Below are 52,984 nucleotides of genomic sequence, written 5' to 3' on the forward strand. Positions count from 1 at the left end.
CACAGGTCGCCGTAACGCCCGCTGCCCGCCAAGGCGGCGAGGAGCGGCGTGATGCGGTCCTTGGGGTCGATGCCGCGCAGTTCGGCGAGCAGCCGCAGCTTCTGCCGGGCGAAGATCAGGTCGCGCCAGGGCAGGGCGCGGTCCAGCGCCTGCGCTTCCTCGCAGACGAACACGACATGGCCATCGTTGCGCTGCGCGCGCGCATAGCCGGCGAACCCGGCCAGCGCGGCGCGCTCGGTCAGTTCGGCAGCAAGTTCGGGTTCGAATCCCTGGCGGCAATAAGCCAGCAGGCCGGTCGTCGATGACATGGCGCGGTCGCGTGAAGCGGATGGCTGCGGCTCCTGCCGCGAGGACAGGGTACAGGAGAAGCCGGGCGCGATGGCTTCTCCGCGCGTCGCTCAGTACTTGTCGCCGCCCGACTCGCCATAGTGCCTGAGCACCGCGCGCGCATCCTCGCGGCGCAGGTCGCGCACCACTTCGATGCCGCGTTTGTTGAGCTCGCCGATCCAGTCCGCCGGCAACGGACCTTCGTCGAACTCGGTCAGTTCCATCACGTCCTCGGCGCGCGCGCCGATCAGCAGGCGGTCGATGCCGGCCCACACCGTGGCGCCATAGCACTGGCAGCAGGGCTGCGACGATGTCGCCAGCACCACCGGCGCGATGCGATCGTTGAGGCGCGGCGTCTGCAGGCGCTGTTGCGCCAGCATGTAGGCCATGTTCTCGGCATGCGCCAGCGAGCAGGTGTGCGGCATCACCCGGTTCACGCCGAGGGCGATCACCCGGTGGTCCGGGCCGAATACGACGGCGCCGAATGGTCCCCCGGTGTTGGCGTCCACGTTGCGGCGCGACAGGTCGATGGCCAGCGCGACCTTGTCCTCGTCGCCCGCGAACGTCGCGGCGGGATCGAGAAGGTCGTGAGTCCAGGCGGGCAGAGTGAGATGTATCTGTTGGTAGAGCATCAACGTGCAGGCAGTTTCGAGGAAGAGGAATCGGATTCGCAACGGCCGCTGACGCATTGGCAAGCAGTCACATCGGCGAAGCCGCAGACGCCCATGCGACCACTGGCCGCGCACTGCGCTTGCACGCCCTGCGGATCGGTGGGGCTGTCCTTGTTGACGCAGGCCGGCATCGCGCCACAGCAGTTGCCCACGTTCTTCACCGCGCAGTCGGCACTGGTCCTGCAGGCATAGTCGACGGTGACTGCGCCGGCTTCCCGCGGCGGCAGGTTTCCGCCGGTCGACTTGGGGGTGGGCGTCGACGCGGGTGGCGGGTCGGTCGCCACGCCGTCGGAGGAGGCCGGTGCCGCGCAACCCGCAAGTGCGAGCAGAAACAGGCAGGACAGCAGGGCAGGCAGCAGGCGCAGCGAGATGCGGGACATGGCGGACTCCTTTGCTCGGTGGTGGTGCGCGCCAGCCTGCCGGCCACCGCCTCAACGGGCGGTGAAAGCGGCCGGCATCAGGCCTTGGTCGTCCAGGTGTCGCGCAGGGTCACGCTGCGGTTGAACACCGGGCGCTCCGCCGTATGGTCGTAGCGGTCGGCAACGAAGTAACCGGTGCGCTCGAACTGGAACGACTGCTCGGGGGCGGCGCTGGCCGCCGCCGGTTCGACGTAGCCGGTGACGGTGCGACGCGATTCCGGGTTCATGTAATCGCGGTAGGTCTTGCCTTCCGACTCGTCGTCCGGATTGGCGACGGTGAACAGCCGGTCGTACAGGCGGATTTCCGCAGCGACGGCATGTTTCGCGCTAACCCAGTGGATGGTGCCCTTGATCTTGCGCTCCGCCCCGGCCATGCCGGGGCGCGATTCGGGGTCCAGCCAGCCGCGCAGTTCGACGATCTCGCCGGCCTCGTTCTTGATCACTTCATCGCAGCGCACGATGCCAGCACCGCGCAGGCGCACTTCGCCGCCGATGGTCAGGCGTTTGAAGCCCTTCGGCGGCACTTCCTCGAAGTCCTCGCGCTCGATCCACAGCTCGCGCGAGAACGGCACGCTGCGCTGGCCGAACGATTCGTCCTTTGGGTGGTTGGAGAAGGTCAGCGATTCCTCGTAGCCTTCGGGCAGGTTCGCCAGTACCAGCTTCACCGGGTCGACCACGCCCATGCGGCGCGGCGCGGCGGCATCCAGGTCCTCGCGCAGCGCACCTTCCAGGATGGAGATGTCCAGCAGCGAGTTCTGCTTGCTGATGCCCACGCGGTCCACCATCAGGCGCAGCGCGGCCGGCGTGTAACCGCGGCGGCGGATGCCCTGCAGCGTCGGCATGCGCGGGTCGTCCCAGCCATCGACGAGGTTGTCGTTGACCATGGCGAGCAGCTTGCGCTTGCTCATCACCAGGTAGTTGAAGTTCAGGCGCGAGAATTCGATCTGGCGCGGCTTGCTCGCTTCCTTCGGCAGGCCCTTGGCCAGCAGCGGCGCGATCAGGTCCGGCGAGTTGGCCAGGTCCACCTTGTCCACGCACCAGTCGTACAGCGGGCGATGGTCTTCGAACTCCAGCGTGCACAGCGAATGGGTGATGCCTTCCACCGCGTCGCTCAGCGAGTGCGCGTAGTCGTACATCGGGTAGATCGGCCAGTCGTTGCCGGTGTTCTGGTGCTCGACATGCTTGATGCGGTACAGCGCCGGGTCGCGCAGGTTGATGTTGCCGCTGGCCATGTCGATCTTCGCGCGCAACGTGCGCGCGCCGTCCGGGAACTCGCCCGCGCGCATGCGGCGGAACAGGTCCAGGTTCTCTTCGACGCTGCGGTCGCGGTAGGGCGAGTTGCGGCCCGGCTCGGTCAGCGTGCCGCGGTACTCGCGCACCTCCTCCGCGCTCAGGTCGCAGACGAAGGCGTCGCCCTGGCGGATCAGCTTCTCGCCGGCCAGGTACAGCACCTCGAAGTAGTCCGAGGCGTGGCGCAGGTCGTGCCAGTCGAAGCCCAGCCAGCGCACGTCGTCCTGGATCGCGCGGACGTACTCGGGGTCTTCCTTGGCCGGGTTGGTGTCGTCCAGGCGCAGGTTGCACACGCCACCGAACTCGCCGGCGATGCCGAAGTCCAGGCAGATCGCCTTGGCGTGGCCGATGTGCAGGTAGCCGTTCGGCTCGGGCGGGAAGCGCGTCTTCACCGAAGTGTGGCGACCGCTGGCCAGGTCCTCGCGCACGATCTGGCGGATGAAATCCCGTTTCTCGGGAGCGACATCATCCGGAAGGGCGGCAGGGCGGGCGTCGTCGTTGGACATCGGGGCGGACAGGCTCGGAAAAACGCAAGTTTAGCCGGTCCGGCGCTCGCACTGGTCTATCCTGAACAGCCCGACGCGCGTGGATCCCCGCATGAGCCTTCCCGTCCTCGTCATCGGCAACAAGAACTACTCGTCCTGGTCGCTGCGGCCGTGGCTGCTGCTGCGGCACTTCGGGGTGGGCTTCGAGGAGGTCCGGTTGCCCCTCGACACGCCGCAGTTCGCCGATGAGGTCCTGCGCCACTCCCCGACGGGCAAGGTACCGGCACTGCATGATGGCGACGTCCAGGTCTGGGATTCGCTGGCCATCTGCGAATACGCCAACGAGCGCTGGCTGGACGGCCGGGGGTGGCCGAAGGACCTGGCCGCCCGCGCCATGGCGCGCGCCGCGGCGGCGGAGATGCACTCCGGCTTCGTCGCACTGCGCACGCAGCTGCCGATGAACAGCCGGCGGACCCCGGACGCCTACCGCTGGGATGCTGCTGCTCAACGCGACATCGGCCGCGTGCAGGGACTGTGGCGCCAGCTTCGTGACGCGCAAGGCGATGGCGGGGACTTCCTGTGCGGCGACTTCGGCATCGTCGATGCGATGTACGCGCCGGTGGCGGTCCGTTTCGAAGGCTACGGCGTGCCGGTCGACGCCGTCGCGCGCCGCTACATGGATGCGTTGTTCGCGCTGCCGGCGATGCGGGAATGGCGCGCAGCAGCGGCGGAGGAAACTGAATCGGTCGCGGCCACCGATGCACTGCGCTCCCGCTGTAGCGGACGCCCGGTGTAGGCTGGTCGCGGAGGACACATCCATGCGCGTGGTTTACCTGGCCGACAACCTGTTCGACGCCCATCTGGTCAAGCATGCGCTGGAGGAGGCGGAGATTCCCGCGTTCGTGTTCGGCGAATCGCTGCTGGGCGGCATGGGCGAACTGCCGCTGTTCGGCGTGCTGCGGGTCTGTGTGCCGGACCCCGCGTTTCCTGAGGCAGAGGGCATCGTGCAGGGCCTGGGGCTGGAATCGCGCGACGACGGCCCCATCTTGGAAAGCGACGACGAAGGCGTCGGCATCCTGCCCGCCTGATCCGTCCTCCCCCACGATCAAGAGGTCCGCCATGCTGGGTATCGGAGCCTACAAGCAGCGCATGCCGCGCGCGGAAGACATGCTGCCGGGACGCGAGACGCCGCTGCCGTTGCACAACGTGCATTTCGTCAACGGCCATCCGCTGCGCGACGCATTCGAGGGATTGCAGCAGGTGGAGTTCGGCCTTGGCTGTTTCTGGGGTGCCGAGCGCAAGTTCTGGAACCTGCCCGGCGCGTACAGCACGTCGGTCGGCTATGCCGGCGGTGGCACACCGAATGCGACTTACGAAGAGGTCTGCTCCGGCCAGACTGGCCACAACGAAGTGGTGCGCGTGGTGTACGACCCGGCCCAGGTGTCGTTCGAACGCCTGCTGCAGGTGTTCTGGGAAAGCCACGACCCCACCCAGGGCATGCGGCAGGGCAACGACGTGGGCACGCAGTACCGCTCCGGCATCTACTGCCATACACCGGAACAGCACGCCGCGGCCGAAGCCAGCCTGAGGGCCTATCAGCAGACGCTGCATGCCGCCGGCTACGGCGATATCACCACCGAGATCGTCCATCCGGCGCCGCCGTTCTACTACGCCGAGGACTACCACCAGCAGTATCTGGCCAAGAATCCCAATGGCTATTGCGGGCTGGGTGGGACCGGCGTGAGCTGTCCTATCGGGCTGGGCGTCTGATCCGGCGCCCAGCCGGCCTCAAGGCAGGTGTTCGCACCAGTACTGCAGTTCGCTGCTCTTGGTGGGTTCGTAGACGGCATGGAAGCCGGTGAAACCGCGTCCTTCCTGCTTTCCAGCGAACGGAGGCGAGTGCGTGGCCGCATGGATCAGCACGGGCTGGCCCGTGGCCATGCCGTAGACATAGATCTTGACGGTCTTGCCGGTGGCGGCGCGGTCCACGTAGACCGGCTTGAACTCGAAGTAGCGCCCGATCTTCGTGCCGGTTGCCCGATAGGGATCGTCGGTCGGCGCCGCGTCGACAGTGAAGTGCTCGCCACCGTAGACGATGTGGCAGCGCACGCTGGCGGCCTGGGCCTGTACGGCCAGCGACGCCAGGGCGAGGAGGGTCAGCAAGCGTCTCGCCTTCATGTCATTCGCCCGAGCATTGGTTGACGGCCTTCCGGTCGGGGCTGGCGCAGGGACTGCTGGCGGTCGGGTCCGGATGCGGCACCCCGTTCGCGTCGAGCCTGGCCACGTGCGTGCGCCAGTCCACCACGCCGGTGCGGTCCACCCTGGCCGACAGCACCCAGCCGGTGGTCGTCGCCGGCGTGTCGAATCCGTTGAACAGGAAGTTGCCCAAGCTGTAGATGATCGGCTTGCCGCGGTAGTACTCGGCGCCCTGGGTGACGTGCGGATGACCTCCCACCACCAGGTCGGCGCCCGCGTCGATCATGCGCCGGGCGAATGCGCGCAAGCGCGGACTGGGATCGGGTTCGTCCTCCCAGCCCCAATGCATGAAGGGGATGACGATGTCCGCCCGGTGCACGCGCCGCGCGGCGATGATGTCCTCGATCACGTCGTCGTCCTCGCCGCTCCAGGCCACGCCGGGGCGGCTGGCATCGGCTTCGAAGGAACGGGGTTTGAATTCCACATAGCCCAGCAGCGCGATCCGCACGCCGTTGCGCTCTACGATCCAGGGCGCGTGGGCTGCCGTGGCGTCGCGACCGCCGCCGAAATAGGGCAGGCCCGCCGTGTCCATCAGCGCCAACTGCTCGGCGAATGCGGCCTTGCCGAAATCGCCGGAGTGGTTGTTGGCCAGCGACACGGCGTCGAAGTGCCGCTTCAGCACCGGCAGCGTGCGTGGATCGGCCCGGAACGTGTACGGTTTTTCTTCCGCCGTGCCCGTGGTCGCGACCACGCACTCCAGGTTGCCTATCCGCACGTCGTGCGAGGACAGCAGCGACGCGAAGGGCTGGAAGGGATCCTCACCGCGTGCGATCAGCTCACCGGGCGTTTCCGCCACCATGATGTCGCCGACGAAGATCAGGCTGGCATCGCCCGATGACGCACTGGCCATCGGGGATGCGGCGAGGAGGACGGACGATAGCAGGAGGGCGCGCATGCGCCCGATCATCCCGTGTCCGGCGCGCGGGCGCCAGCCCCGCGGCGGCGGCGCGGAGGGCAGCGACGGGTCGGAGTGGCGTCAGGCGGACAGCTTCTCGCGAACCGTCGTGCGCAGGGCGGCCAGGTCCTTGGCGAAGGTCTCGATGCCGGTGGCCAGCTTTTCCTTCGCCATCGGATCGGCTTCGATCGCGACGGCGAAACTCTCCGCCGTGACCGGCGCCGCGCTGACAGGCTCGGCAATTGCGGGGGACAGCTTGCGCGGCAGGTCGCCGTGCTCCTGGTCCAGCGTCTCCAGCAGGTCCGGCGAAATCGTCAGGCGGTCGCAACCGGCGAGTGCCTCGATCTGCGCGGTGGAGCGGAACGAGGCGCCCATCACCACCGTCGGCGAGCCGCGGCGCTTGAACTCGGCGTACACGCCGCGCACGAACACCACGCCCGGATCCTCGTCGATGGTGGCCGGCGCCTGGCCGTTGGCCACGTACCAGTCCAGGATGCGGCCCACGAACGGCGAGATCAGGAACGCACCGGCCTCGGCGCAGGCGACGGCCTGGGTCGGGTTGAAGATCAGGGTGAGGTTGCAGTCGATGCCTTCGGCCTGCAGCTGGCGCGCGGCTTCCACGCCTTCCCAGGTGGACGCGACCTTTATCAGAATGCGGTCGCGGCCGATGCCCTGGTCGGCGTACATCTGCACGAATTTACGCGCCTTGGCGACGGTGGCGGCGGTGTCGTAGGCCTGGTCGGCATCCACCTCAGTCGAAACACGACCGGGGATCAGGCCGGCGAGCTTCGCGCCGACGCCGACGGTCAGCCGGTCCACCACTTCGTCCACCAGCGCTTCGCCGCCGCCCTGCGCACGCGCCCAGGCGAGTTGTTCTTCGATCAGGTCGGCGTACACCGGCAGGTCAAGCGCCTTCTTCACCAGGGTGGGATTGGTGGTGCAGTCCACCGGCTTGAGGCGCTTGATGGCATCGTAATCGCCGGTGTCGGCGACGACCACGGACAGGTCGCGGAGCTGCTGCAGCTTGGTAGGGGTGGTGTCGGTCATGGGCGGTCGATGGGATGGGGGAAATCGGGTGACAAGTATGCCCTGTCCCGCAGGGACGAGCCGGCTGCGGGAGCGTACTTTTCGTGGATTGATGCGATAGCGTGGCCGCCGATCAGCGATGCAGGTCGCCGTTGGCTTCGGGCTGGTAGCCGATCGCGGTGACGCGCAGGCGCAACGGCCGGTTGCCGGACGCCTGCCAGTCGATCGTCTGCCCCACCGACAGTCCCAGTAGCGCACTGCCGACCGGCGCCAGCACAGAGACCAGGCCGGTCTCGACGTTTGCTTCGTGGGGATACACCAGGGTGAGGCGATGGTGTTCGCCGGTAAGTTCGTCTTCGCACTCGACGCGCGAATGCATCGTCACCACGTTGCCGGGCATGTCCTCCGGCGTGCGCACGTCGGCGCGGTTCAGTTCGTCCATCAGTGCAAGCGCGGCGGGGTGCCGGCGCAGCACGGGTGTGTCGAGCAGGGCCTCCAGACGCGACAGGTCGCGGCTGGAAATAACGAGCGGCGGCAGCGACGGCGGCAGGCCGCTGGTGCGGGTGTTGTTCATCGTGTTTTCTCTGGTTTTGGGGTCGCGCAAAAGGAAACGGGCGACGCGTTGCCGCGCCGCCCATCGGAGTTCTGTTTTGCGCGCCTACCGTAGCCCGGAAGCGGCGAGGGTTCAAGCCAGCGACGGCGGCCGGGGCGTTGGGGCGCGATCGCGCGCTGCCTGCGCGCTGACGAAGGGCGCGTCCGGTTCGAAAAGGCCGGGCGGCAACTCGCGGAACACGTTGGCGAGCTCCAGCAGGAAATCGTTCATGGCCGAGCTTTTGCGCCACACCATCGCGATCTGTCGGCTGGGATGGGAATCGCTGAACCCCAGCAGGTGGATGTTCTCGTAACGCGCGACGGGTGGCTTCACTGCCAGGATCGGCAGCAGGGTGATGCCGACATCGGCGGCGACCATCTGCCGCAGCGTTTCAAGGCTGGTGGCGCGGAACTCGGACTTCTCATTCGCGCCGGAGAGGCGGCATACGTCCAGTGCCTGTTCGCGCAGGCAGTGCCCGTCTTCAAGCAGCAGCAACTGGTGCTGCGAGAGTTCGGCCAGCGTCAGCGACTCGCGTTTCGCCAGCGGGTGCGATTCCGGCACGGCGAGCAGGAAGGGTTCCTCGAACAGGAACTCGGTATGCAGCTGGTCGTCCGCCACGGGCAACGCGAGCAGGCCGGCATCGAGCTTGCCTTCGCGCAGGCGCGACAGCAGCACGTCGCTCTTCTCTTCGATCAGCAGCAGTTCCAGATGCGGAAAGCGTGCGCGCAGCCGCGGTACCACATGCGGCAACAGGTAGGGGCCAAGGGTGGGAAACAGTCCCAGGCGCACCGTGCCGGCTTCGGGGTCCTGGCTGCGGCGCGCGGCTTCTTTCATCTGTTCGACTTCGGCGACGATGCGGCGCGCGCGGTCGGCGGCATCGCGGCCGGCGGGCGTCAGCATCACCTTGCGGGGGGCACGTTCCACCAGCGGCACGCCCAGTTCGTCTTCCAGCTTCTTGATCTGGGTCGAAAGCGTGGGCTGACTTACATAACACGCCGCCGCAGCGCGACCGAAATGCTTGTGGTCGGCCAGCGCCACCAGGTACTTCAGGTCGCGGAGATTCATCGGACTCCTCCCTCAGGGAACGGCGTTGCGTGCGACGGGGCACGGACCAGCATACGGCCCGCGCCCATGCATCATGCCGCTACCGCGTCCGGCGTTTCCACCGGCGCCGACGTGCGGATCAGATGATCGAAGGCGCTGAGCGCGGCCTTCGAGCCCTCGCCCATGGCGATGACGATCTGCTTGTACGGTACCGTGGTGGCGTCGCCGGCGGCGAACACGCCCGGCACGCTGGTCTGGCCGCGGTCGTCGATGATGATCTCGCCGCGCGGGCTCAGCTCCACCACGCCCTTCAGCCATTCGGTATTCGGCAGCAGGCCGATCTGCACGAAGATGCCTTCCAGTTCCACGCGGTGCGTATCGCCGCCGGTACGGTCCTTGTAGACCAGGCCGTTGACCTTGCTGCCGTCACCGAGCACTTCCGTTGTCTGCGCGCTGGTGACGATGCGCACGTTGGGCAGGCTGCGGAGCTTGCGCTGCAGCACGTCGTCGGCACGCAGCAGGCTGTCGAATTCGATCAGGGTCACATGGGCGACGATGCCGGCCAGGTCGATCGCGGCCTCGACGCCGGAATTGCCACCGCCGATCACCGCCACGCGCTTGCCCTTGAACAGCGGGCCATCGCAGTGCGGGCAGTAGGCCACGCCCTTGTTGCGGTACTCGTTCTCGCCGGGCACGTTCATCTGCCGCCAGCGGGCGCCGGTGGAGAGGATCACCGTCTTCGACTTCAGCGACGCGCCATTGGCAAGCTGTACTTCGACCAGGCCGTCCTTGCCGGCCGGCACCAGCTTGTCCGCACGCTGCAGGTTCATCACGTCGACCTGGTAGTCGCGCACGTGCTGCTCCAGCGCGGCGGCGAGCTTCGGGCCCTCGGTGTACGGCACGGAGATGAAGTTCTCGATCGCCATGGTGTCCAGCACCTGGCCACCGAAGCGTTCGGCCGCCACGCCGGTGCGGATGCCCTTGCGCGCCGCGTAGATCGCGGCCGCCGCGCCGGCGGGGCCGCCACCGATGACAAGCACATCGTAGGGCGCCTTGGCCTTGATTTTCTCGGCCTCGCGCTTGCCTGCGTTCGTGTCCAGCTTGGCGACGATCTCTTCCACGCCCATGCGGCCGGCGCCGAATACCTCGCCGTTGAGGAAGATGGTCGGCACCGACATCACTTCGCGCTGCTCGACTTCCTGCTGGAACAGCGCGCCGTCGATGGCCACGTGCTGGATGTTCGGATTCAACACCGCCATCAGGTTCAGCGCCTGCACGACGTCCGGGCAGTTCTGGCATGACAACGAGAAATAGGTTTCGAAGCGGTACTCGCCGTCGAGCGAACGGATCTGTTCGATCACGTCCTGCGCCAGCTTCGACGGATGGCCGCCGACCTGCAGCAGCGCCAGCACCAGCGAGGTGAACTCGTGGCCCATCGGCAGGCCGGCGAAGGTCAGGTGGATGTCATGACCCGGCGAAGTCAGCGCGAACGACGGTGTGCGTTCGCCGCCACGCTGCTCGGTGACGCTGATCTTGTCCGATACCTCCTGCAGGTCCTTCAGCAGCGCCTGCAGTTCGGAGGAACCATCGCTGTCGTCCAAGTGTGCGGTGATGTGGATGGGGCGCACGGCCTTTTCGAGATAGGCCTTCAGCTGCGTCTTCAGATTGGCGTCCAGCATGGCGAACGTCTCCGGGGAGGAATCGGGGGAGTGAGGTCAGGCGTTTGCAGGAGCGGCATGCGCCGGGGGAGGGAGCCGGCCAGGGAGGGGGAACCGGCAAGCGGCACATGCCGCTGCTGCAAACGTCCGTCGGGGAGACCGGCCTCCGGGCGCGTGGCCCGGAGGTGGTTTGATGCGTGTTCGTGGAGCGTGGCGCATCCATTGGACGGATGCGCCGGTGTTGCGGAGCGACTTAGATCTTGCCGACCAGGTCCAGCGACGGGGCGATCGTCTGCGCGCCTTCCTTCCACTTGGCCGGGCAGACCTGGCCCGGGTTGGCGGCGGTGAACTGGGCAGCCTTCAGCTTGCGCAGGGTTTCCGACACGTCGCGGGCGATCTCGTTGCTGTGGATCTCGGCGGTCTTGATGACGCCTTCCGGATTGATAACGAAGGTGCCGCGCAGGGCCAGGCCTTCTTCCTCGATGTGCACGCCGAAGGCGCGGGTCAGCTGGTGGGTCGGGTCGCCGACCAGCGGGAACTGGGCCTTGCCTACCGCCGGGGAGGTTTCGTGCCACACCTTGTGGGAGAAATGCGTGTCGGTGGTGACGATGTAGACCTCCGCGCCGGCCTTCTGGAACTCGGCGTAGTTGGCGGCGGCGTCTTCCACTTCGGTCGGGCAATTGAAGGTGAAGGCGGCCGGCATGAAGATCAGGACCGACCACTTGCCCTTCAGGGTGCCGTCGGTGACTTCGACGAATTCGCCGTTGTGGAAGGCGGTGGTCTTGAAGGGCTGGACCGCGGTGTTGATCAGGGACATGGAAGATCCTCGTGAGTGGAGTGGGTGTGGTGAAGCGATGGCGCCATGGTAGGCAGGGGCTATTGATATCTCAAATCGATTGATGGAATTGAATAGATAGTTTTTAGCTATTGAAATCCCGGATCCGGTGCATCCGTGGCCATCGTGACGCTTGATGTCGGGATCAAAGTCATGTTTTTCAATGAGTTGTTAGGCATATGACGTGCTCATCGTTCGTGCCTGCTAGCCGAATGCGATACCCGACGGAGGCCCGGCGTGCCATGAACAGGGAGATGGTCCGGAGCAGAGTGGCCAGCCGCCTCCATACGCCATTGAGCACCATGATGGTGCACCGCGGCGATACGTCCGCGTTCCGCGGCCCCGGGCCCGCTACCATGCGCGGCAATGCCTGCCGACCTGATCACTGCCCGACTCGACTTGGCCCTGCGCGGCGGCGCGTCCCGCTTGTCCGGACCCGACGCGCGGCACGAGGCCGAACACCTGCTGCTGCACGTGCTGGGGCGCGACCGGGCGTGGCTGTTCGCGCATGGCGACGACCCGTTGCCCGAACGGGAGGCGGCGGCGTTCGACGCTCTGCTGGTGCGGCGTATCGCGGGCGAGCCGCTGGCGTACCTGCTGGGCCGGCGCGGGTTCTGGACGCTGGACCTGCAGGTCTCCCCCGCCACGTTGATCCCGCGCCCCGAGACCGAGCGGCTTGTGGAACTGGCGCTGGAACGGCTGCCTGAGGCGCGCCCGCTGCGCGTCGCCGACCTGGGCACCGGCAGCGGCGCCATCGCGCTCGCGCTGGCCAGCGAACGACCGTTGGCGCAGGTCGTCGCGACCGACCTCAGTGAAGACGCCCTGCGAGTGGCAAGGTCGAACGCGCACGCGCACGGTCTGGCCAACGTCGTGTTCCGCCGCGGCAGCTGGCTGGCGCCATTGGTGGGAGAGCGCTTCGACCTGATCGCCAGCAACCCGCCCTACATCGCCGACGGCGATCCCCACCTGGTGCAGGGCGACCTGCGCTTCGAACCACCCACGGCACTGTCGTCCGGCGCCGACGGACTGGATGCGATCCGCGAGATCGTGGCCGCGGCCCCCGCGCACCTGCTGCCGGGTGGCTGGCTGCTGCTGGAGCACGGCTGGGACCAGGGCGAGGCGATCCGCGCGCTGTTGGCCGGTTCGGATTTCATCGACGTGGCGACCGTGGCCGACCTCGAAGCACGCGACCGCGTCACCCTCGGACGCGTCACGGAAGGGCAGGACCGCAGCCGCTAGACTGTCCGCTTTCGTCCAGGACATGCCGCCCATGCGCACGCTGTACCCCGATATCGAGCCGTTCGACACCGGCACGCTGAAGGTCGACGACCGCCACACGCTGCACTACGAACAGTGCGGTAATCCGCAGGGCAAGCCCGTGGTGCTTCTCCATGGCGGGCCGGGCGCCGGCTGCAGTCCGAAGATGCGGCGTTTCCATGATCCGGCGAAGTACCGCATCGTGCTGTTCGACCAGCGCGGCTCCGGCCGCTCCACGCCGCATGCGGATCTGGTCGACAACACCACCTGGGACCTGGTGGCGGACATCGAGAAGCTGCGCGAGAAGCTCGGCATCGACCGCTGGCAGGTGTTCGGTGGCAGTTGGGGCTCGACGCTGGCGCTTGCCTATGCCGAAACGCATCCGCAGCGCGTCAGCGAACTGGTGCTGCGCGGCATCTTCATGCTGCGGCGATGGGAACTGGAATGGTTCTACCAGGAAGGCGCCAGCCGCCTGTTCCCGGATGCGTGGGAGCACTACATCACCGCGATTCCGCCGGTGGAGCGCCACGACCTGATCTCCGCCTTCCACCGCCGGCTGACGTCCGAAGACAAGGCCACGCGCCTGGCCGCGGCGAAGGCGTGGAGCGTATGGGAAGGTGCGACCAGTTTCCTGCACGTGGACGCGGATTTCATCAGCGGGCACGAGGAGCCGGAGTTCGCGCTGGCGTTCGCGCGCATCGAGAACCACTACTTCGTCAACGGCGGCTTCTTCGAGGTCGAAGACCAGTTGCTGCGCGACGCCTCGCGTATCGCCGACATCCCGGGCGTCATCGTGCATGGGCGCTACGACGTGGTCTGTCCGATCGCCAATGCATGGGAACTGCACAAGGCGTGGCCGAAGGCGAAGCTCGCGATCACGCCGGCCTCGGGCCACTCGGCTTTCGAAGCCGAGAACGTTGACGCCCTCGTGCGTGCGACCGACGCTTTCGCCTGACGTCCCATCGCAGACGGGAGAACACCATGGAGCATTCGCGCGCCACCGCATCCGCGTTCGACCAGCGTGTGCTGGACCTGTACGACGACTATGTTCATGGGCGCGTCGACCGGCGCGGCTTCCTGGCCGGCGCCGCGCAGTTCGCCGTGGGCGGCACCACGGCGGCCGCGCTGCTGGCGGCGCTGACGCCACAGTACGTGTTCGCGGCACAGGTGGCCGTGGATGATCCACGCATCACCACTGTCTACCGGACGTTTCCCGCGCCGCAGGGCCATGGCGAGGGCCGTGGCCTGCTGGCGATGCCGCGCACGGACGGCCCGTCTCCGGTCGTGCTGGTGGTTCACGAGAATCGCGGCCTGAATCCTTACATCGAAGACGTCGCACGCCGGCTGGCGGTGGCGGGCTTCATCGCGTTCGCGCCCGACGCGCTGTATCCGCTCGGCGGCTATCCCGGCGACGACGACGCCGGGCGCGAGATGCAGGCCACGCTGGACCGTTCAAAGGTGCTGGCGGACATGGAGGCTGCAGCGCACTTCGCGCATGGGCTGCCGCGCAGCAACGGCAGGTTGGGCGTGGTCGGGTTCTGTTTCGGTGGCCTGGTCGCCAACCTGCTGGCGGCGCGGCTGCCCGACCTGGTGGATGCCGGCGTGCCGTACTACGGCGGCCAACCCACCGCGGAAGAGGCAGCGCGCATCAAGGCGCCCTTGCTGCTGCAGTTCGCCGAACTGGATACGCGCGTCAATGCGGGTTGGCCCGCCTACGAACAGGCGCTTGAAGCCGCCGGCGTGTCCTACGAGGCGCACGTCTACCCGGGCGTCAACCATGGTTTCCACAACGACACCACGCCCCGTTACGACCACGCGGCCGCCGACCTGTCCTGGCAACGCACGCTCGCGTTCTTTCGTCGCCAGCTTGCCTGACCGGAGTGTGTCTGTTTGCCCGCCCGCGATGCGCCGGGCGTGTCCGGTGCGGGTGCAGGGGTCCGATCCAGTGGTGGGTGCCGCTGCTTCCTTGAAGCGTGGCGGCGCAGACCATGTGGCGGGGAGTGGATCGGGAAATGACGGCGCAGGCGGCAAGCCAGGTGGGCGAGGCGAGGATCGGGCTGGAGGATGTCGATATCCCGCGCCTCGGGATGGCGGCCATGCGGTTCATCAAAGCCATCGAGCAGGGTCAGCACGACGTCCTGTGGGATGCCGCCTCCGCGTCGATCCGTCGTGCGATGGGGCGTGAGGCGTTCGTCGCCTTGATGGCGCAGCGGCATGGTGCGCTGGGTCGGGGCCGGAGCCGTCGCTGGGCGGCCGTGCGGGTCGACCAACCCAGCCAGCGTCCGCGATGGCAGCCAGGCACGTATGCCGTGCTGGAGTTCTCGGTGATGTTCGGCGAAGCCTGCGCGCCGCATCGCGAAACGGTGACGCTGCGGCGCGAGGATGGAGGCGTCTGGCGGCTGGCAGGCTACGCGGTCAAGGCGGACTGAGGCGTCAGTCCCGCGGCGTGCCGTCCAGGGTGTGGTCGATCATCCAAAGCCCCGCCCAGAGCTTGGCGTCCAGTTCGTAGCCCTCCCGCATCTTCTGCGCCAGCCACGCAGCCGCACGCACGCGCGGGATCGCATGCACGGTGATGTCCTCGTCACCGTCACCCCCGCCTTCTCCGATCCTGCGCAGCCCGGTCGCCCGGACGAAGGCGATCTTCTCGCTGCTGCTGCCCGAGGATGTCGGGCCGATCATCAACACCTCTGCCTGCTCCGCCGTCCAGCCGGTTTCCTCCTCCAGCTCGCGAATGGCGGACACCTCGATCGACTCGCCGGCATGGATGTCGCCGACCAGGCCCGCCGGCATCTCGATGGTCCGTGCCTGCAACGGCACCCGGAACTGCTCCACGAACAATACGTCGTCATCCGGCGTGACCGCGATGATGATCGCCGCCAGTCCGCCGGCATGCGCGCGTTCCACGTATTCCCACGTGCCCCGCACCATCATTCGTTGGTACTTGCCCTGCCACACTACGTGGGCGGGCTGTCGGCGCTTGTCGTCATCACGATCATCCATGGGGCGATGCTATCGGGTGCGCGTGACGATTCACAGCGGTCGATCGCGCTGCTATTCCAACCCCGCCGCCACCCGCAGCCGGCGCCGGGTCATCGGGCCGAAGCGCAACGCATCCGAGAGGCCGGCCAGCATGTCGCCATCGGCCTGGCCACGTACGTGACCGGTTTCCACCTCGCCGAGTGGCGCATCCAGGGCGATCGTGGTGAGCTGGCGCCATAGCAGGGCATGCTCGCGCTGTTCGCGCAGGCGCACGGCGAGCGTCGCGGCACCGCGCAGCCGCAGGAACGCGACTTCATCCATGCGTGCGAGCAGGGTGTCCAGATCGCCGAAGTGCGCCAGCAGCACGGCGGCGGATTTCGCGCCGATCCCGGTCACACCGGGAATGTTGTCCACGGCGTCGCCCGTCAGCGCCAGGTAGTCGGCGATCTGCCGCGCTTCCACGCCGTGCCGGGCCTTCACGCCCTGCATGCCCCAGCGCTGGCCGCGGGCGAAGTCCCATTGCTCGTCGTGCTCCTGCAGGAGTTGCGACAGGTCCTTGTCCGCGGACACGATGATGCCGCGGAAACCCTGTGGCCTTGCGGCATGCAATGCGCTGCCGATCAGGTCGTCTGCTTCGTACTCGCCATGGGCGAGCACGCTCAGCCCGAGCGCGGCACAGAGCGCCTTGCAGTGCGTGAACTGTCGTCGGAGCTCTTCCGGCGCCGGGTCGCGATTGGCCTTGTAGGCCGGATAGAGGCGATTGCGGAAGCAGCTGTCCAGCGCCTCGTCGAAGGCGATGGCGATGTGCGCGGGGCGCTCCTTTTCGAGCAGCTCCAGCAGGAAGCGCGCGAAGCCGTGCACCGCATTGGTGGGCCAGCCATCGGCATCCTGGAATTCGTCCGGCATCGAGTGCCAGGCGCGGAACACGTACAGGCTGGCATCGACCAGGTGGAGCGGACGCATCACGGCCTGCTCAGGCATGGGGCGTCCAGTCGCTGAGCAGCGCCGCGGGATCGGGGCGTTCGCGTTCGGGGGCGTCCAGCTGCGGTGTGCCGATGTGGATGAAGCCGGCGATCTTCTCGTTCGCAGCCAGGCCGAGCGTTTCCGCCACGGCATCGTCGTACGCCATCCAGCCGGTCAGCCATTGCGCGCCGAAGCCGAGTGCCTGCGCGGATTGCAGCAGGGCAAAGCAGACGCTGCCCGCAGTGAGCAGTTGCTCCTGCTCCGGCACCTTGTGGCCCGAGATGAGGTGCGCGACCACGGTGATGATGACCGGTGCGTGCGAGAAGCGCGCGCGGTCCTTCGCGACCACGGCGTCCGCCGCGGCGGGATCGAGATGCAAGGTGCGTGCCGCCAGGTGTTCGCCGAGCGCATGCCGCGCTTCGCCCTGGATGCGGAGGAAGCGGAACGGCACCAGCTTGCCGTGATCCGGTACGCGGACCGCGGAAGCGAGCATCCGGAGCAACGTGGCATCGTCAGGGCCGGGGGTGCCGAGCTGTTTGGAGGGCACGGAACGGCGTGCGTCGAGGAAGCGCAGGGGATCGGTAAGCGACATGCGTCAAGTTTACCGTGTCACATCTTGTTGCATGGCACTAAAATGACGAGGCCATCACGGTTGCCGGTCCGCCGGATTTCCTACGATGTCATCGCGGATCCCCGGTCCGTATCCCCCGAACTCCTTTCGCCTGCCAAGGCGGGGAACCTTGCGCATGTCGAACGTCCTCAATATCGCCGATCGGCCCGGTCGCGACACGCGTCTGCTGGATCAGGCGCGTGATGCGGCGATCCCGCCGCTGGTGGACGCCTTCGCGGTGGCGCTGGGTCGTTTCGACGATGCGCTATTCGACCGTGCCGAGCGGGCCGGCCCCTCGCAGATGGCCTTCCTGGATGCGATGCGTGAACTGCGCCGTCGCCGCGAAGACATCATCGTGCGCTTCCGCGCCCATCTGCAGCGAGCCTGGAGCGCGCTGCAGGAAGGGCAGCCACTGTCCATGGAGAGCGCATTCGCACAAGGGTCGGAGGACGGACTGACCCTGATAACGGACCAGGAGCTGGAGTCCCGGCTGGCCGTACGCAACCTGGCCAGCGTGATCCAGCGCGACTGCAAGCCCGTCCTCGCCCGGCTGGACCGCCGCCTGGGCTGGATCGCCGGCAATGTCGTGCTGGACGTGGAGCTCAACCCCATCGGCCCCGAGCACATCGGCGTGGCCGTCCACCAGGCGTTCTCGGCGTGCGATCTCACGCCCGAGGTCCGGCTGGTGGTGATCAAGCTGTGCGAACGGGACCTGGTGCCCGCGATCGCGCGCATCTATGCGTCGTTGGACCAACGGCTCATGCAGGTTGGCGTGATGCCGGAACTGCCGTCGCGCCGCGCACCGAAGCCGGAAGCTGGCGCGGCGCCGGACATGGAGAACGAGGGTGAAGGCGGCGAGGAGCCCGGCGCACCTGCGTGGGCAGCGCGTTTCCTCAATCGCATGGCCGGCGTGAGCCGTGGCCTCGAAGCCACGCGCGCCGCCCCGATGATGGGTGGTTTTAGCGACGTGCCGCCTGGCTACGGCGCCGCACCAGGCGCGCAAGGCGTCCTGCTTGAAGCGTTGCATCACCTGCTGCAGGAGTCGCGCCGTGGTCGCGATGCGGGCGATGCGGCGGAAGCGCGCGCGGCCGACCAGCGCCAGCGCGACCTGTCGCAGCGGGAAATGCTCTCGGTGCTGTCCCTGTTGCAGGCCACGCCCAGCGCCACGCTGCGTGCGGCGATCGGCGACAACGGCGAATCGCTGGCGCAGCGCTTGAAGAACGAAGTGCTCAGCAGCGCCATGCAGCTCGGCGTGGACCCCTCCACCGCGCGCCTGGCGCCCGTCGACGAGGATGCGATAGACCTGGTCGGCATGCTGTTCGACGTGATGCTGGACGAGCGCGACCTGGAGGGCCGTCCGCGCGAACTGATCGGCCGGCTCGTGGTGCCGTTCGTCAAGGTGGCGTTGCTGGACCGGCGCATGTTCGTGCAGAAGACCCATCCCGCGCGACGCCTGCTCAACGTGCTGGCGGAGGCCTGCGAGGGCAACAACGGCGAGAGCGCGGCCGAACGCACGCTGCTCACCAAGGTGGAAGAGGTCGTCGACCGCCTGGTCGCCGAGTTCAACGAGAACCTCGCGATCTTCCTGACGCTGGAGGAAGAGTTCCGTGCGTTCCTGGAACAGCATCGCCGCCGCATCGAGATCGCGGAACGCCGTGCCGCCGAGATCCAGCGCGGGCAGGAGCGTCTGGAAGCTGCGCGCGCGCGCATGAGCGCCGAGCTGGACGAACGCCTTGCGGATCGTCGCGTGCCGCAGGCCATCGAGGATTTCCTGCGCCAGCCGTGGGCGCACCATGTCACCATGACGGTGCTGCGCGAAGGCGAGGAAGGCGAGGGCCTGCGCGAATCGCTCACACTGGCGGACGGCGTGCTGGAGGAACTCACCGAAGCGCAGCGCCATGTCATCGGCAAGCCCTGGTTGCAGGCGTGGCGACCGGCGTTGCTGAAGGTGTTCGCCAGCGTCGGCATGAATCAGGATGCCGCGGGCGGCGCTGTGGATGCATTGCACGACACGCTGCAGGCGGTGGCCGCAGCGCGTCCCGACCTGGAAAAGGCGCTGCCGGAACTGCCGCAGGTGGTGCTGCCGAAGCCGGTCATCGACGAGGAAGCCACGCCGATCCAACTGGTCGCGGGCGCGGATACGCTCGAATTCGACCACAGCGATGCGGACCATTTCCGCAATCTTGCGATCGGCACCTGGCTGGACTTCATCGACAAGGACAACAAGGTGCAGGCGGGCAAGCTGTCGTGGGTCAGCCCGATCTCCTCGCGCCTGCTGTTCGTCAATCGTCGCGGCGTACGCTTCTGCGTTGCCTCGCCGGAAGAACTGGCCGCGATGGTGCGCCTGGGGCGCCTGCGCACGCACCAGAGCGAGGACGCCTTCGACAGTGCCATGCAGGGCGTGATCGAGCGCCTCGAGCCCACCCCGTCTCCCGCCGCGGCGGTCTGACCGCGAGACCGACCGCCGGTCCTCCGCTTCCGCGCGGAGATGCCACGCTCTGTTAGCATCCCGACACGGATGACCTAACGACGAGGGGCGCATGGCGGTCGAAGTTCGGGTACTGAAGGAAACCGCGACCGGTGAGCGCCGCGTGGCTGCGACGCCGGAAACGGTCCGCAAGATGCTGGCCGCAGGCGCACGGGTGACCGTGGAGCGCGGTGCTGGCCAGGCGGCCGGTTTCGTCGATCAGGCGTATGCCGATGCGGGGGCGGAGATTGTCGATGGCGAAGGCCGGGAGGGTGCCGACCTGCTGCTCTGCGTGCAGCCGCCGGCGCCCGACGCCATCCGCCATTTCAAGATGGGCGCCACGCTGGTGGGCGTGCTGCAGCCATCCGCCGATCCCGCGCGCGACGAAGCGCTTCGCGCACGCGGCATCCAGGCGTTCCCGCTCGAGCGGCTGCCGCGCACCACGCGCGCGCAGGCGATGGACGTGTTGAGTTCGCAGGCGGGCATGGCCGGTTACAAGGCGGTCTTGATCGCCGCGCAGCTCGCACCGCGCTTCTTCCCGATGCTGACCACGGCCGCGGGCACCATCCGGCCATCGAAGGTGTTGATCGTGGGCGCCGGCGTGGCGGGCCTGCAGGGCGTCGCCACGGCCAAGCGCCTCGGCGCACAGGTGGAGGGCTTCGACGTGCGTCCGGAAACGCGCGAGCAGATCGAATCGCTGGGCGGGAAATTCCTCGACCTGGGCGTCAGCGCGGCGGGCGATGGCGGGTATGCGCGCCAGCTGACCGATGAAGAGCGTGCATTGCAGCAGCAGCGACTGGCGGATCACCTGAAGGGTATCGATGTGGTGGTGTGCACCGCGGCGGTGCCCGGCCGGCCCGCGCCGAAGATCATCAGTGCCGCGATGGTGGCGGGCATGAAGCCCGGCAGTGTCATCGTCGACCTGGCCGCCGAAACCGGAGGCAACTGCGAACTTACCCGGCCGGGCGAGACCTACGACCACCAGGGCGTGACTCTGGCAGGGCCACTGAATCTCGCCAGTCTCGGCGCTGTCCACGCCAGCGAGATGTATGCCCGCAACGTGCTCAACTTCGTGTCGCTGTTCGTCAGGGAAGGTGCGCTGCAGTTCGACTGGGACGACGAACTGCTGGCGAAGACGGTGTGGCCGGAAAGACCATCGGCGACGCCGGCTGCGGCCTGAGGGCCGCCTTCAACGGTCTGGCCGCCGGTCACGCTCGCGCGGCGGCGGCGCGTTGTCGCGCATCCAGGCCTCGCGCTGTTCGGGCGTCATCTTCTTCCACTGCTCGCGCAGGTCGGCGCGCTGCTCGGGGGTGAGCGTCTTCATGCGGCCGTAGAGCGCACGCGCCTGGCGGCGTTGCTCCGGGTTCATGCCCTCGAAACGCTTCATGCCATGCCGTGCCTGTGCACGTTGTTCCGGCGTGAGGGCCTGCCAGCGCTGGGCGCGCTCCATCATGCGCCGACGCTCGTCCGGCTCGCGGTTCCAGCGATCGCGCACGGGTGCGATGAGCGCTTCGCGTTGCTGGGGCGTCAGCTTATCCCACTCAGGCAGCGGCGCGGGCGTGGACTGCGCCCATGCGTGGCCGCTGGCAAGCAGCAGGCCGAGGACGAAAAGACGGGTGGCGCGGGCAATCATGGGGTCGACTCCATGGCGAGGGGCTGGGCATCGGCCGATGCCAGCCACAGATACAGGTCGGGGTCTTCATCGAGCGCGCTGGGGACGCCGAGCGCGTCGGCAGTGATGTCGCTGGCCTGGGCATTCGACGATGTCGTGGCCACCGAGGAGGGCACAGGCGCATCCGGCGCACGCGGCAGCCACTGCAATCCAAGCCCCACCGCGAGCACCGCAGAGAAAGCTGTTGCCGTCAGCCAGCCCCAGGCGCGCGGAGTGCCGGCCGCTGGCGCGCGACGCTGGTTCTCGTGGCGGGCGGTCCGCAGCCGCAGCAGCGTCTGTGGCGACACATGCGCCACAGCAGCCTGGTGCAGGCGACGGGCCTGCTGGTCGAGGCCATGGCCGTTGTCGTGGGCGGGGTTCATCGGAATTCCTCCAGTTGCCGTTGCAGGGCATCGCGCGCACGGGACAGGTGCGTCTTCACCGATCCCTCCGAGCAGCCCATCGCGCGCGCCGTGTCGGCCACATCCAGTTCTTCCAGCACGCGCAGGGTAAAGGCTTCGCGCTGCCGGGCGGGCAGATTGCGCAGGGCTCCCACGAGCCGCGCGTAGGCTTCACGTTGGTCGTGCGCCTGCGAGGGGCCGGCGCCGTGGTCGGGCGCCCAGTCCACTGGGCCTTCTTCGCCGCGGTCGCCGGTCGGCAGCAGCCAGCGCAGCCGGAAGCCGGCGCGGCGCTGCAGATCGACGATGCGCCGGCGCAGGATGCTCCAGAACAGGGGCGTCCATTCCGCAGCGGGGCGGTCGGCGTACACTAGCATCTTCATCATGGCGTCCTGCACGGCGTCCAGCGCATCCTCGCGATGGCGCAGGCCGGCTTCGGCGAAGCGGAACGCGCGCGGCCCGATGTCGGCCAGGAACAGATCCAGCGTCGCCGCCAGCGGGCTGGACGGTGACGTTTCCGGCGACGGACTGGGGGCGGTGCTCACCAACATAGCTTAGCGGCCGGGGGCGTGAATCAGCCGCGACGATCCAGGCGGCGGTCGATGCGGTCGCCGCGACGGTCCCAATGCGCTTCGGCGCGCTCGCCCTTGCGATCCAGGCGGAGGTCGATCCGGTCGCCACGGCGCTCCAGGTGCTTCGCGGCGCGGGGATGGCCATGGGTGTCGGCCCATCGCGCGCTGCGGTCGAAGCGCCGCTCAATGCGGTCGCCGCGCGCATCCATGCGGTGCTCCACGCGGTCGCCCTTGCGATCCAGCCGGTGGTCGATGCGATCTCCTGCATCGCGCGCGGAGGCGACGCCAGTGGTGCCCAGCAGCAGTAAGGTCAGTACCAACAGTGACATGCGCTTCATGGGCGGGTCCTCGGGGCGTTGGGGTGCAGGCATGGGAACGCAGCGCGCGGAGCATGGTTGACAGGCCGCGAGGCGACACCCGCCAGGTTCAGGTGCGGTTATGATGCGGGCACACCCTGCGCGCCGCGCTGCGGTGTCGACAACGTGGACAGGATGGGGGAGCGGATGAGCGACGGGTTCGTGGCGCTGTACATCTTCATGCTGGCGGCCATCGCCGGGCACGTGATCATTTCGCGGGTGCCGGTGATCCTGCATACGCCGTTGATGTCCGGCTCCAACTTCATCCACGGCATCGTGCTGATCGGTGCGATGGTGGTGCTGGGCCATGCCGATACCACGCTGGAGAAGGCCATCGGCTTCATTGCCGTGCTGCTGGGTGCCGGCAACGCGGCCGGTGGCTACGTGGTCACCGAGCGCATGCTGGACATGTTCAAGAGCAGCAAGAAGCCGGGAGACGCCAAATGAGCGCGCTCACCCTGGTGAAACTGAGTTACTTCGTGGCCGCCACGCTGTTCCTGCTGGGCCTGCAGCGCATGGCCAGCCCCAAGACCGCGCGCAGCGGCATCCAATGGGCCGGCGCGGGCATGCTGATCGCCACCATCGCCACGTTCTTCCTGCCGGGGCTGCACAACATCGGCCTGATGATCGCGGCCATCGTGATCGGCGTTGGCCTGAACTGGATCTGGGGCAAGAAGGTCGCCATCACCGACATGCCGCAGATGGTCGCGCTGTTCAACGGCATGGGCGGCGGTTCGGCCGCGGCCATCGGCGCGGTGGAACTGGTGCGCTATTCCGCCGGTGAACCGGCACCGTCCACGTTCACCCTCTCGCTCGCAGTCATTGGCGCGCTGATCGGCGCCGTCTCGCTGACCGGCTCGGTCATCGCCTGGGCCAAGCTCGACGGGCGCATGGACAAGCGCTACACGTTCCCGGGCCAGCAGTGGTTCAACGCGCTGGTCGCGTTGGCGGCGGTGGTCTGTGGTGTGATGGCGCTGACCACACTGGCGATGCCGTGGATTGTCGCCTTCTTCGCGCTGTCGCTGGCCCTGGGCGTATTGATGACGCTACCGATCGGCGGCGCCGACATGCCAGTGGTGATCTCGCTGTACAACGCCTTCACCGGTTTGGCGGTGGCGTTCGAAGGTTATGTGCTGGGCAACGAAGCCTTGATCATCGCCGGCACCATGGTCGGCGCGGCCGGCATGCTGCTGACGCGGCTGATGGCCAAGGCGATGAACCGGAAGATCAGCAACGTGCTGTTCTCCAACTTCGGCGGCGGCAGCGCGGCGATGCAGGAGATCGGCGGTTCGATGAAGCCCATCGAGGCTGCCGACGTCGCCGCGATGATGGCCTACGCCGAGCGCGTGGTGATCGTGCCCGGCTACGGCCTGGCGGTGGCGCAGGCGCAGCACAAGATCTGGGAGCTGTCGCAGAAGCTGATGGATCGCGGGGTGAAGGTGAAGTTCGCCATCCACCCGGTGGCCGGCCGCATGCCGGGCCACATGAACGTGCTGCTGGCCGAAGCCGGCGTGCCCTACGACCTGATCGCCGACATGGACGACATCAACCCCGAGTTCGCCAACACCGACGTATCCCTGGTGATCGGCGCGAACGATGTCGTGAATCCGGTCGCGAAGACCGACCCGGCCAGCCCGATCTACGGCATGCCGATCCTCGATGTGGTCAATTCGAAGAACACTATCGTCATCAAGCGCGGCAAGGGCACTGGCTTCGCCGGCATCGAGAACGCGCTGTTCTATGCCGACAACACCCGCATGCTGTACGGCGACGGGTCCGAGATGGCCAATGCGCTGGTCAGCGAACTGAAGGCACTCGACGGCGGGCACTGAGCCCATCGTCGCTGTACACCTGCTAGCGCGAACGCGTCGCGCGGCTCAGGCCGCGCATGCCTCGCGCTGCGCTTCATCGCACGGCGGCAGCAGGCGGCGCACTTCCGATGTGGTCCGGCCGAAGGCGTTCTTGAAGGCGCGACAGAACGCGCTCTGGCTTTCGAAGCCCAGCATCTCGGTGATTTCGCAGATCGGCAGGCCGGTGCGGCTGACCATCTCCCAGGCCTGGCGTTCGCGCAGGCGTACGGCGTATTCGTTGGGCGTTTCGCCGAACACGCTGCGGTAGATGCGGATCAGGTGGCAGGGCGAGTAGTTCGCCATGCCTGCCAGTGCGTCCAGGTCCAGGCGCGTGTCGGGGTTGCACTCGATGGCATGGCGCACGCGCAGCAGGCGCAGCAGCGTCTGCTGCCGCCGCACCAGCGTGCGTCCGTTGCAGCGGCCGAGATGCGCCTGCACCTCGTGCTGGTGTTCCGCCAACGTCGCGCACAACGCGTCCAGCAGGGCCGGCGGATCGCCGCTCGGACGCGTGGTGGTCGGGTGGCTGTCGCGCGCGAGCCGTGCGAACAGGCCCACCACCTCGCGTCGCATGCGTCCGCGCCACGGCAGCAGTGGCGGCCATGCGTCACCGCCGTGGCGTGCCAGCGCGTCCCACAGGCCGACGGGTCCGCACAGCGCCAGCCATGCCTGCGGTCCGAGCGCGCGGCAGCGCAGCGCGCCGTCGCGCCACACCTGCATCTGGCGCGACGGCAGGGTCCAGTCGCCGGCCCCGGCCGACAGCGCCAGCTGGCCGTGCAGCGGCCAGCAGATCGTCAGCCATCCGGCAGGCACCTCGGCCTGGGTGCCGCGTCCGCGTGCGTGCAGCAGGTGGAATCCCTCGTGGCTGAGGCGGGACGGTTCCAGCGTCTCGCCGAACCGCAGGCTGTGGTGGAGGATGCGCATCGAAGTGGCCCTGTGGACGCGGCAGCGTCCTGCGTTGCGTTGAGGCCACTCTAGCCACCCTCCGCTCCCGCTTTGAGAGCCAATTCCGGCGAGCGATGCAGGGCCACTCGTTCAGGCGCGACACGTCCACGCGATACCGTGCGGTCGCGCGGAAAAATGTGCCCGGCGGTGCCGGGCATGTCCGTGGCCGAGGGTGCGTGGCGTTCCTCTGGAGGGAACTCTGGCACCGGGTCCGTGCCGGAGAGAGCACGGCGGCGTTGACCCGCTCAGGGTCGCGTTCTCGCTCGGGCCGCCGCGTGCTGTGGGTGCGATCCACGTACACCGCTGTCGCTTCATCGATGCGCACGGAATGCGGAATCGCGACCACGGCACCAGCAGGAACCAATCCGCCATCGCCGGCGGGTACCAATCCGCGCGCACGCGCCGGTGCGGCATGCCATCGTGCGATGTCTTTCCGGATGACCTCCGCCATGCAGCGTGCCGTCCTCGCCGCCGCCGAGCACCACGCCGAAGCGCCGCACCTTGATGCGCTCGCCCGACAGGCGCTGGCGCATGCGATGGCGGAGCGCCATGCCGACGCCGCTGTGTTGTTCGAACGCCTGCATAGGCAGCAGCCCGACGAGCCCGCGCATGCGCTGAACCTGGGCAATGCACGGCTCGCGTGCGCGGATGTCGACGGCGCGTTGCAGGCGTTCGAGGCCGCGGAACGCCTGGGTGGCGATGGCGTCGCGCTGTGGCTGGGGCAGGGACTGGCTTGGCTGGCGGCGAGGCGATTCCAGGAAGCGGGGCGTTGCCTGGGTCGCGCCTACCGCGCGCAGCCTGGGGCATCCGATGTCGCGTTGGCGTGGGCCCAGTACCTAGTGGAGATGGAGCGGTTCGACGACGCGCGCCGCTGCCTCGCCCGCATCGACATCGCCGCGGTGTCGCCGATGCAGCGTCGCGGTGTCGCGTGGCTGCACGCGCAGGCGGGCGACGAGCACCTCGCCCTGCAGCTGTTCGCTGCCTGTCTCGCCGACGATCCCGGCGATGACGTCACGCGCCTCCAGTACGCGCTGTTGCTGGAGCGGATGAACCGGGTGGACGAAGCGGGCGAACAGCTCGCCGCGGTGCGCCATCCGTCGGCGCAACCCGCGTTGTATGCGTTGTGCCGTGGACGCTGGCTGCGGCGGCGCGGCGATGCGCGCGGCGCACTTGCCCATGTGCGGTCGGCGCTGGAACACGCCGGCGGCGACGAGATGGCGGCGCAGCTGCACTTCGAAGCGGCACGGCTGCACGATCTCGATCGCGACGAGGACGCTGCGATGTCGTCGCTGCAGCAGGCGCATGCCTCGGCGAAGCGCGCCTTCCACGTCCGGCATCCCGAGGCGGAGCATGCCGATCCGCTCGCCTGGCTGGCGCAACGCCTGGCCGCTCCTGCTCCTGCGCATTGGCACGCACCGATCGAGGATGGCCATCCGCCTGATCCCGTCTTCCTCGTCGGCTTCCCACGCTCAGGCACCACCCTGCTGCAGCAACTGCTGCGGATGCATCCGGCGCTGCAGGTGGCGGAAGAAGTGCCGGTGCTGGAGGACGTCATCGCCGCCCTGTATGGAGACGCGAGGGATGGCGATCTCGGCGCGAGGCTGGAGGCGTTGGCGCCCGCGCAGCGCACGGCGTTACGCGGCCGTTACTGGTCGGCGATGGCGGCGCATGCGCCGGATCCCTACCGCAGGCTGGTGGACAAGTACCCGCTGTCGCTCACGCGCATCGGCCACATTGCGCGCCTGTTCCCGCGCGCCCACACGCTGTGCCTGCTGCGCCATCCCTGCGACGTGGTGCTCAGCTGCCATATGCAGGCATTCGGTCTGAACGGCGGTGCGCTGGCGTTTTCGTCGCTGGCGTCCACGGCGGAGGCCTACGCGCGGGTGATGACTTATTGGGAAGAACAGCGCGTACTGGCCGGCTGCGCCGTCCATGTGCTGCGCTACGAAGACCTGGTGGTCGCGCCCGGGCCCACGCTGCGCGAGATCCATGCGTTCCTCGGGATTCTCCCGCACGGGGGCGGGATCGAGGAATTCCATCGGCAGGCGCACGAACGCGAGACACGCATCCGCACGCCCAGCTACGCACAGGTGGCGCGACCGCTCAACACGGATGCCCTGTACCGCTGGCGGCGCTACCGGCGCCATTTCGCCGGCGAACCGATGGCGCGGCTCGCGCCGTGGATCGAACGCTACGGCTACCGGGAGTGAGCCCGTGGAAAGCGCAGGTAGGTCGACACGATGTACTTGTCGCGCGTCGGCGACGGGCATCCCTGGTGAGGGAACATCCAGTAGGGCGGGAACACCAGCAACCGGCCCGCACGCGGAACGACATGCAGGTCCAACGACGGAAAGCGCGTATCGCCACCGTCGTCGATGTCGTTCAGGTACCACAGGAACACCAGGTAGCGGTCGCAGACTTCGTTGACCGCATCGAAGTGGAGCTGGAATTTCTCGCTGTCGCCCGCGGCATAGCGCTTCATCACCAGCGGCGCCAGCAATGGACTGTCGGGCACCGCGATGGGCAGTCCGATGTCCCGGTTGTAGCGCGCCAGCGCGGCGTCGATGCGGGCCCTGAAAAAGTGCAGGAAACCGTCGTCCGCGTGGCGGCCGACGTCCAGTTCGCTCCAGGCACTGTCGTCCAGCCCGGCACGTATGCCGCGACCGTTGCGTTGCTGGCGGCCGGCCAGTGCGTGGAACGAGTCGACCATGCGTGCGCAGAAGGCCGGGGGCAGGTCATCGTCGTAGACGCGGACGAAGTGGCGCAGATCGCAGGAGGGCCACGCGGCCGCACCCGGAGGTGCGACCGCGCCGTCCATGCCCGCGTCAGAACTTGACGGTCCAGCGCATCCAGTAGAAACGTCCGATGCCATCGTAGGTCCGCAGGTCGGTGGAAGCGTTGAAGCCGGAGTAGACCAGCGGCGCCTGCCGGTCGGTCAGATTGCGCACGCCCAGCTGGATCTCGCTGTTCGCCAGTTCCGGCACGCGGTAGCCCACCTGCAGGTCGGTCTGGGTGAACGACGGGATGCGCCGCTTCGCCACGTAGCCCGGTTCGCTCACGTCGGCCACGTCCGGCGCTTCGTACACGTGGTGGATGTAGCGCGTGCTGAGGCTGGCGCTCCAGTTGCCCAGGTTCCAGCGCAGGTCGTTCAGGGCGCGCCAGCGCGCCAGGTTGCCGAAGCCGGAACTCGCACTGTCCACGAAGGTGCCCGCCAGCCCGCTACTGCCCGGGATGCCGGGGAACGCGCCCACATCGCTGCTCGGATCGCCGGCCAGCAGCCGCACTTCGTACTCAGCCAGGTAGCTGGTATCCAGGTTCCAGGAGAACCGGCCCCAGGGCGTCTCGCCGAACAGGTAACGAAAGCCGATGTCCACCCCGCTGGTCTTCAGCGCGCCGAAGTTGCCCACCACGTTCGTCATCTGCGCCACGTCGCCGGCGGCGTCGCGGATGAAGCTGTCGCAGTAGCGGCCGAACTGGTAGCACTGGTTGAGAATCACCGTCTCCGGCAGCGTGGTGATGAAGTCGTCCAGCTCCACTCGCCAGAAATCCACGGTGGTGCTGAAGCCGTCCGCCCACGACGGGCTGTAGACGAAGCCGACGGTCAGCACGTCGCCCTCCTCGGGTTGCAGGTCCGGGTTGGACACCTGGAACGAGGTCACCTGGTTGTTACTCTGCTGGAACGAGCCGTCGACGGGCACGTTGGCACAGGCGCGCGGGTCGCCGACCGCGCCGCCGCTGTAGCCGTTGCAGGGGTCGATGTAGGTGTTGGCGCTGGGCGTGGTCGGGCCGAACAGGTTGGCGATCGTCGGTGCGCGGAACACCTGCGCATAGGTGGCGCGCACCAGCAGGTCGCTGATCGGCTTCCACTCGATGCCCACCTTCGAGTTGGTGGTATTGCCGAAGTTGGAGTAGTCCGAATAGCGCGTTCCCAGCGAGATGCTCAGCCGTTCGGCGAACGGCACGTCGGCCAGCAGCGGCAGCAGCGCCTCCGCATACAGCTCCTTCACGTCGAAGCCGCCGGCGATGTTGCCGTAGGTGCAGGCTTCCTGGGTGATCAGGCACACCGTTTCGCCGGCCGGGATGATGGTGAGGAAATCCACGTCGGAACTGGCCGTTTCCTCGCGGTATTCCACGCCCACCGCCAGCGACGCCTTGCCGGCCGGCAGCTCGAACAGGTCGCCGGTCGCGTTGGCGGTGAATACCTTCAGGTCGTTCTGGTTGGTGTTGACGATGGTGGGGTTGATCGTCGCCAGCGCCGCCAGCTGCGCCTGGCCGGCCGGCGTCGACGGATCCGGCGGCGGGCCGAAGAAGTTCACCGGCAGGCAACCGGCGATGACGCTGGACGGATCGCCGGGGTTGCGTACGCAGATCGCGTTGCCGCTGGCCGGGTCGATCATCGACGGGCCCAGCGAGTCTCGCAGCGCCGGGCTGTACAGGTAGCCGCGCACCACCTGGGTCTGCGGCGTGCGTCCGTAGGAGTACGCCGCGTCCCAGCTCCAGCTGCTGTCGCCGAACATGCCGCGCAGGCCGGCGACGATCTGGTAGGTCTGCGTTTCGAACGCGGTGCTGCGCGTGGGGATGAAGTCGCGCAGGCGCAGGCGCGCGTCGCTGATGTCGACGCCGAACGGGTTGTACAGGCTGTCCGCGCTGATGGGCACGTCGTCCACCGCCGGGCGTCCGTCGAACGGCAGCGGCGCGATCTTGAACGAGGATTCGGTGCGGTTCCAGGCGCCCAGCAGGAAGGCCTCGGTGCTGTCGGTCAGCTGGTAGCTGCCGCTGAGGAACAGGTTGGTGCGTTCCTGCGGGGTCAGGTTGAGATTGCCGTCGGCCTGGAAGTTGTAGACGTCGTTGGAGTTGTCGAAGCAGCGGAAGTTGGCGCCGCTGCTGCCGGGCGTGCCGTCGATGCGCGTCAGCACCACGTTGGCCTGCGAACCGCAGTTGGGATCGGCGAGGTTGACGCCCGCGGCGGAGGCGGCCGAGCGCGGCACCACGTAGCGGCCGGTGAGGATGCGGCTGGTGCCGCCGATGCCGTGCTCGCCCGCATACAGCTGGTAGGGCTGGCTGGAGTACGCGCGATCCTTGGCGAAGACCGGATCTTCCTTGTCGTAGCCGGCGCCGACGATGATGTGGCTGCGCTCGCTGCTGGCGCCGAACATCGCGTCGTAGCGTTGGGTATCCGCGTCGCCGCGCGACGAGACGCCGTAGAAGGCGCTGGCTTCCAGTCCCTCGAAATCGCGGCGCATGATGAAGTTCACCACGCCGCCGATGGCGTCGGAACCGTAGATCGCCGACGCGCCGTCCTTCAGCACCTCGACGCGTTCGATCATGCCCATCGGGATGGTGTTGACGTCGACGGCGCCCGCCGCATTCGCCACGGAGGCGATCCAGCGGCGGCCGTTCACCAGCACCAGGGAACGGGTCTGGCCGAGGCCGCGCAGGTCGACCGTGGCCGCGCCCGCGCCGCCGCCGTTGTTGACCTGCGGGTTCATGCCGGCGCCCGAGATCGACGGTGTGCGCTGCAGGAATTCGCCGACGGTGGCGGCGCCGGAGTTGCTGATCGCCTCGCGATCGATGACGAACACCGGGCTGGCGGTTTCCAGGTCGCTGCGCTTGATGCGCGAGCCGGTCACCTCGATGCGGTCGAGCGTGGTGGTGGCGGGGGCCGATTCCTGCGCGAACGCAGGTCGGACCAGCGCGCCGGTCGCGATCGCGCCGACGATCGCCAGGCTCAGGGGATTGATGGCAGGTTTCATGCGGTCTCCAGTTCATGGTGCCTGCCACGGGCGGGCAGGGTGAGCGCAAGAATCACGAATCCTTAACCCCGCGCCGTGCGCGGCCATCGCGCTTGTCGTGTGCAGGAATTCGCCTTCCTCGCCGCGTGCGACGTGCGTCGGGCAATGTGCGCAACGCGGCTATCGGATGCGCAACTGCGGCACGCGGGCGCCACGGGCGTGCGCCTAGCGTGAGGTCGGGGACGACGCGGAGCAGTGCGATGCGGCAGCGCGATGGTCGAGGCGGATCCGTGATGTCGACGCACGCCGTGCAGGCGTGCGCGGCACCGGTCGTATCAGTCGTGGCGCGCGAGCACCCAACGCGCGGCGAGCGCGCAGGGAATGCCGACCAGCACCGCATGCGCGACGACGTGCGCGAGCTGCTGCCACTGCCACGCCGGCCACGCACCTTCGCCGGCGGCCGACAACGGGACCACGACGTAGGTCATCACCGCGTACAGCAGCACGCCATAGAGCGCGCCGTAGGGGAGCGGATGGCGCTCGAGCGCCGGCACACGGCGCGCCGCCTGGTAGAACGTCCACGCCATGACCAGCGCGATGCCGTAGTGCGAGACCGCGCCGAGCAGTGCGGAAGCGCCGCCGCCGGTGAAGGCCTCGCGTCCCAGCCATCCGGCGGCCACCGACTGCAGGATCTTCACCGGCGGAATGCCTTGCATGCACCAGAAAGCGAAGGCGTAGAGGATATCCAGCGTGCCGGCGACCGCACCGCCCAGCAGCACGGCGCGGGGAAACATGGGGGAGGGCGCGCGTGCATTCATGGCGGTGCGATAGTCGGTGGAGGAAGCGACGTCATTGCAACCGGCATTCCCGCGCCTGCACAGGTCCATTCCCGGGCATGCGATCGGGAGCCATCGCGCGCGTTCGCTTCATGCGCGCAGTCGCCGCGCGGCCCACGCACACGGCAGGCCCACCAGCACCGCGCAGGCGAACAGGCCGAAGCCGATGCCATCCAGGCGCGCCGGCGCCGCGCCTTCCACGGCGAACAGCGGTACCGCGATGTGGAAAACCGCCACGTACGCCAGCGCGCCGTACATCAGGCCACTGCGGACGGAATGGCGTCGCAGCGACGGCCATGCCGTCGCCAGCGATGCGTACAGGCGCACCAGCCCCCAGGTCAGCACGACGAACAGCACCGTGCCGGCGACGGCGGTCGCCATCCCGCCCGCGAACGCCTCGCGGCCCAGCACCCACGCCGCGATCGACTGCGGAATGCGCAGCGGCGGCACGCCATCGATCACCCACCAGTACAGGATCGCGGCGCCGAGATCGGCCAGGCCGGCGACGACGCCGGCCAGCAGGCAGCACGGGAACATCGGGGCCCGGGATGCCCGGGCAGCAGCAACCAAAGACGGAGCAGTCATGGGAGGGGGCTCGCATGGTGACGGAATTGGCCCTATCAGGGCGTGGAAAAGTGGCACTATCAAGGTCCAATTCGGTCGACTGGAATAGGGCCAATCCACGCGAGGAACTCCGGATGCACGTGAACATGGACGGCCAGGGGCCGCTGCATGCCCAGCTGACGCGGGCGCTGAAGGTCGCCCTGTTCGCCGGCCGCCTGGGCGGGGCCGGGCGCCTGCCGGCCACCCGGCAACTGGCGCGCGATCTGGGCCTGTCGCGCAATACCGTGCTGGCCGCCTACGAGCAGCTGCGGGCGGAGGGCTTCGTCCGTGGCCGGGTCGGCTCGGGCAGCTTCATCACCCCGCCGGTCCGCCCGGAAGTGCCCGCCACCACGCCGCAGGCGGAGCGCCCGCCGCAGTCCGCGTTCGCCCGCCGCGGCCGCCGCTACCACGACCACGCCACCATGGCCGGCCGCCCCACGCCGGGCATGCGCTACGCGTTCTCGTATGGCGTGCCGTACACCAACCCGGCGCTGACCAGCGCCTGGGCGCGCGAGCTGGCCCGTGCGGCCGCCTATACCGCGCCCAACTATCCGATGACGCAGGGGCTGCCCGCGCTGCGCGACGCCGTCTGCGACTACCTCGCGCGGCGGCGCGGCGTGCAGGCGTTGCCGGAGGATGTGCTGATCGTCGCGGGCACGCAGCAGGCGATGGCGCTGAGCGCGCGCGTGCTGCTCGACGTCGGCGAGAGCGCGGTGGTGGAAGAGCCGCACTACACCGCCATGCGCGAAGTGCTGCAGATGCACGGCGCGCAGGTCGACGCGGTGGACGTGGATGCGCAGGGCCTGCGGCTGGACCACCTGCCGTCGCCGGCCCCCAAGCTGGTCTGTGTGACGCCGTCGCACCAGTTCCCGTCGGGCGTGGTGATGTCGCTGGAACGGCGGCTAGCCCTGCTCGACTACGCGCGCCGCCACGACTGCTGGATCTTCGAGGACGACTACGACGGCGAATTCCGCTACGACGCGCAACCACTGGCCGCGCTGCGCTCGCTCGACCGCGACGGCCGCGTCGTCTACGTGGGCACGTTCTCGAAGGTGCTGTTCCCGTCGATGCGGCTGGGCTACCTGGTGATGCCGCCGGGCCTGCAGCGCGACTACCTCAACGCGAAGTGGCAGGACGACTTCGGCAGCTCTGCCATTGAGCAGGCCGCGCTGGCCAACTTCATGGCCGACGGCGGCTTCGAGCGCCACCTGCGCCGCACCGCGCGCGCACTCGCCGAGCGGCGCAGCGCGCTGATGGACGGGCTTGCGCGTGAACTGGGCGACGCGCTGCACATCGCCGACTCGCGCGCCGGCATGCACCTGGTGGCGTGGCTGCGGAAGGCCGACCAGGCGCAGGGCCGCGCGCTGATCCTGGCGGCGCGCGAAAAGGGGCTGGATCTCTATCCGATCGCGCCGTACTACCAGCGCGTGCCCGCGCAGGCCGGCCTGCTGATGGGCTTTGCGAGCATGTCGGTGGCGGAGATCGAACAGGCGGTGCAGGTGTTCGCCGCGTGCATGCGCGGGCAGGGACTCGCCTGATCCGCGTCAGCGCGCCGCCCAGCCGGCAAGCAGCGGTGCGATGGCCAGCGCGGCCCAGTCCAGCGGTGTGGTGGTCAGCGTCACCAGCGTCCACGCGTAGTCCGTGCCCAGCTTCGTCATCGAGTCCCACGGTGCCAGGCCCATCGAGAAGCCGACCTGGGTCGCGGCGATGCCCCACAGCGCCAGCAGGCAGATGAGCAGGGTCGTGCCTGCGCCGAGCCAGGCACGGCGGTGACCGGCCGGCATCCCGGCCAGCCGCAGCACCAGCACCACGTCCGCCGCCGCCAGCAGTGCCATCCAGCCAGCTTGGCGTTGCAGGTAGACCGACAGCACCACCCAGATCACCAGCACGCAGGCACTGGCCAGCACGAGCATCACGGGAACCAGCCAACGGGGGAGGCGACGCTGGGCGGGGGACATGGAGACTCCGGCAGGGCCGCCAAGGATACGGCCTGGACGCGGCCGCCGGGGCGCGGCGCTACAATAGGTCGCCTTGCAGCGCCCCACGCGCGCCCCCATCTGGTCCGGCATGTACTCCCGCAGCAGCGAACCCGTCCAATTCTCCCGCGATTGCGCCGCCGTGCTGGTGCCGCAGGGGGAACTCGTCACCCTGCCGGCCGGCAGCTATGGCTACATCACCCAGGCGCTCGGCGGCAGCTATACCGTCTTCGTCGAAGGCAACCTGATGCGCATCGCCGGCAAGGATGCGGATGCCATCGGCAAGGAACCCTCCGAACCCCTGTCGCTCCCCGACAACGCGAGCGACGAGGAAGTCGAGGCGCTGGTGTGGAACCAGCTGCGCACCTGCTTCGATCCGGAAATCCCCTTCAACATCGTCGACCTCGGCCTGGTCTACGAGGCCAACCTCAGCACTCGCGAGGACGGCCAGCGCGGGGTCGACGTGAAGATGACGCTGACCGCGCCCGGCTGCGGCATGGGCGAGATCCTGGTCGACGACGTGCGTAGCAAGCTGGAAATGATTCCCACCGTGGCAGAGGCTGATGTCGAACTCGTGTTCGACCCGCCGTGGGGCCGCCACATGATGTCCGAAGCCGCCAAGCTGGAAACCGGCATGCTCTGAGCCCCCCGGCTCGCCCTCTGCAGAACCCGTCAGGAAGGAAGAGATGAACGTGATGAACGCCGCCCCGTTGACCTACCGCGTGACCCGCAACGAGAAGGCCCGCACGGCCGCCGAGCGCGACGCCATCCTCGCCAGCCCCGGGTTCGGGCTGCACTTCACCGACCACATGGTCGCCATCAGCTGGGACAAGGCGCAGGGCTGGCATGACGCGGAAGTACGCGCCTACGGCCCGCTGTCGCTGGACCCGGCCGCCTCCGTGCTGCATTACGGCCAGGAAATCTTCGAAGGCATCAAGGCCTACCGCCATGCAGACGGTTCCATCTGGACCTTCCGTCCCGACGCCAACGGTGCGCGCCTGCAGCGCTCGGCCGCACGCCTGGCGCTGCCGCAGCTGCCGGTGGCCGAATTCGTCGAATCACTGCGCCAGCTGGTCGCCGTCGATGGCGACTGGGTGCCGTCGGCGCCGGAGACCAGCCTGTACTTCCGTCCCTTCATGATCGCCACCGAAGCCTTCCTCGGCGTGCGCGCCGCGCAAAAGGCGGGCTACTACGTCATCGCCAGCCCGGCCGGCGCGTACTTCGCCAAGGGCGTGGCGCCGGTGTCCATCTGGCTGTCCGAGGACTATGCGCGCGCCGCCAAGGGCGGTACCGGTGCTGCCAAGTGCGGCGGCAACTATGCGGCCTCGCTGCTGCCGCAGCAGGAGGCGCAGGCGCAGGGCTGCTCGCAGGTGCTGTTCCTCGACCCGGTCGAGGGCAAGTACCTGGAAGAACTCGGCGGCATGAACGTGTTCCTGGTCTACAAGGACGGCCGCATCGTCACCCCGGAACTTTCCGGCAGCATCCTGGAAGGCATCACCCGTTCCAGCATCCTGCAGATCGCGCGCGATCGCGGCCACGCGGTGGAAGAGCGCAAGGTCTCCATCGACGAATGGAAGCAGGGTGTCGCCTCGGGCGAGATCGTGGAAGTGTTCGCCTGCGGCACCGCTGCGGTCATCACCCCGATCGGTCAGTTGAAGGGCAAGGATTTTGCCGTGGGCGACATCAGTGCACCGGCAGGCGAGGTGACGATGGGCATCCGCAAGGAACTGACCGACATCCAGTACGGCCGCCTGCCCGACCGTCATGGGTGGCTGGTGAAGCTGCGCGATTGATCGCCATCGAGCGAAACAGAAAAAGCCCGCTGAGTAGCGGGCTTTTTTTTACGTAATTGAATAGCGTCAATGCGAATAAAAAATTCGCTTTGCTCACGCGTGCAAGACGTAAATGAATCTACCAGCGCATGTCCACCGGTGGCTTCACTACATGCGTGTATTCCGACGATTACGTTTGCAACATGTCGATGCGAAGTGTGTCTTTCATCGCTGATTCATCTCCGCGCTCTCCGTTAGCGTCGTCGTTGCGTCGTGCATTGCACGACGTGCATCCGGTCGAACGCAACTGCCCGTCCACCCCCTCCCGTAACAACCTTGCGCCCTCGACCGGGCCATTGCCGCATTGGCGGCTTTTCATTTCATCGTTGAGGGAGAGTCTGATGTCTGGAATTGCAAAGCGTGGTTCGCGTGTCCGCCTGCTGTGCCTGTCGTCCGCCGTGCTCGCATCGCTCTACGCGTTGCCGGCGATGGCCGGTCGCGTCGACATGAGCGGCCTGCAGGTGGAAGAACCCGGTGGCTACGACCGCTTCATCGTGAAGTACCGCGATGGCAGTACGGAAAGTTCCGATGCGGCACAGTTGCAGCGTTCGCTCAGTACGGCTGCCAGTACCGGCGTCGCCAAGCGCGGCGGTCGTGCGCTGGGCGTGCAGAAGCTGCGCCGGCTGGCGGCGGGCGGTGCTGACGTCGTGCGCGCCGACCGCAAGCTGGACCGCGTGGAAGCCGAATCGCTGATGCGGCAGCTGGCGGCGGATCCGAATGTCGAGTACGTGGAAATCGACCAGCGCATGTACGCCGTGCTGACGCCGAACGACACGCGCTTCTCCGAGCAGTGGGGCTTCGGCACCACGGCGTCCGGCATCAACGTGCGTCCGGCCTGGGACAAGTCCACCGGCGCGGGCGTGGTGGTGGCCGTCATCGATACCGGCATCACCAACCATGCCGACCTCAACGCGAACATCCTGCCCGGCTACGATTTCATCAGCGACACGTTCGTCTCGCGCGATGGTGACGGCCGCGATTCCAACCCCAACGACGAAGGCGATTGGAACCCGGTGGCGAACGAGTGCTACAGCGGTTCGCCGGTGACCAACTCCAGCTGGCACGGCACGCATGTGGCGGGCACGGTGGCGGCGGTGACCAACAACGCCACCGGCGTGGCCGGTACCGCGTTCGGCGCCAAGGTGGTGCCGGTACGCGTGCTGGGCCGCTGCGGTGGTTATACCTCCGACATCGCCGACGCGATCACCTGGGCTTCCGGCGGCACGGTCAGCGGTGTGCCCGCCAATGCCAACCCGGCCGAAGTGATCAACATGTCGCTGGGCGGCGGCGGCACCTGTTCCAGCACCTACCAGAATGCGATCAATGGCGCGGTGGGTCGCGGCACCACCGTCGTGGTCGCGGCCGGCAACAGCAACACCAACGTGTCCAGCGCCGTGCCGGCGAACTGCCCGAACGTCGTCGCTGTCGCAGCGACCACATCGGCCGGTTCGCGTGCCAGCTTCTCCAACTACGGCACCGGCATCGACATCTCCGCGCCGGGCGCGAGCATTCTGTCCACGCTCAACACCGGCACCACCACGCCGGGCAGCGCGAGTTATGCGTCGTACAACGGCACGTCTATGGCGGCACCGCACGTGGCGGGCGTAGTCGCGTTGATGCAGGCGGCGGCCGCGTCTCCGCTGACGCCGGCGCAGGTGGAGAGCACGTTGAAGAGCACGGCGCGTCCTCTGCCCGGTACGTGCTCGGGCGGGTGCGGTGCGGGCATCGCCAATGCGGATGGCGCGGTGACGGCGGTGCAGGGGGGTGATCCCGATCCGGATCCGGGCACGCAGACCTACACCAACGGTACCGATGTGAGTATTCCGGACAACAACAACACCGGCGTGACCAGCACCATCGCCGTGTCGGGGCGTACCGGCAATGCGCCCAGCAACGCGCAGGTGGCGGTGAACATCGTGCATACGTACAAGGGCGACCTGATCGTCGACCTGCTCGCGCCGGACGGCTCGGTGTACACCCTGCACAACCGCAGCGGCGGCAGTGCCGACAACATCAACACCACTTACACGGTCAACCTGTCCAGCGAAGCCCTCAACGGTAACTGGCGCCTGCGCGCCCGCGACCGTGCCAGCATCGACACCGGCTACATCAACAGCTGGAGCATCACCTTCTGAGGATTGCCCCCGAGGGGAGCACAGGGAGGTGCAGGAGGAACCCCGGCCTTGGCCGGGGTTCTTTTTTGCTTGCCGGTGCTCAGGGCTTCAGTGTCATCGAAGAAATTTTCCTCCCTGCCAGACCTCCGGGCTTCGCCTGCGCACTTTGATGGTGCGTCTTCAGCCGATGGAGCTGTCCTATCGAAGAAAAGAGCTTCAGCGGCAGAGAAAATTTCTTCGTCGTCTCACCTTCAAGCATCGACGCCGAAGCAGATTTCCTCGTCGTCTCACCTTGCGGCTGCCCGAGCGAAGAGCGTTTCTTTGGGCGCGAAGAAAAATGCTTCCCGACCAAAGAAATATTCTTCGTCATCTCACTTCAGAAGCCTGCGAGCGCACCTTTCTGGTTCGATTTCTCACACTAGATGCGTGCGCGCCTGCGTCAGGTTTGCCGCTTCTTCTGTATGCGCTTCTATTGTTAGGCATTTCCCACTGTCGCTGGCTTGGACGCGGAGGCGGGAAGGGGTAGCGTACCTGTGCCGTCGGATACGGCGGCATCACCTGACATGGAATCAAGGAGTGACAATGAGTCAGAACCTCGTGGACCTGCAGATCGACACCTCCGTCCTGGATCCGCTGGACGCCGCCATCCTGCAGATGGAGAACAGCCTGGCCCACCTGATCTCGCTGACGCCGGAACAGCGGCGTGGGCTGACCAAGATGGGCGAGAAGTCCGAAGCCTTCTGTCGCGCCGCGCTCAATGTGGCGCAGCAGCACGCCGGCATCATGGCGCGCGACTTCGATATCGAGGGTTTCCAGCGCGACCAGCAGGCGCTGGACCTGCTCCGCCCGCGCATTCTGCGCATCGCCCATCTCTACCAGCGCGTGACCGACACCGAGATGGCGCTGGGCAGCGACCTGATGGCCGCCGCGCTGGAGGTGTACGGCGTGCTGAAGGTGGCCGGCAAGGGCAAGGGCCTGGACGAAGCCCGCCGCAACCTGGGCGCGCGGTGGCGCATCAGCCCGCAGGGAACGGGGGAGCCGGGAGGGGAGAGTGGCGGCAACGGGTAGCTCGTTGCTGGGTGATGGAAAGCAACGGCCCCGCGATGCGGGGCCGTTTTGTTTTCAGCAAGTGGCGAGTTGCCCGGGATTCTGCTCTTGGCATTGGCGGGTTCCGACCCGAAGCGGACATCAGTGCGTGCCCACTTCTCTTGAAATCCGGCCCGCCGGGCTCACTGGGTCGGGCTATTCATAGGGTTGTTAGTCGGACAAAGTCGCCCTAAGATCGCGCCGTATCAAGGGGACAGCGAACCGTACGGTGCGCTTTGGATAGGCTGCATAAGCCGGAGCCAGGGATCCGGATACTAGGTGGTTAGAACTCTTGGAGACTCTCCATGGCAAAGCGATCCGATCTTGAGCCATTAATCGTTCAAGAGTGGTTGAGGCAGCAACCTGCTGGTCAGCGTTCTGAGAACGAGATCCTTGGCTTCTATGGACGACTACAGCATGAGAACCCGGGCCTATTGGCCTTTCGTGCGTCCGGCGACAAGTATCAGGTGCTCAAAACCATCTTGCGCGACCATATCGAGCGCTGATGCTGCGTCGGCCAAGAGCTCTAACAATGCATTCAAGTCGAATCCGCTTCGCCGGTCGGCCTAACTCAATGTGTTAGGCCTGTTCTAAGACATGCGCACCATCACTCCAGACCCGATCTCGCTCACGACACATCACCTGCATCTTGGCTTCCGACCTACCGACACTGTCCTGTCGTCGGGTACCGGATTCATCTATGAGCGTGGCGGTATCACCTATTTGGTGACCAATTGGCACAACGTCACCGGGCGCAGTCCATTGGACGGGAAATGCCTTTCCGATACTTTGGCTGTGCCAGACATGCTGTCGACGCTCTTTCGCAGCAAGGACAATCCGGGGGCGTGCTGCCGAGAATACCTCCCCCTCTACAGCGATGAGGACATGCAAGTCCCGATCTGGCTTTGTCATCCCATTCACGGTAATAAAGTGGACGTGGTTGCGATTCCTCTGCCGTTGGCAATTTGTGATCGGTACCAAGTCTTCCCAATTAACCATATTCGCTTCCAAACCAGCTTTGATACCCGAGTTGCAGACGATGCATTCGTGGTTGGTTACCCGTTTGCAGATGTAACGCACTTGCAACTTCCGATCTGGAAGAGAGCCAGCGTTGCATCCGAACCGGACGTCGATCTTGAGCAGTTGCCTAAGCTGCTGATAGATACCGCGACGCGTTCAGGGTTGTCGGGCTCACCGGTCGTAATGCAGCGTGTTGGGATTCACGGCAAGACCAGCGAAAAGCTTACCGGCTCTGAAATCATTGGGCAGATCAGGAACTTCATTGGCGTCTACTCCGGGCGAATCGGCGCTGATGAGTCTAGAGCGCAACTGGGTGTTGTTTGGAAGGCGCGCGTAATTGATGAAATCATAGACGGCGCGTCGGTCAAATCAGAAGAGCCGCGGGGCTAACAACTCGTCCAAGCCGACACTTCACAGCGCGAGTTCACTCGGGCGGTCTGGTCGAGTCCGCTTCTGGTCGGAAGCGGAAATCGCTCCTATTGAGTTACCAACTACGCAACCGATGTCGAACTGACCAGCCAAGCCACGGAAACATGGGCTGAGCGTGCCGGTCATCACAACGCTGTGGTCGGAGAGAGGTCAGCGCATGGCTGACCTGCGCCACGCAGCATGTACCGCACCGAGGAGTACAACGAGTCCCGGTAAACGAGGGCGACCCGTTCCCGCTCCTTGACCGCGACACGCGGCCAAGTGAAGCCCGCGGTGCCATTGCCGGGCCAGAACGCGGTCAGCGCATCGCAGCACGATGGATCAAGTTTTCTGGACGTTTAGTGGCCGATAGTCCTGGCGTGCGGCGCACAGTAGCCCTGCCGGCCGACGCGCCGCACACCCACCCATGCCGAGGACACCTCCATGTTCAAGTTGATCCCCGTTCTGCTCGCGGCCGCCCTGGCCGCCACCCTTTCCCCCGCCGCACAGGCTGACGACGCGGTGCACGGCGCGCCCGTCGCCGTGAAGAACGTCGTGCTGGTGCACGGCGCCTTTGCCGACGGTGCCGGCTGGCGTCCGGTCTACGACGATCTGACCGCGCGCGGTTACCGCGTCTCGATCGTGCAGAACCCGCTGACCTCCCTCGCCGATGACGTACAGGCCACCCGTCGTGTGCTGGACCGTCAGGACGGTCCCGCCATCTTGGTCGGCCATTCGTGGGGTGGCACCGTCATCACCGAAGCCGGCGTCCACGACAAAGTGGCCGGCTTGGTCTATGTGTCCGCACTGGCGCCGGACGCCGGCGAAACCACCGCCCAGCAGTACACCGGCTTCGCGCCCACGCCGGAGTTCGTGATCGACACCTCCAGCGACGGGTTCGGCTTCATCCGTGCGGACAAGTTCAAGGCCGGCTTCGCCCACGACACCACCGATGCCGACGCCGCCTTCCTGCGTGATTCGCAGGTGCCCATCAACATGTCCGCGTTCGGCACCGTGCTGACAAACGCGGCGTGGCGCAGCAAACCCAGCTGGGCCGTGATCGCTACCGAAGACAAGGCCTTCGACCAGGCCATGCTCATCCACATGGCCGAACGCATCAACGCACGCATCACCAAGGTATCCGCCAGCCACGCCGTCTTCATGACGCAACCCAAGGTGGTCGCCGACACGATCGACCGTGCGGCACGGCAAGCGGACCAAGCCGCCGAGTAACCGCGCCAGACAACGACGGCTCTGCGACGCCGAGCCGTTGCTGTTCCCAAGGGAGGGCCGCGAGCAGCGGAGCCGGCATGTCGATCCGGGATCCGCTCCTTCGTCGGGCAAACAGGGGCAGGTCATGGCCGCCAGCGTGGCGGCCACTGCCTCATTCCATTGAGGAGCGATGCATGACGACGAACGAGAAGGTGAAAGGCCCGGCTTCCTACTTCCCCTCGATAGAGAAGCAGTACGGCAAGCCGGTGGAACACTGGTTCAAGATCCTGGATGCCGCCAGCGACCGCAAGCACATGGAGCAGGTTGCCCTGCTGAAGACGGAGCACAAGATGGGCCACGGGCATGCGAATGCGCTTGTGGCGTATCACAAGGCGAAGCGCGGGGGCTAGTGAGCGATGCCCGCCCGGCGTGCCGTGACATTCGCGGCAGCGGCATAGGTTGGGGTGAGCTTGCGAACCCCAACACGCGGGGAAGATGATGGGCCATGGACTATCGGCGCACCCGCCAGGAAGGCGGCACCTATTTCTTCACGGTCAACCTGACTGAGCGTTCGGGCACGCTGTTGGTGGATCGCATCGATGACCTGCGCACCGCGGTCCGCGTGGTCAAGCAGCGGCATCCGTTCGATATCGTGCGTGGGTCGTTCTGCCGGACCATCTGCACGCGGTCTGGACACTTCCCGAAGGTGATGGCGACTGCGCCACGCGCTGGATGCTGATCAAGGCGGGATTCTCGCGGTCGATACCCAAGGGCGAGCAGATACGCACCACCCGGCGCCGCAAGGGCGAGCGTGGCATCTGGCAGCGTCGTTTCTGGGAGCATCTGATCACCGACGAAGATGATCTGCGGCGGCACGTGGATTACGTGCACATCAATCCGGTGAAGCATGGCTACGCGGCCCGTACTGCGGAGTGGCCCTATAGTTCGATCCATCGGTATATCCGGCGGGGCGAGATGACGGAAGATTGGGCTGTGGCGCCAGAGGACGACTTCCGTGCGGGGGAGGGCTGAAGTTGTTGGGGTTCGCTGTGCTCACCCCAACCTATTGTCCTGAGGGCGCCGGTCATCACGATGGTCTTGTCCGGGATGGGAGCAACTCGTGGCCCGTCTGCATCCTGCTGTCGGTGCCGTGGGTGACCTGTGCATGCCGTGTCGGCTGCGCGGCGATTCAGCCCGGGACGTGTATCCTGCGCTCCCGCTTCCGGCCTGTTTCCCCTTTGCCCAGGCCGCGACACGGCCCGGCGTGACCCGGTGTTCGGCCATCGCAGCCAAGTAGACCTGCATTGAAAACAACCCCTCTCCAATGGAAAACAGACTGGTGCTTCGAGGAGAGCCAGCAGCGGCGGCACTATGTCATTGAGCCATGGCTCGATGGCCGCCGTGTAGGTCGTGCCCACGGGTGGTTCGAGTCGGGCGAGCGCTTTGTGCTGGAGAAGATCGAGATTGATTCAAGACAGCGCTCTCGTGGCTATGGAAGTACGGTGATTGAACAGCTGCGACAGAAGGCGCGTGACGAGGGGTGTCGCGAGCTTGTGATCAACAATGTGCGCTCCAGTAACCACAGGGCTATCTCGCTTTATGAGGCCCTGGGTGCGAAGGCCGTCCCGCTGTCGTCAAGCCTCTGCGCATTTGCCATTTCGCCGCCGTAGGCCAATTCCGGAATAGGGTCAGAGCAGGTTTTCAGGAATAGGAGTCGGAGAACAATTCCCTCTCCCGTGAAAGCACAAGGCCCGCATCAGCGGGCCTTGTCGTTGCTCCTGCGTCCGTCGGCCGGTATCACACCGCCTCGAACCGGTTCGCCGCCACGTTCTTGCGGACCTTCGCCGGGTCCCAGATGCGACCGTTCATGGCGATGTAGACGCCGGTGGGAAGCGACTGCACGGCGCCGATGGCGCATCCGATGTTGAACTCCGCGTCCGAGCCACGGAAGCGGGCAGGGCTGAGGGCGCCGGTCATCACGATGGTCTTGTCCGGGATGGAGGCCAGCACATGGCCCGTCTGCACCATGCTGTCGGTGCCGTGCGTCACCAGCACATGCTTCGTCGGCTGCGCCGCGATGGTGGCGCGGATCAGCTCGCGGTCCTCGTCGGTGATGTGCAGCGAATCCTTGCGCAGGATCGGGATGACCGTGAAGCGGAACGTCACCCCCAGCTCGCGCAGGATCATGCCGATCTGCGGATCGCCGATCTGGTAATCGGACTTGTCGTCGAAGTAGATCTTGTCGATCGTGCCACCCGTGGTGACGATCAGCAGCTCGTCCATCTCTATGCTCCTGCCGGCGCTCAAGGCGCGCCTGGCGTTGTATCCGGGGATGTCAGGTCGTACGACTCGCCGTAGTGCCGGCAGATCGCTTCCAGCGCGGGCGACGGCGGCGCGACGACCACGCGATTATCGCCGCTTTCCCGCAGAAACGTGCATTGAGCGCCGTCGACGTTGCCGTCTTCGTCGCCCGTCGCATCCACCTGCACCCTCAGGTCCATGCGGGTCCCGTCGAGTGGAAGGGCATGGGGCGCATCAAGTTTCCACAACCGGTAGCTCCAGCTGCAGCAGCTGCTGCGGCCGGAGGCGACCAGCCAGCCCTCGATGACCTGCAGCTCGTAGTAGAAATCGCTGAGGTAGTGGCGCAGCGACCGCGTGGCCGGATCGATCCGGTACACATCACCCTCGCAGTTCGGCCCGGCGCCGCACATGCCCCGGACTTCCACCTCGTGCATCCCGTCCCCGTCCAGGTCCATCAGGCCAGCGTGGCCCATGGGCGTCTCGGTGACATCCTGCTCGACCTGCAGGCGGTCGCACACGAGGCCGTCGGCACACGTCAGCTCGGCGACGTAGCGGCGCGTGGCAGAGGTGGAACACTCGACGCGCAGCGACAAAGTACTGCCGTCGCGGTTGTCCACGCGTGCCGGATCGCCCGGCTCGCAGAGGGCGTCCTGCGCCCACGCACAGGGCGACAGCAGGCACAACAGCAGCGTGGCGACGAAACGCATCACCCCTTCCTACCGAACCGCTTGGCGAAGGCGGGCCAGCTGGTTGCCAGCACGATGCCGATGGACAGCACGATGCCGGCCCACGCGAACTTCGCCTTCACCGGATCGGCCCACGCCACCATCACCGCATGCGAAAACCAGAACAGCGCTGCCACGCCGGCCCAGAACGCCGCCGTGCGCCGGCGCGCCATCACGCCGACCATCAGCAGGATCGGCGGCAGGGCGAACACCAGCAGTGCCAGCGTGTACTGACGGTCGCCGTAGAACCACACCGCGTAGAGGACGGCTAGCAATTGCAGCAACGCGGCCAGCAGCAGGCGCGAACGGTCCATCAGCGTGTCTCCAGGCGGCGGGCGATGTCGGCCACGCGGCGCCCCAATGCACGTGCGAGCGCCGCCTCCTCTTCACTGGGATGCGGATCGTCATCGCCACCGGCTACGTGGCTTGCGCCGTAAGGCGTGCCCCCTGTACGCGTGCTGCTGAGCTGGGGCTCGGTGAACGGAATGCCCACGATCACGCACCCGTGATGCAACAGGGGCACCTGCATCGACAGCAGGGTCGATTCCTGCCCACCGTGCTGGGTGGCGGTGGAGGTGAACACGCCCGCGGGCTTGCCCACCAGCGTGCCGCTGGCCCACTCCGCACCCAGACCGTCGATGAAGTGCTTCACCGGCGCGGCCATGTTGCCGAAGCGGGTGGGGCTGCCCAGCACCAGGCCCGCGCATTCGGCCAGGTCCTGCCGGTCCACGTAGGGCGCGCCTTCCTCGGGTACCGGCGGTGCGGCCTGCTGCGTCACGGCCGCCACGGGCGGCACGGTACGCAGCCGCGCGGACATGCCATCCACTTCGCCCACGCCCCGCGCGATCTGCCGCGCCAGCTTCGCCACGGAACCGCCGCGGCTGTAGTAGAGCACCAGGATTTCGGGCATGGGACCGTCTTCGTTGCGTGGAAGTGCCTAGTATCGGCGATGTCGCCTCCATGACGCATCGGTTACCCTTCCGCCCATGGAGCCACTGGACTCGTTGAACCGCTGGACCGAACGCATGCGCGACCGTGCGCGCATGGGCACGTTCTTCCGCTTCCTGACCAAGCGCTTCCTCGACGACCGCCTGTTCCAGGCCGCAGGTTCGCTGGCCTACACGACGCTGTTCGCGCTGGTCCCGCTGGCGATGGTGGTGTTCGGTGTGCTGTCCGCGTTCCCCGTGTTCCAGGAATGGAGTGCGCAGCTGCGCGACTACATCTTCGCCAACTTCCTGCCGGGCGCGGCGGTCAGCCTGAAGGCGAAGCTGGACGGCTTCCTCGCCAACACCGGCAAGCTGACCGCGGTGGGCGTGATCGCCCTGGTGGCGTCGCTGTTGATCACGCTCAACAGCATCGAGGCCACGTTCAACCGCATCTGGCGCGTGCGCAGTGCGCGGCCGAAGCTGTCGCGCTTCCTCGTCTACTGGACGGTGCTGACGCTGGGCGCGCTGATGGCCGCGGCGTCGCTGGCCTTGTCCGCGCGCTTCTACGCCTTGCCGGTGTTCGCGACCAGCGGCGGGCGCTGGCTGCAGACGCTGTCGCTGAGCGTGGCACCGGTACTGATCGAACTGGCGGCCATCGTGGTGATCTACCGGGTGGTGCCGCACCGGACCATCAAGTGGCGCTATGCGGTGGCCGGCGCATTGCTGGCGACCGTGTTGCTGGAGCTGGCGAAGTGGGGCCTGGGCGCCTACCTGGGCAGCTTCAATACCTACCAGAAGATCTATGGTGCGGTGGCGGCGGCGCCGATCCTGCTGCTGTGGATCTACCTGTGCTGGATTGCCGTGCTGTTGGGCGCGTCGCTGGCGTCGGGCATGGCCGCGTTCCGCTACCAGCCGGTCGCGTTGCGGTTGCCGCTGGGCTACGAGATCTATGGCCTGCTGCGCATGCTGGGGCGCTTCGCGCAGGCGCGCGAGAAGGGGCGCGGCCTGCACAGCGACCAGATCCTCGCCCTGGAGCCGATGCTGACGGATTCGCTGATCCAGCAGATGCTGGGCCAGCTGTCGGAGATCAACCTGCTGCGCCGCGACGAAGAAGGCGAGTGGCTGCTGGCACGCGACCTGGACGACCTGACCCTGTGCGACCTGTACGAAGCCTGCCAGTTGCGTATTCCCGTTGCGGAGGCGCATCTGCCGTTCCACGATGATGCGTTGGGCTGCGCGGCACGCCGTGCGCTGGATGACCTGCGCATGCCCTTGCGCGAACTGCTGAAGAGGCGCGTCAGCGATCTGTTCACCGAATCCCACCAGGAGCCTGCATGAAGTCCGTTCCCTCCCTTTCGCTGGCCGCCATCCTGCTGTTGGCCGCGTGCAACGCAGGGTCGGCCCCCGCCGAGGTGGCGGAACCGGCGATCGAAGCACATGTGCAGTCGGTGGACCCTGCCACCGAGAAGCCCGCCGACCGCACGGCAGACGTCCCGATGTTGCAGGTGAAGACACTCGACGGTGCCGATTACACGCTGGCCACGCACCGTGGGAAGTGGGTGGTGGTGAATTTCTGGGCCACCTGGTGCGCGCCCTGCCTGAAGGAGATGCCCGATCTTTCCGCGCTGGACAAGGACAATGACCATATCGAGGTGATTGGGCTGGCGTACGAGGAAATCGAAGCGGACGAGCTGAAGGCCTTCCTGGCCGAACGGCCGGTGGTGTATCCGATCGCCATCCTCGACGTGTACAACCCGCCGGCCGACTTCGCCACGCCGCGCGGCCTGCCGCTTACGTACCTGATCGCGCCCGATGGCAAGGTTGCCAAGCAGTTCCTGGGCCCGGTGACCGGCAAGGACATCACGGCGGCCATCGCGGCGGCAGGCGGTCCGGCAGCGAAGGTCTGATGGCCGCGGCGCGCTTCCTGGTCAGCGGCAAGGTGCAGGGCGTGTTCTTCCGCGCGTCCACGCGTGAGCGCGCGTTCGATCTGGGGCTGAGCGGTCGCGCCACCAACCTAGCGGACGGACGCGTGGAAGTGATCGCTCAGGGCGATGCGACGGCACTCGATGCGCTGGAGGCGTGGCTTCGCCTAGGACCACCCGCCGCATGCGTTGAATCGGTCGTGCGCGATGCATGGACGGGACCGGTGAACGACGGTTTCGTCACGGGATGACCACGAACGGGGTCAGTGAATCAGCGATGGCCTAGGGCTGGTCGCCCGCATTGTGCAGGCGCAGGGCGCGCGCGGCCTGCTGTTCGTCCAGCGGTGGTGGCCGCGCGGTCGCGGGTTGCTCCGGTTCTTTCCACCCGGGGATCTTCCGCGCGCCCTTCTGCACCTGTTGTGCGGCCAGGCCGACGAGGATGGGCACGATGCCGCCGTTCTTGCCGAGTTGTTCCAGGCTGGTCGGTTCCTTCCAGCGACGACTGAATACTGTGGGCGCGACGTCGACGGGATTCTCGAAGCGGTAGAGATCCACCACCTCTTCCGGGTCCGGCCTGACGGTCAGGGTCCCCAGCGTGGTCGCGGAGGTGTCGTCCGCCGTGGCAGCCTGCTGCGCCATCGCATGCGACGACGCCAGCCACAGGGTGGCTATCCAGAATGCCCGCATGCGTCAGCCGCCGCAGCGCGGCTTGATCGGTTTCAGCACGCCGTAGCGTTCCTTGTGCAGCTTGCCTTTCAGCGGCGGCAGACCCAGTGGTTCCAGGGGCACCTGCGTATCGGGCAGGCGGTCGAGCAGGTCGCGGATCAGGGTGAGGCGGCCGGTGCGCTGGTCGTTGAAGTCGACCAGTGTCCACGGCGCATGCTGCGTGTGCGTGGCCTTGAGCATCGTTTCGCGCGCGGTGGTGTAGTCGGCGTACTTTTCGCGCGCCTTCAGGTCGATCGGCGACAGTTTCCAGCTCTTCAGCGGCTCGTCGGCGCGTTCGGCGAAGCGCTCCTCCTGCTGCGCCTGGTCCACGCAAAGCCAGTACTTGAACAGCAATATGCCGTCGTCGGTGATGCCTTTCTCGAACACCGGCGCCTGCGCGAGGAATCGCGCGTGTTGTTCGTCCGTGCAATAGCCCATCACTTTCTCCACGCCGGCGCGGTTGTACCAGCTGCGGTCGAACAGCACGATCTCGCCGGCAGCCGGCAAGTGCGTGATGTAGCGCTGGAAGTACCACTGCGTGGCTTCGCGTTCGCTCGGTTTCGGCAGTGCCACCACGCGGCATTGGCGCGGGTTGAGGTGCTCGGTGAGCGCGCCGATGGCGCCGCCCTTGCCGGCGGTGTCGCGGCCTTCCATCACCACCACGATGCGGGCGCCGCAGTGCGACGCCCAGCGCGCCATCGCGGCCAGTTCAAGCTGCAAGGGCTTGAGCTGGGCTTCGTAGTCCTTGCGTTTGAGGGTCTTCATCGCGTGTCCTGTGCGGTGGCGGGGGATTCAGCGTTTGCGGCGGGCATGGCCTGCCATGCCGCGCGCGACTTCCAGCAAGGCGCCTTGCTGGCGCGTGTTGAGGGCGCGGTAGGCGGCCAGCAGGTCATGCTCGCCCCGTGTGCGCGCGGGATCCAGCGTCGTCGCCAGTTCCGACAGCAGCGCGCCCGCGGGGACGCCGAAGGCACGTGCCAGTGCGGCGAGCTGGTCGCCGCCGGGCAGCTTCTCGCCGGCCAGCCAGGATTTCACCGTGGTCACGCCGGCGCGCGGGATGGCGGCGGCGAGATCGGCAGCGGTCAGGCCGCTGGCCTTGGTCAGCAGGCGCAGGGTGGCATCGAGTGACATGGCGGGCTCTCCTTGCTCATTCCTTCAGGCGGGGACGCAGCGTGGCCAGGTTGCAGGGCCGTGTGCGTGCGTCGAGTTGGGCGCGGATGATCTTCTCCCACGCCGTGCGGCAGGCCGAGGTGGAGCCCGGCAGGCAGAACAGGAAGGTCTGGTTCGCCAGCCCGGCGAACGCGCGCGACTGCAGCGACGACGTCCCGATCTCCTCGACGCTGACGTGCCGGAACAGTTCGCCGAAGCCCGGCATTTCCTTGTCCAGCAGCGGGAGCAGGGCTTCCGGAGTGGAGTCGCGACCCGTGAAGCCGGTGCCGCCGGTCACCAGGATGCCGTCGACTGCAGGATCGGCGATCCACTGCGAGACCTGCGCACGCAGGCGGTAACGGTCGTCGGGCAGCAGCGCGCGGTCATGCAGGCGGTGTCCTGCCTGCGCGAGCGCCTCGGCGAGGTAGTCGCCGGAGCGATCCTCGGCGAGTGTGCGGCTGTCGGAGACGGTCAACACGCACAGGTGCAACGGGATCAAGGCGTCGGCATGGCTCATGCCCGAAGGGTAGCGCAATCGCGGGTCAGCCGAGCGGCGCGGGTGGCAGCCCTTTGCGGTGCCGGTCAGCCATGCGCCAGGCGACGTCGGCGAAGCCTTCCGCGAACCGCGGCATGTCGAAGAGCGGCGCGTGCGTGATCGCGGTCTGCAGGCGTACGCGCAGGTCCGCCCGTGCCGCGGCATCGCGGCCCAGCCGGATCCCGGTCGCGACGAAGGCCTCGTCGTCGGTCACGTTCATCTCGTCCAGGCCGAGATGATGATTGAGGCTGCCCCCGACGCGGGAGGCGAACGTCGCGCCCGCGCAGGTCAGCACCGGGCAGCCTGCCCACAGCGCGTCGGATGCGGTGGTGTGCGCGTTGTAGGGATGCGTGTCGAGGAACAGGTCAGCATGCCGGTAGCGCGCCAGGTACTCCGCATGCGGCAGCTTGCGCATGAACACCAGGCGCGCCGGATCCATGCCGCGCGTCTGCGCCGCCGCGCGCAGGCGGTCGTCGGCCCGCCCCGGTCCGGAGAGCAGCCACAGCACGCTGCCGTCGACGTTCGTCAGTATGTCGAGCATCCTGGCCAGGCTGCGTGGGTTCACTTTGTAGCTGTTGTTGAAGCAGGCGTAGACCACGCCGGTGCCGGGAAGGCCACAGGCCTCGCGCGGGGGCGGTGTGTCGATCGTGCGACGCGTATCGGACGGTTGGAAGGCGCCGGGCAGGTAGGCGACGGTTTCGCTGTACGCCGGCACCAACGCCTCGGGCAAGGCGAAGCGATCCGCCAGCACGTAGTCGATCCACGGCGCACCGGAGGTGCCAGGATAGGCCAGCCAATTGACCTGCACGGGCGCGGGCCGCATGGCCAGCACTTCCGGAGTGCCACCACCACCCCAGCCGCGGAGGTCGTAGAGAACATCGATGTGCTGGTCGCGGATAGCCTGCGCGATGCGTGCATGCGGGAGGCTCGCGAGATCGTGCAAGTGCGTGGCCGTCGCCAGCCGTTGGCGGATGGGGCTGCCATCGTCGGGCGTGAGGGCGAACAGGTGTGCGGATACCGTTGCATGCGCCTGCAGGGCTTCGAAGAACGCCACCGTCAGCAGGCCGGTGGGATGCGCACCGAAGCCGTTGGAGAGGAAGCCCAGGCGCAGCGGCGCGTCTTCCGGCCCGTGCGGTGCGGGCGGAAGCGGACGGACCACCGACGCCAGCGCCTGCGCGCGTTGCCGTGCGCAGGCCAGTTGCTCCTGTGCGCTGGCATCTTCGCTGAGGAAGGCGAACGGCTCCACCACCCCGCGACCCTCGCGCACGGCGCGCCGCACCTGCGCCGACAGCGTATCGAGGTCACGCCAGTCGCAGAGCCTGCGGCGCCAGTTCAACAGGTGGGCGGCGAACATGGGCTCGCCCGGCAGCAGTCGGTGGGCATGCTCGTAGGCCTGCGCGGCGGCCTCGGCTTCACCGGCATCCTCGAGGGCGTGGCCGAGCCACAATGCGATGCCCGGGTGCTGGGGCGCCTGCGCAGCGGCCTCGCTCAATGTCTGTGCCGCCTGCGCGTGCCGACCCGACAGCCAGTGGCTGCGGCCAAGGCGCGCGAGGGCCTCTGGATGGCGGGGGCGCAGATCCAGCGCGTGCTCGGCGGCGCGCCGTCCCGCCTCGGCATCACCGTGGTCGAGCTCCGCATCCGAAAGCATGACCCAGGCGATGAAGTCCTGCGGCGCCTGCCGTACATGCAGCCGCAATCGCGTGCGCTCGTTGCGTGGATCGTCAACGGTCACCGCGACCACCTGGCTCGATGGTGCAGGTGGCGCTGGCGGGAGGCGTGGCGACGATCATAGGCGGCAGCCTAGCGACCATCGACAGCGCGCGACAAGCCTTGCGCCACGTGCGATGCATGTGGAAGTGACGCCAGTCGCGAACGGGGCACCCATGTCGCGACTGGCGTCGCTCCCGCACCGGGGAAGCCGGCTTCCACGGTGCGCGGGCTAGAGCGGCAGGCGGAAACGCAGCGTGCCGTCGTAGGGCACCCAGCCCATCGCGCGGTACAGCGCGTGCGCGGTGGCGTTGTCGGGGTCGGTTTCCAGTTCCAGCCGCAACGCCCCGTCGGCGCGAGCGAAGTCGGCGGCGGCCGATAGCAATGCGCGCGCAACGCCCTTGCGACGCGCCTCCGGCAGTACGAGGAGGTCGTTCAGGATCCAGACCCGCGACGCGCTGACGGAAGAAAAAGCCGGATACAACTGGGTGAAGCCGACGGCCGCGTCGTCTACCCAGGCCAGCAGGATGACGGACTCGTCGCGCTCCATCCGCTCGCGGATGAAATCCCGTGCCAATGCCGGGTCCGAGGGCTGGCCGTAGAAGCCGCGGTACTGGTCGAACAGGCGGGCGACAACGTCCAGGTGCGTCAGTCC

General features: G+C 67.3%; 62 protein-coding genes and 1 pseudogene (2 of these 63 running past the window's edge). 27 read left to right on the top strand and 36 right to left on the bottom strand.

Annotation, left to right across the window (positions count from 1 at the left end):
• From rlmM to FB548_RS16255, 4 genes are all read right to left on the bottom strand, one after another.
• Positions 1 to 308: the 5' end (the start) of a 23S rRNA (cytidine(2498)-2'-O)-methyltransferase RlmM gene (gene rlmM / locus FB548_RS16240; protein ID WP_142125829.1), read on the bottom strand. The gene continues 745 nt to the left of window position 1, outside the view; the window shows 308 of its 1,053 coding nt (coding positions 1–308); it begins with the start codon at positions 306 to 308; its stop codon lies beyond the left edge, outside the window.
• A gap of 90 nt (positions 309 to 398) precedes the next feature.
• Positions 399 to 959 (bottom strand): nucleoside deaminase, encoded by a 561-nt coding sequence (locus FB548_RS16245; RefSeq protein WP_142125830.1) that lies wholly within the window; start codon positions 957 to 959, stop codon positions 399 to 401.
• Positions 959 to 1,378: a hypothetical protein gene (locus FB548_RS16250; protein ID WP_142125831.1), complete on the bottom strand. Its 420-nt coding sequence runs from the start codon at positions 1,376 to 1,378 to the stop codon at positions 959 to 961. The genes FB548_RS16245 and FB548_RS16250 overlap by 1 nt, the downstream gene beginning before the upstream one ends.
• A gap of 77 nt (positions 1,379 to 1,455) precedes the next feature.
• The gene (locus FB548_RS16255; protein WP_142125832.1) at positions 1,456 to 3,213 is read right to left on the bottom strand and encodes a glutamine--tRNA ligase/YqeY domain fusion protein; all 1,758 of its coding nucleotides are present in this window, start codon (positions 3,211 to 3,213) and stop codon (positions 1,456 to 1,458) included.
• 91 nt (positions 3,214 to 3,304) lie between these two features.
• Here FB548_RS16255 and FB548_RS16260 point away from each other — a divergent pair, with 91 nt between their 5' ends.
• From FB548_RS16260 to msrA, 3 genes are read left to right on the top strand one after another with little or no spacing between them, the layout of a single operon-like run.
• Positions 3,305 to 3,988 (top strand): glutathione S-transferase family protein, encoded by a 684-nt coding sequence (locus tag FB548_RS16260; RefSeq protein ID WP_142125833.1) that lies wholly within the window; start codon positions 3,305 to 3,307, stop codon positions 3,986 to 3,988.
• Positions 3,989 to 4,010: 22 nt separating this feature from the next.
• Positions 4,011 to 4,280 carry a DUF2007 domain-containing protein gene (locus FB548_RS16265; RefSeq protein ID WP_142125834.1) on the top strand — a complete coding sequence of 90 codons (270 nt, stop codon included), beginning with the start codon at positions 4,011 to 4,013 and terminating at the stop codon, positions 4,278 to 4,280.
• Positions 4,281 to 4,311: 31 nt separating this feature from the next.
• Complete coding sequence (msrA, locus tag FB548_RS16270; RefSeq protein ID WP_142125835.1) at positions 4,312 to 4,962, top strand: peptide-methionine (S)-S-oxide reductase MsrA; 651 nt, start codon at positions 4,312 to 4,314, stop codon at positions 4,960 to 4,962.
• 18 nt (positions 4,963 to 4,980) lie between these two features.
• On the opposite strand, the gene FB548_RS16275 is transcribed toward msrA, so the two are convergent.
• From FB548_RS16275 to ahpC, 7 genes are all read right to left on the bottom strand, one after another.
• Complete coding sequence (locus tag FB548_RS16275; RefSeq protein WP_142125836.1) at positions 4,981 to 5,370, bottom strand: hypothetical protein; 390 nt, start codon at positions 5,368 to 5,370, stop codon at positions 4,981 to 4,983.
• 1 nt (position 5,371) lies between these two features.
• Positions 5,372 to 6,343: a CapA family protein gene (locus tag FB548_RS16280; protein WP_142125837.1), complete on the bottom strand. Its 972-nt coding sequence runs from the start codon at positions 6,341 to 6,343 to the stop codon at positions 5,372 to 5,374.
• An 81-nt stretch (positions 6,344 to 6,424) separates the two neighbouring features.
• Positions 6,425 to 7,390 carry a transaldolase gene (locus FB548_RS16285; RefSeq protein WP_142125838.1) on the bottom strand — a complete coding sequence of 322 codons (966 nt, stop codon included), beginning with the start codon at positions 7,388 to 7,390 and terminating at the stop codon, positions 6,425 to 6,427.
• A gap of 112 nt (positions 7,391 to 7,502) precedes the next feature.
• The gene (gene rnk / locus FB548_RS16290; protein ID WP_142125839.1) at positions 7,503 to 7,943 is read right to left on the bottom strand and encodes a nucleoside diphosphate kinase regulator; all 441 of its coding nucleotides are present in this window, start codon (positions 7,941 to 7,943) and stop codon (positions 7,503 to 7,505) included.
• 111 nt (positions 7,944 to 8,054) lie between these two features.
• Positions 8,055 to 9,026, bottom strand: coding sequence for a DNA-binding transcriptional regulator OxyR (gene oxyR / locus FB548_RS16295; protein ID WP_142125840.1), 972 nt, complete (start codon positions 9,024 to 9,026; stop codon positions 8,055 to 8,057).
• A 71-nt stretch (positions 9,027 to 9,097) separates the two neighbouring features.
• Positions 9,098 to 10,684, bottom strand: a complete 1,587-nt coding sequence (gene ahpF, locus FB548_RS16300) for an alkyl hydroperoxide reductase subunit F (protein ID WP_142125841.1) — start codon at positions 10,682 to 10,684, stop codon at positions 9,098 to 9,100.
• 232 nt (positions 10,685 to 10,916) lie between these two features.
• Positions 10,917 to 11,480, bottom strand: a complete 564-nt coding sequence (gene ahpC, locus FB548_RS16305) for an alkyl hydroperoxide reductase subunit C (RefSeq protein WP_142125842.1) — start codon at positions 11,478 to 11,480, stop codon at positions 10,917 to 10,919.
• 384 nt (positions 11,481 to 11,864) lie between these two features.
• Here ahpC and prmC point away from each other — a divergent pair, with 384 nt between their 5' ends.
• From prmC to FB548_RS16325, 4 genes are all read left to right on the top strand, one after another.
• A complete protein-coding gene (gene prmC, locus FB548_RS16310; RefSeq protein ID WP_142125843.1) occupies positions 11,865 to 12,737 on the top strand; it encodes a peptide chain release factor N(5)-glutamine methyltransferase in 873 nt (290 codons plus the stop codon).
• Between the two features lie 31 nt (positions 12,738 to 12,768).
• Positions 12,769 to 13,710 carry a prolyl aminopeptidase gene (gene pip, locus FB548_RS16315; RefSeq protein ID WP_142125844.1) on the top strand — a complete coding sequence of 314 codons (942 nt, stop codon included), beginning with the start codon at positions 12,769 to 12,771 and terminating at the stop codon, positions 13,708 to 13,710.
• A gap of 26 nt (positions 13,711 to 13,736) precedes the next feature.
• Positions 13,737 to 14,630: a dienelactone hydrolase family protein gene (locus FB548_RS16320; RefSeq protein WP_142125845.1), complete on the top strand. Its 894-nt coding sequence runs from the start codon at positions 13,737 to 13,739 to the stop codon at positions 14,628 to 14,630.
• A 137-nt stretch (positions 14,631 to 14,767) separates the two neighbouring features.
• On the top strand, positions 14,768 to 15,184 hold the full coding sequence (locus tag FB548_RS16325; protein ID WP_185742147.1) for a DUF4019 domain-containing protein: 417 nt from the start codon (positions 14,768 to 14,770) through the stop codon (positions 15,182 to 15,184).
• A 4-nt stretch (positions 15,185 to 15,188) separates the two neighbouring features.
• Here FB548_RS16325 and FB548_RS16330 read toward each other — a convergent pair whose 3' ends face one another.
• From FB548_RS16330 to FB548_RS16340, 3 genes are read right to left on the bottom strand one after another with little or no spacing between them, the layout of a single operon-like run.
• Positions 15,189 to 15,755, bottom strand: coding sequence for an NUDIX hydrolase (locus tag FB548_RS16330; RefSeq protein ID WP_142125847.1), 567 nt, complete (start codon positions 15,753 to 15,755; stop codon positions 15,189 to 15,191).
• A 51-nt stretch (positions 15,756 to 15,806) separates the two neighbouring features.
• On the bottom strand, positions 15,807 to 16,697 hold the full coding sequence (locus FB548_RS16335) for a 5'-3' exonuclease H3TH domain-containing protein (RefSeq protein ID WP_185742155.1): 891 nt from the start codon (positions 16,695 to 16,697) through the stop codon (positions 15,807 to 15,809).
• Positions 16,698 to 16,707: 10 nt separating this feature from the next.
• A complete protein-coding gene (locus tag FB548_RS16340; RefSeq protein WP_142125849.1) occupies positions 16,708 to 17,289 on the bottom strand; it encodes a nitroreductase in 582 nt (193 codons plus the stop codon).
• Between the two features lie 154 nt (positions 17,290 to 17,443).
• On the opposite strand from FB548_RS16340, the gene FB548_RS16345 reads away from it, so the two are divergent.
• Positions 17,444 to 19,756 (top strand): DUF1631 domain-containing protein, encoded by a 2,313-nt coding sequence (locus FB548_RS16345; protein ID WP_142125850.1) that lies wholly within the window; start codon positions 17,444 to 17,446, stop codon positions 19,754 to 19,756.
• A 91-nt stretch (positions 19,757 to 19,847) separates the two neighbouring features.
• The gene (locus FB548_RS16350) at positions 19,848 to 20,954 is read left to right on the top strand and encodes an NAD(P) transhydrogenase subunit alpha (protein ID WP_142125851.1); all 1,107 of its coding nucleotides are present in this window, start codon (positions 19,848 to 19,850) and stop codon (positions 20,952 to 20,954) included.
• A gap of 9 nt (positions 20,955 to 20,963) precedes the next feature.
• On the opposite strand, the gene FB548_RS16355 is transcribed toward FB548_RS16350, so the two are convergent.
• From FB548_RS16355 to FB548_RS16370, 4 genes are read right to left on the bottom strand one after another with little or no spacing between them, the layout of a single operon-like run.
• A complete protein-coding gene (locus FB548_RS16355; RefSeq protein ID WP_142125852.1) occupies positions 20,964 to 21,407 on the bottom strand; it encodes a DUF3106 domain-containing protein in 444 nt (147 codons plus the stop codon).
• Positions 21,404 to 21,808 (bottom strand): hypothetical protein, encoded by a 405-nt coding sequence (locus FB548_RS16360; protein ID WP_142125853.1) that lies wholly within the window; start codon positions 21,806 to 21,808, stop codon positions 21,404 to 21,406. Before FB548_RS16360 ends, FB548_RS16355 begins: the two co-directional genes overlap by 4 nt.
• Positions 21,805 to 22,374 (bottom strand): RNA polymerase sigma factor, encoded by a 570-nt coding sequence (locus FB548_RS16365; RefSeq protein WP_142125854.1) that lies wholly within the window; start codon positions 22,372 to 22,374, stop codon positions 21,805 to 21,807. Before FB548_RS16365 ends, FB548_RS16360 begins: the two co-directional genes overlap by 4 nt.
• Positions 22,375 to 22,397: 23 nt before the next feature.
• Positions 22,398 to 22,733 carry a hypothetical protein gene (locus FB548_RS16370; RefSeq protein ID WP_142125855.1) on the bottom strand — a complete coding sequence of 112 codons (336 nt, stop codon included), beginning with the start codon at positions 22,731 to 22,733 and terminating at the stop codon, positions 22,398 to 22,400.
• Between the two features lie 165 nt (positions 22,734 to 22,898).
• Here FB548_RS16370 and FB548_RS16375 point away from each other — a divergent pair, with 165 nt between their 5' ends.
• Positions 22,899 to 23,198, top strand: a complete 300-nt coding sequence (locus tag FB548_RS16375) for an NAD(P) transhydrogenase subunit alpha (RefSeq protein ID WP_142125856.1) — start codon at positions 22,899 to 22,901, stop codon at positions 23,196 to 23,198.
• A complete protein-coding gene (locus FB548_RS16380) occupies positions 23,195 to 24,583 on the top strand; it encodes an NAD(P)(+) transhydrogenase (Re/Si-specific) subunit beta (protein ID WP_142125857.1) in 1,389 nt (462 codons plus the stop codon). Before FB548_RS16375 ends, FB548_RS16380 begins: the two co-directional genes overlap by 4 nt.
• A gap of 45 nt (positions 24,584 to 24,628) precedes the next feature.
• Here FB548_RS16380 and FB548_RS16385 read toward each other — a convergent pair whose 3' ends face one another.
• Entirely contained in the window at positions 24,629 to 25,522 is an 894-nt protein-coding gene (locus FB548_RS16385) for an AraC family transcriptional regulator (RefSeq protein WP_142125858.1), read from the bottom strand.
• A gap of 470 nt (positions 25,523 to 25,992) precedes the next feature.
• Here FB548_RS16385 and FB548_RS16390 point away from each other — a divergent pair, with 470 nt between their 5' ends.
• Entirely contained in the window at positions 25,993 to 27,753 is a 1,761-nt protein-coding gene (locus FB548_RS16390) for a sulfotransferase (RefSeq protein ID WP_185742148.1), read from the top strand.
• Here the strand turns inward: FB548_RS16390 and FB548_RS16395 are convergent.
• From FB548_RS16395 to FB548_RS16410, 4 genes are all read right to left on the bottom strand, one after another.
• On the bottom strand, positions 27,741 to 28,361 hold the full coding sequence (locus FB548_RS16395; RefSeq protein WP_142125860.1) for a 2OG-Fe(II) oxygenase: 621 nt from the start codon (positions 28,359 to 28,361) through the stop codon (positions 27,741 to 27,743). The two genes, FB548_RS16390 and FB548_RS16395, sit on opposite strands and share 13 nt — an antisense overlap.
• Positions 28,362 to 28,368: 7 nt before the next feature.
• Positions 28,369 to 31,296, bottom strand: a complete 2,928-nt coding sequence (locus tag FB548_RS16400) for a TonB-dependent receptor (protein WP_142125861.1) — start codon at positions 31,294 to 31,296, stop codon at positions 28,369 to 28,371.
• Positions 31,297 to 31,610: 314 nt separating this feature from the next.
• On the bottom strand, positions 31,611 to 32,069 hold the full coding sequence (locus FB548_RS16405; protein ID WP_142125862.1) for a hypothetical protein: 459 nt from the start codon (positions 32,067 to 32,069) through the stop codon (positions 31,611 to 31,613).
• A gap of 132 nt (positions 32,070 to 32,201) precedes the next feature.
• Positions 32,202 to 32,696 carry a hypothetical protein gene (locus FB548_RS16410; RefSeq protein ID WP_142125863.1) on the bottom strand — a complete coding sequence of 165 codons (495 nt, stop codon included), beginning with the start codon at positions 32,694 to 32,696 and terminating at the stop codon, positions 32,202 to 32,204.
• A 113-nt stretch (positions 32,697 to 32,809) separates the two neighbouring features.
• Here FB548_RS16410 and FB548_RS16415 point away from each other — a divergent pair, with 113 nt between their 5' ends.
• On the top strand, positions 32,810 to 34,252 hold the full coding sequence (locus FB548_RS16415; RefSeq protein WP_142125864.1) for a PLP-dependent aminotransferase family protein: 1,443 nt from the start codon (positions 32,810 to 32,812) through the stop codon (positions 34,250 to 34,252).
• Between the two features lie 6 nt (positions 34,253 to 34,258).
• Here the strand turns inward: FB548_RS16415 and FB548_RS16420 are convergent, their stop codons facing one another.
• Positions 34,259 to 34,672, bottom strand: coding sequence for a hypothetical protein (locus FB548_RS16420; RefSeq protein ID WP_142125865.1), 414 nt, complete (start codon positions 34,670 to 34,672; stop codon positions 34,259 to 34,261).
• Positions 34,673 to 34,781: 109 nt separating this feature from the next.
• Here FB548_RS16420 and sufT point away from each other — a divergent pair, with 109 nt between their 5' ends.
• The 3 genes from sufT to FB548_RS16435 all read left to right on the top strand — a co-directional run bounded on the left by sufT (position 34,782) and on the right by FB548_RS16435 (position 38,657).
• Entirely contained in the window at positions 34,782 to 35,333 is a 552-nt protein-coding gene (gene sufT, locus FB548_RS16425; RefSeq protein WP_142125866.1) for a putative Fe-S cluster assembly protein SufT, read from the top strand.
• Positions 35,334 to 35,385: 52 nt separating this feature from the next.
• On the top strand, positions 35,386 to 36,483 hold the full coding sequence (locus FB548_RS16430; RefSeq protein ID WP_142125926.1) for a branched-chain amino acid aminotransferase: 1,098 nt from the start codon (positions 35,386 to 35,388) through the stop codon (positions 36,481 to 36,483).
• A gap of 380 nt (positions 36,484 to 36,863) precedes the next feature.
• Positions 36,864 to 38,657, top strand: a complete 1,794-nt coding sequence (locus tag FB548_RS16435; protein WP_142125867.1) for a S8 family serine peptidase — start codon at positions 36,864 to 36,866, stop codon at positions 38,655 to 38,657.
• 79 nt (positions 38,658 to 38,736) lie between these two features.
• On the opposite strand, the gene FB548_RS16440 is transcribed toward FB548_RS16435, so the two are convergent.
• Positions 38,737 to 39,006, bottom strand: a complete 270-nt coding sequence (locus tag FB548_RS16440; RefSeq protein WP_142125868.1) for a hypothetical protein — start codon at positions 39,004 to 39,006, stop codon at positions 38,737 to 38,739.
• Between the two features lie 212 nt (positions 39,007 to 39,218).
• Between FB548_RS16440 and FB548_RS16445 the strand changes: the two genes are divergently transcribed.
• The 7 genes from FB548_RS16445 (at position 39,219) to FB548_RS19050 (ending at position 43,394) form a co-directional block, all read left to right on the top strand.
• Positions 39,219 to 39,704, top strand: a complete 486-nt coding sequence (locus tag FB548_RS16445; RefSeq protein ID WP_142125869.1) for a hypothetical protein — start codon at positions 39,219 to 39,221, stop codon at positions 39,702 to 39,704.
• 323 nt (positions 39,705 to 40,027) lie between these two features.
• Positions 40,028 to 40,228 (top strand): hypothetical protein, encoded by a 201-nt coding sequence (locus tag FB548_RS16450; RefSeq protein WP_142125870.1) that lies wholly within the window; start codon positions 40,028 to 40,030, stop codon positions 40,226 to 40,228.
• A gap of 91 nt (positions 40,229 to 40,319) precedes the next feature.
• Positions 40,320 to 41,132 (top strand): hypothetical protein, encoded by an 813-nt coding sequence (locus FB548_RS16455; RefSeq protein WP_142125871.1) that lies wholly within the window; start codon positions 40,320 to 40,322, stop codon positions 41,130 to 41,132.
• A gap of 462 nt (positions 41,133 to 41,594) precedes the next feature.
• Positions 41,595 to 42,383, top strand: coding sequence for an alpha/beta hydrolase (locus FB548_RS16460; protein ID WP_142125872.1), 789 nt, complete (start codon positions 41,595 to 41,597; stop codon positions 42,381 to 42,383).
• Between the two features lie 173 nt (positions 42,384 to 42,556).
• The gene (locus FB548_RS16465) at positions 42,557 to 42,772 is read left to right on the top strand and encodes a DUF4287 domain-containing protein (protein ID WP_142125873.1); all 216 of its coding nucleotides are present in this window, start codon (positions 42,557 to 42,559) and stop codon (positions 42,770 to 42,772) included.
• 95 nt (positions 42,773 to 42,867) lie between these two features.
• On the top strand, positions 42,868 to 43,101 hold the full coding sequence (locus FB548_RS19045) for a hypothetical protein (protein WP_255470594.1): 234 nt from the start codon (positions 42,868 to 42,870) through the stop codon (positions 43,099 to 43,101).
• Positions 43,095 to 43,394, top strand: coding sequence for a hypothetical protein (locus FB548_RS19050; RefSeq protein WP_255470595.1), 300 nt, complete (start codon positions 43,095 to 43,097; stop codon positions 43,392 to 43,394). Before FB548_RS19045 ends, FB548_RS19050 begins: the two co-directional genes overlap by 7 nt.
• A 41-nt stretch (positions 43,395 to 43,435) precedes the next feature.
• On the opposite strand, the pseudogene FB548_RS16475 reads toward FB548_RS19050, so the two are convergent.
• A pseudogene (locus tag FB548_RS16475) lies at positions 43,436 to 43,551 on the bottom strand (asparaginase); the annotation flags it as partial.
• 115 nt (positions 43,552 to 43,666) lie between these two features.
• Between FB548_RS16475 and FB548_RS16480 the strand changes: the two are divergent.
• Positions 43,667 to 44,032, top strand: a complete 366-nt coding sequence (locus FB548_RS16480) for a GNAT family N-acetyltransferase (RefSeq protein ID WP_142125874.1) — start codon at positions 43,667 to 43,669, stop codon at positions 44,030 to 44,032.
• 127 nt (positions 44,033 to 44,159) lie between these two features.
• Here FB548_RS16480 and FB548_RS16485 read toward each other — a convergent pair whose 3' ends face one another.
• Genes FB548_RS16485 through wrbA form a run of 4 tightly spaced genes read right to left on the bottom strand, consistent with a single transcriptional unit; the run spans position 44,160 to position 46,298 of the window.
• Complete coding sequence (locus FB548_RS16485; protein WP_142125875.1) at positions 44,160 to 44,645, bottom strand: asparaginase domain-containing protein; 486 nt, start codon at positions 44,643 to 44,645, stop codon at positions 44,160 to 44,162.
• 20 nt (positions 44,646 to 44,665) lie between these two features.
• Positions 44,666 to 45,370, bottom strand: coding sequence for a hypothetical protein (locus FB548_RS16490; RefSeq protein WP_142125876.1), 705 nt, complete (start codon positions 45,368 to 45,370; stop codon positions 44,666 to 44,668).
• Positions 45,370 to 45,702, bottom strand: coding sequence for a DUF2069 domain-containing protein (locus FB548_RS16495; protein WP_142125877.1), 333 nt, complete (start codon positions 45,700 to 45,702; stop codon positions 45,370 to 45,372). The genes FB548_RS16490 and FB548_RS16495 overlap by 1 nt, the downstream gene beginning before the upstream one ends.
• Positions 45,702 to 46,298, bottom strand: coding sequence for an NAD(P)H:quinone oxidoreductase (gene wrbA / locus FB548_RS16500; protein ID WP_142125878.1), 597 nt, complete (start codon positions 46,296 to 46,298; stop codon positions 45,702 to 45,704). Before wrbA ends, FB548_RS16495 begins: the two co-directional genes overlap by 1 nt.
• A gap of 76 nt (positions 46,299 to 46,374) precedes the next feature.
• Here wrbA and FB548_RS16505 point away from each other — a divergent pair, with 76 nt between their 5' ends.
• From FB548_RS16505 to FB548_RS16515, 3 genes are read left to right on the top strand one after another with little or no spacing between them, the layout of a single operon-like run.
• Positions 46,375 to 47,652 (top strand): YihY family inner membrane protein, encoded by a 1,278-nt coding sequence (locus FB548_RS16505; RefSeq protein ID WP_142125879.1) that lies wholly within the window; start codon positions 46,375 to 46,377, stop codon positions 47,650 to 47,652.
• Positions 47,649 to 48,221, top strand: coding sequence for a TlpA disulfide reductase family protein (locus FB548_RS16510; protein ID WP_142125880.1), 573 nt, complete (start codon positions 47,649 to 47,651; stop codon positions 48,219 to 48,221). Before FB548_RS16505 ends, FB548_RS16510 begins: the two co-directional genes overlap by 4 nt.
• On the top strand, positions 48,221 to 48,487 hold the full coding sequence (locus FB548_RS16515) for an acylphosphatase (RefSeq protein WP_142125881.1): 267 nt from the start codon (positions 48,221 to 48,223) through the stop codon (positions 48,485 to 48,487). The genes FB548_RS16510 and FB548_RS16515 overlap by 1 nt, the downstream gene beginning before the upstream one ends.
• Before the next feature lie 31 nt (positions 48,488 to 48,518).
• Here FB548_RS16515 and FB548_RS16520 read toward each other — a convergent pair whose 3' ends face one another.
• The 6 genes from FB548_RS16520 to FB548_RS16545 all read right to left on the bottom strand — a co-directional run.
• Positions 48,519 to 48,923, bottom strand: coding sequence for a hypothetical protein (locus tag FB548_RS16520; RefSeq protein WP_142125882.1), 405 nt, complete (start codon positions 48,921 to 48,923; stop codon positions 48,519 to 48,521).
• A 3-nt stretch (positions 48,924 to 48,926) separates the two neighbouring features.
• The gene (gene ppk2 / locus FB548_RS16525) at positions 48,927 to 49,706 is read right to left on the bottom strand and encodes a polyphosphate kinase 2 (RefSeq protein WP_142125883.1); all 780 of its coding nucleotides are present in this window, start codon (positions 49,704 to 49,706) and stop codon (positions 48,927 to 48,929) included.
• A gap of 27 nt (positions 49,707 to 49,733) precedes the next feature.
• On the bottom strand, positions 49,734 to 50,069 hold the full coding sequence (locus tag FB548_RS16530) for a helix-turn-helix domain-containing protein (protein ID WP_142125884.1): 336 nt from the start codon (positions 50,067 to 50,069) through the stop codon (positions 49,734 to 49,736).
• Between the two features lie 16 nt (positions 50,070 to 50,085).
• The gene (gene moaB / locus FB548_RS16535) at positions 50,086 to 50,604 is read right to left on the bottom strand and encodes a molybdenum cofactor biosynthesis protein B (protein WP_142125885.1); all 519 of its coding nucleotides are present in this window, start codon (positions 50,602 to 50,604) and stop codon (positions 50,086 to 50,088) included.
• Positions 50,605 to 50,629: 25 nt separating this feature from the next.
• Positions 50,630 to 52,354, bottom strand: coding sequence for a tetratricopeptide repeat protein (locus tag FB548_RS16540; protein ID WP_142125886.1), 1,725 nt, complete (start codon positions 52,352 to 52,354; stop codon positions 50,630 to 50,632).
• Between the two features lie 207 nt (positions 52,355 to 52,561).
• Positions 52,562 to 52,984: the 3' portion of a GNAT family N-acetyltransferase gene (locus FB548_RS16545; RefSeq protein ID WP_142125887.1), read on the bottom strand. 24 nt of this gene lie beyond the right edge of the window; only the last 423 of its 447 coding nucleotides appear in the window; the start codon falls outside the window, past its right edge — the gene reads right to left on this strand; the stop codon is at positions 52,562 to 52,564.

This window comes from Pseudoxanthomonas sp. 3HH-4 (assembly GCF_006716465.1).
Classification (GTDB): domain Bacteria; phylum Pseudomonadota; class Gammaproteobacteria; order Xanthomonadales; family Xanthomonadaceae; genus Pseudoxanthomonas_A.

Bases quoted from the DNA above. Each gene is read 5' to 3' on its own strand.
- FB548_RS16505 (WP_142125879.1), top strand. From the start codon at position 46,375: ATGGAGCCACTGGACTCGTTGAACCGCTGGACCGAACGCATGCGCGAC.
- FB548_RS16335 (WP_185742155.1), bottom strand. From the start codon at position 16,697: ATGCGTCCGCTCCACCTGGTCGATGCCAGCCTGTACGTGTTCCGCGCC.
- ppk2 (WP_142125883.1), bottom strand. From the start codon at position 49,706: ATGAAGACCCTCAAACGCAAGGACTACGAAGCCCAGCTCAAGCCCTTG.
- FB548_RS16245 (WP_142125830.1), bottom strand. From the start codon at position 959: ATGCTCTACCAACAGATACATCTCACTCTGCCCGCCTGGACTCACGAC.
- FB548_RS16490 (WP_142125876.1), bottom strand. From the start codon at position 45,370: ATGCGTTTCGTCGCCACGCTGCTGTTGTGCCTGCTGTCGCCCTGTGCG.
- sufT (WP_142125866.1), top strand. From the start codon at position 34,782: ATGTACTCCCGCAGCAGCGAACCCGTCCAATTCTCCCGCGATTGCGCC.
- FB548_RS16255 (WP_142125832.1), bottom strand. From the start codon at position 3,213: ATGTCCAACGACGACGCCCGCCCTGCCGCCCTTCCGGATGATGTCGCT.
- prmC (WP_142125843.1), top strand. From the start codon at position 11,865: ATGCCTGCCGACCTGATCACTGCCCGACTCGACTTGGCCCTGCGCGGC.
- FB548_RS16375 (WP_142125856.1), top strand. From the start codon at position 22,899: ATGAGCGACGGGTTCGTGGCGCTGTACATCTTCATGCTGGCGGCCATC.
- FB548_RS16355 (WP_142125852.1), bottom strand. From the start codon at position 21,407: ATGATTGCCCGCGCCACCCGTCTTTTCGTCCTCGGCCTGCTGCTTGCC.
- FB548_RS16495 (WP_142125877.1), bottom strand. From the start codon at position 45,702: ATGGACCGTTCGCGCCTGCTGCTGGCCGCGTTGCTGCAATTGCTAGCC.
- FB548_RS16340 (WP_142125849.1), bottom strand. From the start codon at position 17,289: ATGTCGCTTACCGATCCCCTGCGCTTCCTCGACGCACGCCGTTCCGTG.
- FB548_RS16530 (WP_142125884.1), bottom strand. From the start codon at position 50,069: ATGTCACTCGATGCCACCCTGCGCCTGCTGACCAAGGCCAGCGGCCTG.
- FB548_RS16450 (WP_142125870.1), top strand. From the start codon at position 40,028: ATGGCAAAGCGATCCGATCTTGAGCCATTAATCGTTCAAGAGTGGTTG.
- FB548_RS16390 (WP_185742148.1), top strand. From the start codon at position 25,993: ATGCAGCGTGCCGTCCTCGCCGCCGCCGAGCACCACGCCGAAGCGCCG.
- FB548_RS16385 (WP_142125858.1), bottom strand. From the start codon at position 25,522: ATGCGCATCCTCCACCACAGCCTGCGGTTCGGCGAGACGCTGGAACCG.
- FB548_RS16420 (WP_142125865.1), bottom strand. From the start codon at position 34,672: ATGTCCCCCGCCCAGCGTCGCCTCCCCCGTTGGCTGGTTCCCGTGATG.
- FB548_RS16250 (WP_142125831.1), bottom strand. From the start codon at position 1,378: ATGTCCCGCATCTCGCTGCGCCTGCTGCCTGCCCTGCTGTCCTGCCTG.
- FB548_RS16435 (WP_142125867.1), top strand. From the start codon at position 36,864: ATGTCTGGAATTGCAAAGCGTGGTTCGCGTGTCCGCCTGCTGTGCCTG.
- oxyR (WP_142125840.1), bottom strand. From the start codon at position 9,026: ATGAATCTCCGCGACCTGAAGTACCTGGTGGCGCTGGCCGACCACAAG.
- ahpC (WP_142125842.1), bottom strand. From the start codon at position 11,480: ATGTCCCTGATCAACACCGCGGTCCAGCCCTTCAAGACCACCGCCTTC.
- pip (WP_142125844.1), top strand. From the start codon at position 12,769: ATGCGCACGCTGTACCCCGATATCGAGCCGTTCGACACCGGCACGCTG.
- FB548_RS16415 (WP_142125864.1), top strand. From the start codon at position 32,810: ATGCACGTGAACATGGACGGCCAGGGGCCGCTGCATGCCCAGCTGACG.
- FB548_RS16325 (WP_185742147.1), top strand. From the start codon at position 14,768: ATGACGGCGCAGGCGGCAAGCCAGGTGGGCGAGGCGAGGATCGGGCTG.
- FB548_RS16445 (WP_142125869.1), top strand. From the start codon at position 39,219: ATGAGTCAGAACCTCGTGGACCTGCAGATCGACACCTCCGTCCTGGAT.
- FB548_RS16515 (WP_142125881.1), top strand. From the start codon at position 48,221: ATGGCCGCGGCGCGCTTCCTGGTCAGCGGCAAGGTGCAGGGCGTGTTC.
- ahpF (WP_142125841.1), bottom strand. From the start codon at position 10,684: ATGCTGGACGCCAATCTGAAGACGCAGCTGAAGGCCTATCTCGAAAAG.
- FB548_RS16370 (WP_142125855.1), bottom strand. From the start codon at position 22,733: ATGAAGCGCATGTCACTGTTGGTACTGACCTTACTGCTGCTGGGCACC.
- FB548_RS16485 (WP_142125875.1), bottom strand. From the start codon at position 44,645: ATGGACGAGCTGCTGATCGTCACCACGGGTGGCACGATCGACAAGATC.
- FB548_RS16350 (WP_142125851.1), top strand. From the start codon at position 19,848: ATGGCGGTCGAAGTTCGGGTACTGAAGGAAACCGCGACCGGTGAGCGC.
- FB548_RS16400 (WP_142125861.1), bottom strand. From the start codon at position 31,296: ATGAAACCTGCCATCAATCCCCTGAGCCTGGCGATCGTCGGCGCGATC.
- FB548_RS16455 (WP_142125871.1), top strand. From the start codon at position 40,320: ATGCGCACCATCACTCCAGACCCGATCTCGCTCACGACACATCACCTG.
- FB548_RS16265 (WP_142125834.1), top strand. From the start codon at position 4,011: ATGCGCGTGGTTTACCTGGCCGACAACCTGTTCGACGCCCATCTGGTC.
- FB548_RS16460 (WP_142125872.1), top strand. From the start codon at position 41,595: ATGTTCAAGTTGATCCCCGTTCTGCTCGCGGCCGCCCTGGCCGCCACC.
- FB548_RS16330 (WP_142125847.1), bottom strand. From the start codon at position 15,755: ATGGATGATCGTGATGACGACAAGCGCCGACAGCCCGCCCACGTAGTG.
- FB548_RS16405 (WP_142125862.1), bottom strand. From the start codon at position 32,069: ATGTTTCCCCGCGCCGTGCTGCTGGGCGGTGCGGTCGCCGGCACGCTG.
- FB548_RS16430 (WP_142125926.1), top strand. From the start codon at position 35,386: ATGAACGCCGCCCCGTTGACCTACCGCGTGACCCGCAACGAGAAGGCC.
- msrA (WP_142125835.1), top strand. From the start codon at position 4,312: ATGCTGGGTATCGGAGCCTACAAGCAGCGCATGCCGCGCGCGGAAGAC.
- FB548_RS16275 (WP_142125836.1), bottom strand. From the start codon at position 5,370: ATGAAGGCGAGACGCTTGCTGACCCTCCTCGCCCTGGCGTCGCTGGCC.
- wrbA (WP_142125878.1), bottom strand. From the start codon at position 46,298: ATGCCCGAAATCCTGGTGCTCTACTACAGCCGCGGCGGTTCCGTGGCG.
- moaB (WP_142125885.1), bottom strand. From the start codon at position 50,604: ATGAGCCATGCCGACGCCTTGATCCCGTTGCACCTGTGCGTGTTGACC.
- FB548_RS16285 (WP_142125838.1), bottom strand. From the start codon at position 7,390: ATGACCGACACCACCCCTACCAAGCTGCAGCAGCTCCGCGACCTGTCC.
- FB548_RS16260 (WP_142125833.1), top strand. From the start codon at position 3,305: ATGAGCCTTCCCGTCCTCGTCATCGGCAACAAGAACTACTCGTCCTGG.
- FB548_RS16345 (WP_142125850.1), top strand. From the start codon at position 17,444: ATGTCGAACGTCCTCAATATCGCCGATCGGCCCGGTCGCGACACGCGT.
- FB548_RS19045 (WP_255470594.1), top strand. From the start codon at position 42,868: ATGGACTATCGGCGCACCCGCCAGGAAGGCGGCACCTATTTCTTCACG.
- FB548_RS19050 (WP_255470595.1), top strand. From the start codon at position 43,095: ATGCTGATCAAGGCGGGATTCTCGCGGTCGATACCCAAGGGCGAGCAG.
- FB548_RS16440 (WP_142125868.1), bottom strand. From the start codon at position 39,006: ATGACGAAGAATATTTCTTTGGTCGGGAAGCATTTTTCTTCGCGCCCA.
- FB548_RS16360 (WP_142125853.1), bottom strand. From the start codon at position 21,808: ATGAACCCCGCCCACGACAACGGCCATGGCCTCGACCAGCAGGCCCGT.
- FB548_RS16280 (WP_142125837.1), bottom strand. From the start codon at position 6,343: ATGCGCGCCCTCCTGCTATCGTCCGTCCTCCTCGCCGCATCCCCGATG.
- FB548_RS16380 (WP_142125857.1), top strand. From the start codon at position 23,195: ATGAGCGCGCTCACCCTGGTGAAACTGAGTTACTTCGTGGCCGCCACG.
- FB548_RS16520 (WP_142125882.1), bottom strand. From the start codon at position 48,923: ATGCGGGCATTCTGGATAGCCACCCTGTGGCTGGCGTCGTCGCATGCG.
- FB548_RS16365 (WP_142125854.1), bottom strand. From the start codon at position 22,374: ATGTTGGTGAGCACCGCCCCCAGTCCGTCGCCGGAAACGTCACCGTCC.
- FB548_RS16410 (WP_142125863.1), bottom strand. From the start codon at position 32,696: ATGACTGCTCCGTCTTTGGTTGCTGCTGCCCGGGCATCCCGGGCCCCG.
- FB548_RS16510 (WP_142125880.1), top strand. From the start codon at position 47,649: ATGAAGTCCGTTCCCTCCCTTTCGCTGGCCGCCATCCTGCTGTTGGCC.
- FB548_RS16465 (WP_142125873.1), top strand. From the start codon at position 42,557: ATGACGACGAACGAGAAGGTGAAAGGCCCGGCTTCCTACTTCCCCTCG.
- FB548_RS16320 (WP_142125845.1), top strand. From the start codon at position 13,737: ATGGAGCATTCGCGCGCCACCGCATCCGCGTTCGACCAGCGTGTGCTG.
- FB548_RS16395 (WP_142125860.1), bottom strand. From the start codon at position 28,361: ATGGACGGCGCGGTCGCACCTCCGGGTGCGGCCGCGTGGCCCTCCTGC.
- rnk (WP_142125839.1), bottom strand. From the start codon at position 7,943: ATGAACAACACCCGCACCAGCGGCCTGCCGCCGTCGCTGCCGCCGCTC.